General features: G+C 40.5%; 53 protein-coding genes and 1 other RNA gene (2 of these 54 cut by a window edge). 35 read left to right on the top strand and 19 right to left on the bottom strand.

Annotated elements, in window-relative coordinates:
• On the bottom strand, positions 1 to 457 hold the 5' portion of the coding sequence (locus tag ACI48O_RS06475) for a nuclease-related domain-containing protein (protein ID WP_435560920.1). The gene continues 467 nt to the left of window position 1, outside the view; the window shows 457 of its 924 coding nt (coding positions 1-457); it begins with the start codon at positions 455 to 457; its stop codon lies beyond the left edge, outside the window.
• A gap of 291 nt (positions 458 to 748) precedes the next feature.
• Between ACI48O_RS06475 and secG the strand changes: the two genes are divergently transcribed.
• From secG to ssrA, 5 genes are all read left to right on the top strand, one after another.
• Positions 749 to 982: a preprotein translocase subunit SecG gene (secG, locus tag ACI48O_RS06470; protein WP_435560919.1), complete on the top strand. Its 234-nt coding sequence runs from the start codon at positions 749 to 751 to the stop codon at positions 980 to 982.
• 328 nt (positions 983 to 1,310) lie between these two features.
• Positions 1,311 to 2,057, top strand: a complete 747-nt coding sequence (locus ACI48O_RS06465) for an alpha/beta hydrolase (RefSeq protein ID WP_435560918.1) — start codon at positions 1,311 to 1,313, stop codon at positions 2,055 to 2,057.
• Positions 2,058 to 2,133: 76 nt separating this feature from the next.
• Complete coding sequence (gene rnr, locus ACI48O_RS06460) at positions 2,134 to 4,449, top strand: ribonuclease R (protein WP_435561042.1); 2,316 nt, start codon at positions 2,134 to 2,136, stop codon at positions 4,447 to 4,449.
• A gap of 100 nt (positions 4,450 to 4,549) precedes the next feature.
• Complete coding sequence (smpB, locus tag ACI48O_RS06455; protein ID WP_435560917.1) at positions 4,550 to 5,017, top strand: SsrA-binding protein SmpB; 468 nt, start codon at positions 4,550 to 4,552, stop codon at positions 5,015 to 5,017.
• A gap of 236 nt (positions 5,018 to 5,253) precedes the next feature.
• Positions 5,254 to 5,589, top strand: a transfer-messenger RNA (tmRNA) gene (ssrA, locus tag ACI48O_RS06450).
• Between the two features lie 433 nt (positions 5,590 to 6,022).
• Here the strand turns inward: ssrA and ACI48O_RS06445 are convergent.
• Complete coding sequence (locus tag ACI48O_RS06445; protein ID WP_435560916.1) at positions 6,023 to 6,331, bottom strand: LAGLIDADG family homing endonuclease; 309 nt, start codon at positions 6,329 to 6,331, stop codon at positions 6,023 to 6,025.
• Between the two features lie 335 nt (positions 6,332 to 6,666).
• On the opposite strand from ACI48O_RS06445, the gene ACI48O_RS06440 reads away from it, so the two are divergent.
• From ACI48O_RS06440 to ACI48O_RS06430, 3 genes are all read left to right on the top strand, one after another.
• On the top strand, positions 6,667 to 6,900 hold the full coding sequence (locus tag ACI48O_RS06440) for a glutaredoxin family protein (protein WP_435560915.1): 234 nt from the start codon (positions 6,667 to 6,669) through the stop codon (positions 6,898 to 6,900).
• A gap of 208 nt (positions 6,901 to 7,108) precedes the next feature.
• Positions 7,109 to 8,008, top strand: a complete 900-nt coding sequence (locus tag ACI48O_RS06435; protein WP_435560914.1) for a peroxiredoxin family protein — start codon at positions 7,109 to 7,111, stop codon at positions 8,006 to 8,008.
• A gap of 270 nt (positions 8,009 to 8,278) precedes the next feature.
• A complete protein-coding gene (locus ACI48O_RS06430) occupies positions 8,279 to 10,222 on the top strand; it encodes a CoA-disulfide reductase (RefSeq protein WP_435560913.1) in 1,944 nt (647 codons plus the stop codon).
• Between the two features lie 60 nt (positions 10,223 to 10,282).
• Here the strand turns inward: ACI48O_RS06430 and ACI48O_RS06425 are convergent, their stop codons facing one another.
• Positions 10,283 to 10,975, bottom strand: coding sequence for an SDR family NAD(P)-dependent oxidoreductase (locus ACI48O_RS06425; RefSeq protein WP_435560912.1), 693 nt, complete (start codon positions 10,973 to 10,975; stop codon positions 10,283 to 10,285).
• 299 nt (positions 10,976 to 11,274) lie between these two features.
• Between ACI48O_RS06425 and ACI48O_RS06420 the strand changes: the two genes are divergently transcribed.
• From ACI48O_RS06420 to ACI48O_RS06370, 11 genes are all read left to right on the top strand, one after another.
• Positions 11,275 to 11,466 carry a hypothetical protein gene (locus tag ACI48O_RS06420; protein WP_435560911.1) on the top strand — a complete coding sequence of 64 codons (192 nt, stop codon included), beginning with the start codon at positions 11,275 to 11,277 and terminating at the stop codon, positions 11,464 to 11,466.
• 382 nt (positions 11,467 to 11,848) lie between these two features.
• Positions 11,849 to 12,802, top strand: coding sequence for a DUF4405 domain-containing protein (locus ACI48O_RS06415; protein ID WP_435561041.1), 954 nt, complete (start codon positions 11,849 to 11,851; stop codon positions 12,800 to 12,802).
• A gap of 282 nt (positions 12,803 to 13,084) precedes the next feature.
• Positions 13,085 to 14,128: an efflux RND transporter periplasmic adaptor subunit gene (locus ACI48O_RS06410; RefSeq protein ID WP_435560910.1), complete on the top strand. Its 1,044-nt coding sequence runs from the start codon at positions 13,085 to 13,087 to the stop codon at positions 14,126 to 14,128.
• Positions 14,125 to 14,826 carry an ABC transporter ATP-binding protein gene (locus ACI48O_RS06405; RefSeq protein ID WP_435560909.1) on the top strand — a complete coding sequence of 234 codons (702 nt, stop codon included), beginning with the start codon at positions 14,125 to 14,127 and terminating at the stop codon, positions 14,824 to 14,826. Before ACI48O_RS06410 ends, ACI48O_RS06405 begins: the two co-directional genes overlap by 4 nt.
• The gene (locus tag ACI48O_RS06400; protein WP_435560908.1) at positions 14,823 to 15,998 is read left to right on the top strand and encodes an ABC transporter permease; all 1,176 of its coding nucleotides are present in this window, start codon (positions 14,823 to 14,825) and stop codon (positions 15,996 to 15,998) included. The genes ACI48O_RS06405 and ACI48O_RS06400 overlap by 4 nt, the downstream gene beginning before the upstream one ends.
• 118 nt (positions 15,999 to 16,116) lie before the next feature.
• Positions 16,117 to 16,797 (top strand): response regulator transcription factor, encoded by a 681-nt coding sequence (locus tag ACI48O_RS06395; RefSeq protein ID WP_435560907.1) that lies wholly within the window; start codon positions 16,117 to 16,119, stop codon positions 16,795 to 16,797.
• The gene (locus tag ACI48O_RS06390; protein WP_435560906.1) at positions 16,745 to 18,232 is read left to right on the top strand and encodes a HAMP domain-containing sensor histidine kinase; all 1,488 of its coding nucleotides are present in this window, start codon (positions 16,745 to 16,747) and stop codon (positions 18,230 to 18,232) included. The genes ACI48O_RS06395 and ACI48O_RS06390 overlap by 53 nt, the downstream gene beginning before the upstream one ends.
• Positions 18,233 to 18,439: 207 nt before the next feature.
• Complete coding sequence (locus ACI48O_RS06385) at positions 18,440 to 19,423, top strand: DUF4405 domain-containing protein (RefSeq protein WP_435560905.1); 984 nt, start codon at positions 18,440 to 18,442, stop codon at positions 19,421 to 19,423.
• Between the two features lie 46 nt (positions 19,424 to 19,469).
• Positions 19,470 to 20,498, top strand: a complete 1,029-nt coding sequence (locus tag ACI48O_RS06380; protein WP_435560904.1) for an efflux RND transporter periplasmic adaptor subunit — start codon at positions 19,470 to 19,472, stop codon at positions 20,496 to 20,498.
• Positions 20,495 to 21,196, top strand: a complete 702-nt coding sequence (locus tag ACI48O_RS06375; protein WP_435560903.1) for an ABC transporter ATP-binding protein — start codon at positions 20,495 to 20,497, stop codon at positions 21,194 to 21,196. The genes ACI48O_RS06380 and ACI48O_RS06375 overlap by 4 nt, the downstream gene beginning before the upstream one ends.
• Positions 21,193 to 22,368 (top strand): ABC transporter permease, encoded by a 1,176-nt coding sequence (locus ACI48O_RS06370; RefSeq protein ID WP_435560902.1) that lies wholly within the window; start codon positions 21,193 to 21,195, stop codon positions 22,366 to 22,368. Before ACI48O_RS06375 ends, ACI48O_RS06370 begins: the two co-directional genes overlap by 4 nt.
• Positions 22,369 to 22,741: 373 nt before the next feature.
• Here the strand turns inward: ACI48O_RS06370 and ACI48O_RS06365 are convergent, their stop codons facing one another.
• From ACI48O_RS06365 to ACI48O_RS06355, 3 genes are all read right to left on the bottom strand, one after another.
• A complete protein-coding gene (locus tag ACI48O_RS06365) occupies positions 22,742 to 23,518 on the bottom strand; it encodes a C39 family peptidase (RefSeq protein WP_435560901.1) in 777 nt (258 codons plus the stop codon).
• A gap of 278 nt (positions 23,519 to 23,796) precedes the next feature.
• Positions 23,797 to 24,456, bottom strand: coding sequence for an FMN-dependent NADH-azoreductase (locus ACI48O_RS06360; protein WP_435560900.1), 660 nt, complete (start codon positions 24,454 to 24,456; stop codon positions 23,797 to 23,799).
• A 1,226-nt stretch (positions 24,457 to 25,682) separates the two neighbouring features.
• A complete protein-coding gene (locus ACI48O_RS06355) occupies positions 25,683 to 26,738 on the bottom strand; it encodes a lactonase family protein (protein WP_435560899.1) in 1,056 nt (351 codons plus the stop codon).
• 228 nt (positions 26,739 to 26,966) lie between these two features.
• On the opposite strand from ACI48O_RS06355, the gene ACI48O_RS06350 reads away from it, so the two are divergent.
• The 5 genes from ACI48O_RS06350 to ACI48O_RS06330 all read left to right on the top strand — a co-directional run bounded on the left by ACI48O_RS06350 (position 26,967) and on the right by ACI48O_RS06330 (position 31,313).
• On the top strand, positions 26,967 to 27,584 hold the full coding sequence (locus ACI48O_RS06350) for a YczE/YyaS/YitT family protein (RefSeq protein WP_435560898.1): 618 nt from the start codon (positions 26,967 to 26,969) through the stop codon (positions 27,582 to 27,584).
• A gap of 103 nt (positions 27,585 to 27,687) precedes the next feature.
• A complete protein-coding gene (gene gabT, locus ACI48O_RS06345) occupies positions 27,688 to 29,037 on the top strand; it encodes a 4-aminobutyrate--2-oxoglutarate transaminase (protein WP_435560897.1) in 1,350 nt (449 codons plus the stop codon).
• Between the two features lie 63 nt (positions 29,038 to 29,100).
• Positions 29,101 to 30,522, top strand: coding sequence for an NAD-dependent succinate-semialdehyde dehydrogenase (locus ACI48O_RS06340; RefSeq protein WP_435561040.1), 1,422 nt, complete (start codon positions 29,101 to 29,103; stop codon positions 30,520 to 30,522).
• Positions 30,523 to 30,707: 185 nt separating this feature from the next.
• Entirely contained in the window at positions 30,708 to 30,980 is a 273-nt protein-coding gene (locus ACI48O_RS06335) for a ubiquitin-like small modifier protein 1 (RefSeq protein WP_435560896.1), read from the top strand.
• A gap of 48 nt (positions 30,981 to 31,028) precedes the next feature.
• Entirely contained in the window at positions 31,029 to 31,313 is a 285-nt protein-coding gene (locus ACI48O_RS06330) for a MoaD-like domain-containing protein (RefSeq protein WP_435560895.1), read from the top strand.
• 65 nt (positions 31,314 to 31,378) lie between these two features.
• Here the strand turns inward: ACI48O_RS06330 and ACI48O_RS06325 are convergent, their stop codons facing one another.
• The gene (locus ACI48O_RS06325; RefSeq protein WP_435560894.1) at positions 31,379 to 32,347 is read right to left on the bottom strand and encodes a nuclease-related domain-containing protein; all 969 of its coding nucleotides are present in this window, start codon (positions 32,345 to 32,347) and stop codon (positions 31,379 to 31,381) included.
• A gap of 697 nt (positions 32,348 to 33,044) precedes the next feature.
• A complete protein-coding gene (locus ACI48O_RS06320; RefSeq protein ID WP_435560893.1) occupies positions 33,045 to 34,877 on the bottom strand; it encodes an aldehyde ferredoxin oxidoreductase family protein in 1,833 nt (610 codons plus the stop codon).
• A gap of 164 nt (positions 34,878 to 35,041) precedes the next feature.
• Between ACI48O_RS06320 and ACI48O_RS06315 the strand changes: the two genes are divergently transcribed.
• Positions 35,042 to 36,073 carry a ThiF family adenylyltransferase gene (locus ACI48O_RS06315; RefSeq protein ID WP_435560892.1) on the top strand — a complete coding sequence of 344 codons (1,032 nt, stop codon included), beginning with the start codon at positions 35,042 to 35,044 and terminating at the stop codon, positions 36,071 to 36,073.
• 111 nt (positions 36,074 to 36,184) lie between these two features.
• On the opposite strand, the gene ACI48O_RS06310 is transcribed toward ACI48O_RS06315, so the two are convergent.
• Positions 36,185 to 37,003: a helix-turn-helix domain-containing protein gene (locus ACI48O_RS06310; RefSeq protein WP_435560891.1), complete on the bottom strand. Its 819-nt coding sequence runs from the start codon at positions 37,001 to 37,003 to the stop codon at positions 36,185 to 36,187.
• A gap of 208 nt (positions 37,004 to 37,211) precedes the next feature.
• On the opposite strand from ACI48O_RS06310, the gene ACI48O_RS06305 reads away from it, so the two are divergent.
• The 3 genes from ACI48O_RS06305 to ACI48O_RS06295 all read left to right on the top strand — a co-directional run bounded on the left by ACI48O_RS06305 (position 37,212) and on the right by ACI48O_RS06295 (position 41,780).
• Positions 37,212 to 38,582 carry an ammonium transporter gene (locus tag ACI48O_RS06305; RefSeq protein WP_435560890.1) on the top strand — a complete coding sequence of 457 codons (1,371 nt, stop codon included), beginning with the start codon at positions 37,212 to 37,214 and terminating at the stop codon, positions 38,580 to 38,582.
• A gap of 482 nt (positions 38,583 to 39,064) precedes the next feature.
• On the top strand, positions 39,065 to 40,000 hold the full coding sequence (locus tag ACI48O_RS06300) for a manganese-dependent inorganic pyrophosphatase (protein WP_435560889.1): 936 nt from the start codon (positions 39,065 to 39,067) through the stop codon (positions 39,998 to 40,000).
• A gap of 577 nt (positions 40,001 to 40,577) precedes the next feature.
• Complete coding sequence (locus ACI48O_RS06295; protein WP_435560888.1) at positions 40,578 to 41,780, top strand: alanyl-tRNA editing protein; 1,203 nt, start codon at positions 40,578 to 40,580, stop codon at positions 41,778 to 41,780.
• A gap of 69 nt (positions 41,781 to 41,849) precedes the next feature.
• On the opposite strand, the gene ACI48O_RS06290 is transcribed toward ACI48O_RS06295, so the two are convergent.
• The 3 genes from ACI48O_RS06290 to ACI48O_RS06280 form a co-directional block, all read right to left on the bottom strand.
• Positions 41,850 to 42,644, bottom strand: a complete 795-nt coding sequence (locus tag ACI48O_RS06290; RefSeq protein ID WP_435560887.1) for a TIGR00266 family protein — start codon at positions 42,642 to 42,644, stop codon at positions 41,850 to 41,852.
• Positions 42,645 to 42,839: 195 nt separating this feature from the next.
• The gene (locus tag ACI48O_RS06285; RefSeq protein ID WP_435560886.1) at positions 42,840 to 43,310 is read right to left on the bottom strand and encodes a hypothetical protein; all 471 of its coding nucleotides are present in this window, start codon (positions 43,308 to 43,310) and stop codon (positions 42,840 to 42,842) included.
• A gap of 89 nt (positions 43,311 to 43,399) precedes the next feature.
• Positions 43,400 to 44,281, bottom strand: a complete 882-nt coding sequence (locus ACI48O_RS06280) for a cation diffusion facilitator family transporter (RefSeq protein ID WP_435560885.1) — start codon at positions 44,279 to 44,281, stop codon at positions 43,400 to 43,402.
• A gap of 302 nt (positions 44,282 to 44,583) precedes the next feature.
• On the opposite strand from ACI48O_RS06280, the gene ACI48O_RS06275 reads away from it, so the two are divergent.
• The 3 genes from ACI48O_RS06275 (at position 44,584) to ACI48O_RS06265 (ending at position 46,932) form a co-directional block, all read left to right on the top strand.
• Complete coding sequence (locus tag ACI48O_RS06275) at positions 44,584 to 45,270, top strand: serine/threonine protein kinase (protein WP_435560884.1); 687 nt, start codon at positions 44,584 to 44,586, stop codon at positions 45,268 to 45,270.
• A 71-nt stretch (positions 45,271 to 45,341) separates the two neighbouring features.
• The gene (locus ACI48O_RS06270; protein ID WP_435560883.1) at positions 45,342 to 45,881 is read left to right on the top strand and encodes a hypothetical protein; all 540 of its coding nucleotides are present in this window, start codon (positions 45,342 to 45,344) and stop codon (positions 45,879 to 45,881) included.
• A 49-nt stretch (positions 45,882 to 45,930) separates the two neighbouring features.
• The gene (locus tag ACI48O_RS06265; RefSeq protein WP_435560882.1) at positions 45,931 to 46,932 is read left to right on the top strand and encodes a Gfo/Idh/MocA family protein; all 1,002 of its coding nucleotides are present in this window, start codon (positions 45,931 to 45,933) and stop codon (positions 46,930 to 46,932) included.
• 55 nt (positions 46,933 to 46,987) lie between these two features.
• Here ACI48O_RS06265 and ACI48O_RS06260 read toward each other — a convergent pair whose 3' ends face one another.
• Complete coding sequence (locus tag ACI48O_RS06260; RefSeq protein ID WP_435560881.1) at positions 46,988 to 47,650, bottom strand: FMN-dependent NADH-azoreductase; 663 nt, start codon at positions 47,648 to 47,650, stop codon at positions 46,988 to 46,990.
• A gap of 226 nt (positions 47,651 to 47,876) precedes the next feature.
• On the opposite strand from ACI48O_RS06260, the gene ACI48O_RS06255 reads away from it, so the two are divergent.
• Entirely contained in the window at positions 47,877 to 49,076 is a 1,200-nt protein-coding gene (locus ACI48O_RS06255) for an MASE3 domain-containing protein (protein ID WP_435561039.1), read from the top strand.
• A gap of 43 nt (positions 49,077 to 49,119) precedes the next feature.
• On the opposite strand, the gene ACI48O_RS06250 is transcribed toward ACI48O_RS06255, so the two are convergent.
• The 5 genes from ACI48O_RS06250 to ACI48O_RS06230 all read right to left on the bottom strand — a co-directional run bounded on the left by ACI48O_RS06250 (position 49,120) and on the right by ACI48O_RS06230 (position 52,686).
• A complete protein-coding gene (locus ACI48O_RS06250; protein ID WP_435560880.1) occupies positions 49,120 to 49,260 on the bottom strand; it encodes a hypothetical protein in 141 nt (46 codons plus the stop codon).
• Between the two features lie 134 nt (positions 49,261 to 49,394).
• Positions 49,395 to 50,144, bottom strand: a complete 750-nt coding sequence (locus ACI48O_RS06245) for an ABC transporter ATP-binding protein (RefSeq protein ID WP_435560879.1) — start codon at positions 50,142 to 50,144, stop codon at positions 49,395 to 49,397.
• Complete coding sequence (locus ACI48O_RS06240; RefSeq protein ID WP_435560878.1) at positions 50,141 to 50,839, bottom strand: ABC transporter permease; 699 nt, start codon at positions 50,837 to 50,839, stop codon at positions 50,141 to 50,143. Before ACI48O_RS06240 ends, ACI48O_RS06245 begins: the two co-directional genes overlap by 4 nt.
• A gap of 27 nt (positions 50,840 to 50,866) precedes the next feature.
• Positions 50,867 to 51,745, bottom strand: coding sequence for an ABC transporter substrate-binding protein (locus tag ACI48O_RS06235; protein WP_435560877.1), 879 nt, complete (start codon positions 51,743 to 51,745; stop codon positions 50,867 to 50,869).
• A gap of 17 nt (positions 51,746 to 51,762) precedes the next feature.
• Complete coding sequence (locus ACI48O_RS06230; RefSeq protein WP_435560876.1) at positions 51,763 to 52,686, bottom strand: substrate-binding domain-containing protein; 924 nt, start codon at positions 52,684 to 52,686, stop codon at positions 51,763 to 51,765.
• Positions 52,687 to 52,969: 283 nt separating this feature from the next.
• Between ACI48O_RS06230 and ACI48O_RS06225 the strand changes: the two genes are divergently transcribed.
• Positions 52,970 to 54,136, top strand: coding sequence for an FtsW/RodA/SpoVE family cell cycle protein (locus ACI48O_RS06225; protein WP_435560875.1), 1,167 nt, complete (start codon positions 52,970 to 52,972; stop codon positions 54,134 to 54,136).
• 519 nt (positions 54,137 to 54,655) lie between these two features.
• Here the strand turns inward: ACI48O_RS06225 and ACI48O_RS06220 are convergent.
• Positions 54,656 to 55,624: an ABC transporter substrate-binding protein gene (locus ACI48O_RS06220; RefSeq protein ID WP_435560874.1), complete on the bottom strand. Its 969-nt coding sequence runs from the start codon at positions 55,622 to 55,624 to the stop codon at positions 54,656 to 54,658.
• Positions 55,625 to 55,862: 238 nt separating this feature from the next.
• Here ACI48O_RS06220 and ACI48O_RS06215 point away from each other — a divergent pair, with 238 nt between their 5' ends.
• Positions 55,863 to 56,864, top strand: coding sequence for a FecCD family ABC transporter permease (locus tag ACI48O_RS06215; RefSeq protein ID WP_435560873.1), 1,002 nt, complete (start codon positions 55,863 to 55,865; stop codon positions 56,862 to 56,864).
• A protein-coding gene (locus ACI48O_RS06210; protein ID WP_435561038.1) for a FecCD family ABC transporter permease crosses the window boundary here: on the top strand, positions 56,864 to 57,671 show its 5' portion. Its footprint extends 245 nt past the window's final position; the window shows 808 of its 1,053 coding nt (coding positions 1-808); it begins with the start codon at positions 56,864 to 56,866; its stop codon lies beyond the right edge, outside the window. Before ACI48O_RS06215 ends, ACI48O_RS06210 begins: the two co-directional genes overlap by 1 nt.

Below are 57,671 nucleotides of genomic sequence, written 5' to 3'. Positions count from 1 at the left end.
GATATTGGTCATGAGAATCAGTATTCAAGAATCGCAACACACAATTTTGATGACTCATCATCACAAGATGTTCAATCGGGGGAACAGGGAAACCGTTCTGGATAAGCCAAATTTTTAGTTGCCTGACCTGAAATTCCGCTTGCAGAAGTGGATCTTCGTAACCAATCTGCTTATTATCTACTCTCTGAATCAATTGACCCGCTTGTCGGTCAAACGTCAATTCTCCATTCATGTTCTTCACTTCGGTAATAAGGAAATATCTAGGGCAATAAATGAAGGAATCAATTTGAAAGGTGGAGCCGTTGTTGTTGCCTAAATGGAGGCCATTAAACATGTGGTAATCTTTTTGAGGATGTGTCGTTAACAGTCTATCTAGTTTTTGCTCGCCGATAAAGCCAGCTTCTCTCTTGCGGGAGTCTTCTTCAATGATGGGGATTTTCGGGTGGTTTGGGGGCATTCGCCTTATAGCGGCTTCATTAAAGTATAGCTTGCGGGGGCGCGTTCGTTCCCTAATCGTGTTCAGGTGGACCAACTCCTTTTTTGTTTTTTGTGAAAAAATTCTAAGGAGTGTTAATTACTTCTTTCTTTTTCGTAAAAAATCCTCCAGATTCACGTTATCAAAAATAAAAAAACATGACCAAACCGCGATTTGTTCACGCTTTCGTAAAGGTATATGCTATTGTGAAAGGGGCTAAAATATGGTACATTAAACATACTGCAAATTGAAGGTTTTCAGGAGGTGGACTACATGCACGCATTATTGGTTACCCTTTTAGTTATCGTATGTATCGGTCTAATTGCGGTTGTACTTCTTCAATCAGGGAAAAGCGCGGGTCTTTCTGGAGCGATTTCCGGAGGCGCGGAGCAATTATTTGGGAAGCAGAAAGCACGGGGGATCGATTTAATACTCCACCGTATCACCATTGTTTTATCCGTATTGTTTTTCATTTTGACGATTTTAGTTACATATTTCAAACTTTAATCATAAACGTGAAACCTGACCTTATTAAGGCTCAGGTTTTTTTATTGACTTGGACCCTTGGAAAATGTTGATAATAGGAAGGACATTCTTTTTTTAAAGGCTGTGTTAAACTTGACTGTTGATTGCAGCGAGAGGCGCTTGCTTTCCGCGGGGCGGGCGGTGAGCCTCCTCGGAGCTAAAGCTCCTGTGGGGTCTCACCTGTCCCGCTGCTCCCGCAGGAGTCAAGCGCCTTCCGCTCCAATCAACATTGTGTAAAAAAATCAACACTGAGCTTTAACACAGCCTTTTAAAAAGAAAGCTGCCTCATCTATGAATAAGGAGTATTTTTATGAAACTAGTTACGTCAAAGCCATTTACATTTGAAGCTGGGAATCGGGCGGTGTTATTGCTGCACGGATTTACTGGAAATACAGCGGATGTTCGCATGCTGGGCCGTTTTTTGGAGAAAAAGGGCTACACTACTCATGCGCCGCTTTATAAAGGACATGGTGTTCCTCCCGAAGAACTTGTCCATACAGGGCCGGAAGATTGGTGGAAGGATGTCATGGATGGCTATCAACTGTTAAAGTCGAAGGGCTATGAGGAAATTGCGGTGGCCGGTTTATCGCTTGGTGGCGTATTTTCTTTAAAATTGGGTTACACTGTTCCTATAAAGGGAATTGTGCCAATGTGTGCTCCGATGTACATAAAAAGTGAAGAGATCATGTATAAAGGAATCCTAGACTATGCCCGCGAATATAAACAGAGGGAAGGAAAAACACTGCAGCAAATCGAAATTGAAATGAATGAGTATCAAAAAACACCAATGAAGACTTTAAAAGCACTGCAGGGTTTAATCTCAGAAGTTCGCGAAAATGTTGATATGATTTATGCGCCCACGTTTGTCGTACAGGCCCGTCACGACCATATGATTAACACGAATAGTGCGAACATCATTTATAATGAGGTCGAATCGCATATAAAAGAAATAAAGTGGTATGAAGAGTCGGGACATGTTATTACTCTCGATAAAGAACGTGAGCAATTGCATGAAGATATTTTTCAGTTTTTAGAAAGACTGGATTGGAAATATTAAAAAATAGAAAAATCTCTTAAAAGGAGGGATTCATGTGGAAGAAATACAGCAGCATATTGACCGGCTTTTACAGTATATGAAGGATGAGGCGTATAAGCCTCTTACCGTTCAGGAGCTTGAAGAGGCTTTTGGAATAGAAGATTCTTCGGCATTTAAAGAGTTTGTTAAAGCGCTAGTAGTAATGGAAGAAAAAGGTCTGGTTATTAGAACACGGAGTAACCGGTATGGACTTCCGGAAAAAATGAATTTAGTTCGTGGGAAATTAACGGGACATGCTAAAGGGTTTGCGTTTGTGATTCCTGATGAACCGGGTATGGATGATATTTTTATCCCGCCGAACGAAACGAATACGGCGATGCACGGAGATATTGTATTAGTTCGGGTAGCGTCGGCTACTTCCGGGCAGCGTCGCGAAGGAACGGTTGTCCGAATTGTTGAAAGAGGCGTTCAACAGATTGTTGGGACCTACACCGAAAGCAAGCATTTTGGATTTGTGATTCCGGATGATAAGAAGTTCGCCAGCGACATTTTCATTCCAAAGGCTGCGTCAATGGGAGCGATTGAAGGGCACAAGGTTGTTGTGAAGCTAACTACTTACCCTGAAGGACGGAAAAGTGCTGAAGGGGAAGTTATTAAAATTCTAGGTCATAAAAACGACCCAGGTGTCGACATTCTCTCTGTTATTCATAAACACGGATTGCCGCTTGCCTTTCCTGAAGATGTCATGGAGCAAGCAAATCAGACTCCGGATTCAATCGATGAAAGCGAGATTGCCAACCGGCGCGACCTTCGTAATGAAGTAATTGTAACCATTGATGGTGCCGATGCGAAAGATCTTGATGACGCTGTTCAGGTGGAGAAGCTTGAAAATGGTAACTATAAGCTAGGAGTTCATATTGCGGACGTCAGCTATTACGTAACAGAAGGGTCGCCAATTGACCGCGAAGCGGAGGATCGGGGAACGAGTGTTTATTTAGTGGACCGGGTAATTCCGATGATTCCCCATCGACTTTCTAATGGGATTTGTTCATTAAATCCTAAAGTAGACCGGTTAACCCTTTCTTGTACAATGGAAATCACCGAAGATGGTGAAGTCGTCGGTCATGAAATTTTTCAAAGTGTTATTAAAACAACAGAGCGGATGACGTACGCAGATGTTAATCGCATCCTAATGGATAAGGATGAGGAGCTACTTAAAAGATACGAACCGCTCATTCCAATGTTTGAAACAATGGAAGATTTAGCTGAAATATTACGTAAAAAACGGATGCAGCGCGGTGCAATCGACTTTGATTTTAAAGAAGCAAAGGTTCTCGTTGATGAGGAAGGGAAGCCTACAGATGTTGTGATTAGGGAACGGTCTGTAGCGGAACGTCTTATTGAAGAGTTCATGCTGGCTGCGAACGAAACGATTGCTGAGCATTTCCACTGGATGGATGTTCCATTTATTTACCGTATTCATGAGGATCCAAAGGAAGATAAACTCCGAAGATTCTTCGAGTTTATTACAAACTTTGGTTATATCGTTAAAGGTACGGCGAACTCAGTGCATCCAAGGGCGCTTCAGGAAATTATTGAAGAAGTGCAAGGAAAGCCAGAGGAAATGGTTGTTTCAACTGTGATGCTTCGCTCGATGCAACAGGCAAAATATAACCCTGACAGCTTAGGACATTTCGGTTTATCGACTGAATTTTACACCCATTTCACCTCACCAATTCGTCGTTATCCTGACTTAATTGTCCATCGCTTAATTCGCACTTATTTAATTGAAGGAAAATTAGATGAAACGACAAGGGAAAAGTGGAACGCCCGCATGCCAGATATTGCTGAGCATTCTTCAAAAATGGAACGGCGTGCCGTTGACGCCGAGCGAGAAACAGATGAATTGAAGAAAGCAGAATTTATGGCCGATAAAATTGGTGAAGAGTACGATGGTATTATTAGCTCGGTTACCAATTTTGGGATGTTTGTCGAGCTGCCGAATACAATCGAAGGTCTCGTTCATGTCAGTTATATGACGGATGATTATTATCGTTTTGATGAGCGTCATTTCGCGATGATTGGTGAACGAACCGGAAATGTATTTAGAATTGGCGACGAAATTACCGTTCGTGTTATTAATGTTAATAAGGACGAACGTTCGATTGATTTTGAAATTGTCGGGATGAAGGGTACCCCGCGCCGTGAACGTTCAGATTCACCACGGGTCTTTAAAACCGGCAGTGACCAAAGAAAACCGCGCCAGGGAAAAGGCCGACCTGAAGGTTCATCTTCATCATCATCATCATCATCATCATCGCGTTCAGGGCAGCAAAACGGAAGAAAAAAGAAAAAGAAATCATATGACAACTCAGCAAAGGCTAAACGTGAGGGTAAAAAGAAACGCCGTTAATAAATAGGTAAGAGCCGGTGCCTTCCGGCTCTTTTTTCACTTCATTGAGGCTATCGCTGATTTTTGCTACAATAGGGAGATAGAAAGTGGGGGAATTCCAATGCCAAAAGGTGAGGGCAAGGTTGTTGCGCAAAATAAAAAAGCATATCATGATTATTTCATCGAAGAAACATATGAAGCGGGACTTGTGCTACAAGGGACTGAAATTAAATCGATCCGCGGTGGACGCGTTAATTTAAAAGATTCATACGCCAGAATTCATAATGGCGAGATGTTTCTATATAGCATGCATGTAAGCCCATATGAGCAGGGAAATCGCTATAATCATGATCCGCTAAGAACAAGAAAGCTGTTGCTTCACAAAAAGCAGATTAATACTTTGATTGGTGAAACGAAAGAAGCAGGCTATGCACTCGTTCCGTTAAAGGTTTACCTAAAAAATGGATTTGCTAAGGTGTTAATTGGTCTTGCAAAAGGTAAAAAGAAATACGATAAACGGGAAGATTTAAAGCAGAAGGAAGCAAAGCGTGAAATTGAGCGTGCCTTCCGCGAAAGACAAAAAATGTAGTGGTGCGCTTGATTTCTTTGGTGCTTAACATTCTTTATTTTTCTATTGAAAATAAAGTTAAAGGTTGCCATGGCAGAACAGCCAGGAAGTTACAATTGAAAAACTAGTTTGCTGTGTTATAATAATAAATGTCACCAAGTTAAGGTGACGAGATAACTTTTGCTCGAGACTTTCAATGAGCAATCCTAACGTCAAGTGAGCTTAATCGCACACTGACCCTTCTAACATGGGGACGCTACGGATTCGACAGGGGTAGTTCGAGCTTAGGTTGCGAGTCGAGGGGATCGGCCTCGTTAAAACGTCAAAGCCAATAACTGGCAAAACAAACAATAACTTAGCTTTCGCAGCTTAATACTGCATAGCTGTTCGCCCCTCCATCGCCTATGTGGTAGGGTAGCGGACTCACTCTTAGTAGGCTACGCCGGATTCCACCGTCTGAGGATGAAGGAAGAGAACAACCAGACTAGCTGCTCGGCCGCCTGTCGGTAGGCAAAAGATGCAGCGAAGCGCCAATATGCCGACTACACTCGTAGAAGCTTAAGTGCCGATATTTCTGGACGTGGGTTCGATTAGTAATTAGTCGCCTTGTGTGGTAACACGCAAGTGAAAACCTGGCTTTATCGGTGAAACCTAAGTCGCTAACTAAGCGATAAGGCAATGCCGAGCGGTATGTGAAGTAATTCAACAGCCGTGTATCGACTTATAGGCTGCCAACAGTGGTAGTACTAGGATGCGAAATCCTGCCCTGAAGGGGAAAATTTATATTTCGCATAAGACGCCAGGGGACCTGAAGAAAACTCAGGTTCAAGATATAGTCAGTGCCATGTCGAAAGCATGGAACAGCACGTCCCACCGTCTCCACCATACATAGGTGGATAACAAGACTAGCTATTGTAGCTAGTCTTTTTTATATTTTAAAAAAGTTCTCTTCAAAGTCAATTTTCATTTGTAGTTGGTCAATGTTATATTTGCCATTTCTTATCGTCACTGTATCGTATTTATCTATTATCCAGTTTGCACGCTTTCTTTTTTATTAACTCTAAGAAATGGAGAAATATGTTGTAGTGTATCAATCACGTCTTTCTTTTTTTTGATATAAAGGGTAAATGAATTCTTGTGTTTTTCGGGATTATAATTTTTTTTATTATTAATTACTCCACCTGTTAAGGACTGAATATAAAGGAGGAGTTCCAGATCTGTTGATGCAATAGAAATACAAGGTCTGCGAAATTCTTGTCCGTGCATTCTTGTTAAGGTTATACTTCCTTCTCCATCAATAATTCCAGCTACATAGGCTGCCTCCCATTTTTCCACTCTAAATTCCCCCTTAATAAAGGTGTTAAACATCTATGCATAGTGTGTTTTTATTCCTTAGATATTGTTATAAAAACAAATAATAAAATACGTTCCTTTATAATAGTTTATCACGAAACAGAACAAACGTTCCTAATCTTGTTACTCATTGATTGAATAGGTATATAGTAATATCTTCTTTAAAGGGTAGCTTTCTTAAAAATAAAACATTTCAATTGACTTCATACCCACCAGGGTATAATATATCCTTAAATCAAAATACTACTAATCGCTTCCTAACGGCTAAATAGCGCATAGAAAGACGATTAGAAAATATGTATAAAGGAGAAATAAATATGAATTCAGTTACTGTTTATACGACCAATCGTTGTCCATATTGTGTAATGTTAAAGAACTTTTTAGCAGATCAAAACATTCCTTTTAAAGAGGTGAATGTTGAAACATCACCAGGCATGATGGAGTATGTGGTAAATAAAACAGGTCAAATGGGTGTACCCCAAACAGAGATCAATGGAAAATGGATTTTAGGATATGATCCACAAAATATTATGCAGGCATTAAAGAATTAAAAACATAAACGAAAATGGTGATGCATATGAATAATTGCCAAAATAATACTTGAGGCATTAGCAAAAATGAACCCCAAAAAAAGAGAGTCATACCGCCAATATGACCTGGGGTTTGGGTTTGGCTCCTGGTAGGAGTCATTATGTTGATATCAAAATTTTTTTAAGGGACTAGCGATAGTCTCTTATTTTTATAAAAAGGATGCTGGATATGAAGATCTTTCAACTAGGTTCTATTGCTATTTCGCTGAAATGGCTTGTTTTAGGAGTTGCGATTCTGACAGGATTATTGGTTTTAAAAATTTGGTTGCAGCGTTCACAACCAAAACATATAAATAAAAAAATCTTCGAATTAGTCACGAACAGCCTGTTTTGGGGATTTATATTTTGGAAAGGCAGTCTGATCCTTCTCGATCCTAAATTAGTATGGAAAAGCCCGCTATCATTACTTTATTTTACGGGTGGGAGTAAAGGTTTCATTGTAGCCATTTTACTAACAGGCATTTATTTTATATATAAAATAAAGAAAATAGATGTCCCTAAAATAATGGCGTTAAAAACCGTGTTAATTTTTAGCATAGTTGTTATGGGGATGTATTACGTGGTGTCGGGACTTTTTCTCCAAACTGACTCTGCTCTTACATCGAGCTCAAAACAAGAACGCTCCACCAACCTGCACACCGGGATTCAAGAAGGAGAGAAGGCTCCAGACTTCCAATTGGATACATTAGAAGGGGAAGCAATAAAACTTTCGGATTCAAAAGGCAAGAAGGTTGTTTTAAATTTCTGGGCTACTTGGTGTCCGCCTTGTAAAGCGGAAATGCCGCATGTTGAACGATTTTATCAAGACCAAGAAAATAATCGGGTAGAAATCCTAGCCGTCAATTTGACCACTTCTGAAAAAGGCAAAAACGAAATTTCTCAATTTATTAAGGATTATGAGCTGACCTTCCCAATCCTCCTCGATGAAAATGGAGACATAGCAGATATGTATCAAGCTATTACTATCCCGACTAGTTATATCATTGATTCAAATGGGATTATCCGTAAAAAAATTGTTGGGCCAATCGATCAAGAAATGTTAGAAGAAATAGTAGCTAGTATTGAATAAGATAATAGCATCGTCATTTCTTAAGTATTAAAAAATCAGTTGACACCAATCATAAATTTTATTATTATATCAATATACCTAATGGGGTATGTAACCAAACCTGCTTTGCAATATTTTTAAGAAATGACGATAGTTGTGCTGGCATTTTAACATTTTTTTGGATTTTTAAATACCCTATTGAGTATATGGATAAATCCTTTAACATCATACTCTAAGGGAATCAAACTTTTTAAATAAATTCTAATCAGCATCAACAAGGAGGAAACAACTATGACTAAAAAAGTCGTGATCGTCGGTGGAGTTGCAGGTGGAGCTACTGCCGCAGCAAAGCTAAGAAGAATTAGTGAAGATGTAGAAATTATTCTTGTAGAACGTGGTGAGCATATTTCATTTGCCAATTGCGGGCTTCCTTATTACATTGGTGAAACGATTAAAGATCGCAGCAAATTGTTGGTGCAAACCGTCAAAGGAATGTCAGATCGTTTTAAAATTGATATTCGCAACTTAAGTGAAGTATTGAGCATAGACCCTGAACACAAAAACGTAACGATAAAAAATTTGCAAACTGAGGAAGTTTACGTAGAAACGTATGACAAACTGCTATTATCTCCAGGTGCTAGACCGATTGTTCCGCCGATCCCTGGCTTAAATGAGAACGAAACATTGTTTACGTTAAGAAACATTCCCGACACTGACAAAATCAAAAATTATGTTGATCAGCAAAATCCGAAAAAGGCAGTTGTGATTGGTGGAGGGTTTATCGGGATTGAAATGGCTGAAAACCTTGTAGATCGAGGAATTGAAGTAACATTAATCGAAATGTCCAACCAAATTATGGCTCCAATTGATTTTGAAATGGCTAGTATTTTACACGCACATTTGAAAGAAAAGGGCGTGCGTTTAGTTTTAGAAAATGGGGTTCAGTCATTTGCTGACCAAGGAAAACAAGTAATCTTATCTGATGGGACGATCATTCATACGGAAATGACGATTCTTTCCATCGGTGTAAGACCTGAAAATGAATTGGCGAAAACAGCGGGTCTTGACCTAGGAGAACGCGGGGGGATTTTAATTAATGAATACCTCCAAACCTCTAATAAGGATATTTATGCTGTTGGTGACGCTGTTGAAGTTGTTGATTATATTAGTGGTACAAAGGCGATGATCCCGCTTGCTGGTCCTGCTAACCGTCAAGGTCGAATTGCTGCCAATAACATGATGGGTAAACATGAAAAATATCAAGGGACGCTTGGGACGTCGATTGCGAAAGTGTTTGACTTAGCTGTGGCGGCTACAGGTAATAATGAGAAAACGTTAAAACGTTTAGGCGTACCATATGAAGTGGTTCATATTCACCCAAGCTCACATGCTGGTTACTATCCAGGAGCGGCACCTATTGCTCTCAAATTAATTTTTGATAAAGAAACAGGTAAAATTTTCGGCGCGCAAGCCGTTGGTTCTGACGGTGTAGATAAGCGAATTGATGTGATTGCCACAGCGATTAAAGGTGGATTAACGGTTGAAGACTTAACGAATTTAGAGCTGTCCTATGCTCCACCATTTTCATCTGCAAAAGATCCTGTCAACATGGCTGGCTATGTAGCCACTAACATTATCGAAGGTGAGCTAGAGCATGTTCAATGGCATGAAATTGATGGAATTGTTGCAGCAGGCGGCGTCTTAGTCGATGTTCGTGAACCAATGGAGCGTGAATTTGGATTCATTGAAGGTTCAATCAATATCCCGTTAAATGAATTACGAAACAGATTAGCAGAGCTTTCAAAGGATCAAACGATCTATGTTAGCTGTCAGGTTGGTTTACGAGGCTATTTAGCAAGCCGTATTCTAAAAAATAATGGATACAAAGTGAAAAATGTGGACGGTGGCTGGAAAACCTACTCCTCCGTTTTTGGAACCAATATTGACAAAGATTGCGAGACAACCACCAATGACCTAGGTGAAACGGTTGTTAAATGTAATGATAACATTCAAGCAGATGTTACATTGGATGTTGCTGGTTTAGCATGTCCTATGCCTGTCGTTAAACTGAAAAAAGGGATAGACTCATTAGAAAGCGGTAAAGTCATTGAACTTCAGGTTACAGACAGAGGTTCTTTGAACGATATTCCGGCATGGGCAAGAAAAAGTGGTCATAGTATTTTAAAAATGGACCAAAGTGAAAAAGTAATTAAATTTTGGATTAAGAAAAAATAAGCAGTGCTGACCAGACGAATAAAAAGAGGCAAAACCAGCTAATTTGGTTTTGCCTTCTTTTTATTTCTGAGTGGTCACAGGTACGACAGCGACTTTTTTATCGCCGCTGGAATCTGTTTGTGCCAGTGTTACTAAGTGTGGAGCCACATTGGCTGGGTCATCACCAACAGTAGCCAAGTTTGTCTTCATCACTCCAGGATTAAATACATGGATTTGAATACCGTTTTTGTGTTCCTCGTCTTCAACCGAGAATGATAATGCTTCTATGGCTGCTTTACTGGCGGCATAGGCGCCAAAGCTGCCTGCACCCTCTCTGACTAATCCGGAGGTGATGTTAATGATATGACCTGCTTTCTGTTTGCGCATAACCGGTAAAACCTCGCGCATCATTAAAAACACACTCGTTGCATTATTATGAATTTGATATTCCCATGAGTCCAGTGGGCTATCAATGATATGATACTGTTGGAAAACGGCAGCGTTATTGATTAACACATCAATTTTTTGGAACTTTGCAACTGAAGCTTGGATCAGCATTTTAACATCTGATTCCGATGAAACATCAGCCCGTACAGGTAAAACTTTAACATCGTACTGACTGGTGATCAATTGTTCAACTTGTTCCAGCTTTGCATAAACTCGTCCACATATTACAAGGTTTGCTCCGGCTTTTGCAAAAGCAAGTGCTGTTTCCTTCCCTAAACCACTGCCCGCACCAGAAATTAGTACAACTTTACCCTTTAAGCTGCTCATCCACATTCCCCCTCAGTCTGAATTATCATAATTCCTATGTGTTTACTAATGTATAACACAATCAAATAAAAGTCAATAAATTCTGAAAACGATAATTCAAGATTCCATAACCTTGCGCTTTAGAGGTTAATACAATGGGAGTAGTGTAATTTAAAAAATAATACAAAATTATTTAAATTTTGCAATGAATCGCTATATAATAGGATGAGGGGTATAATTCAAACGCATTAGCACCGGACATTATTTATTCTTTATTGAATTAGGCGCTTAAAATTATTATTAAGGGGAGAGTTTTTTTCATGTATATCGTTTTGGTGGCCATGCTTGTTCTTGCTTGTATAACTTTGTTCTATAGCGGATATTATCTAGCTGTAATCAAACAAAAAATCGGCAGAACGGTCCTAATCGCCATTCCAATCGCCATTGGCATTTTCATGTTTAACGTAATTTGGGCACTGGTAGAGCTAGGAAAATCACCGCATTGGCAATAATTTTTTCTAAATTATATATTTCATTCAAAAGAGCCTCATTTCCTTCACTAACAAGGAAATGAGGTTTTTTGAGGTCAAGTTTTGTTAAATTTGTCTGTTGATTTCCGCTACAGGTGCTCAGCGCCGCGCGGGGCGGGCGGTAAGCCTCCTCGTCGCTATCGCTCCTGTGGGGTCTCACCTATCCCGCTGCTCCCGCAGGAGTCTCGCACCTTCCGCTCCAATCAACAATGTTCTTTAACACAGCCATGGCTAATAGGAAAGAGTCAAATATTATTATTTTGTTATCGATTTGGTTATAGTTTATTCATAGATTTTCGTTATCCTATTCTTATACATGAATCAATCCCCTACCTACAACTATTTATAAGGAGATTGATGATTGATGAAAAAAATTCCATATATAAAATTCACACTCGATATTTTAATCGGTGTAACCTTTGCATTATTTTACAATAAAAATGTGCTCGGTGGACTGGCATTCCATGAGATTGCTGGTTTGGTCATAGTTGGTGCTTTTCTAGCGCACGTCCTACTTAATCTTAACTGGGTAAAAAATGTAACCTTGAAGCTCTTTGACCGGAAGCTGCCATGGAAGACTAAGCTAAATTATTTATTAAATTTGCTGTTGCTCATCACGATGACAACGATTATTGTAACCGGGATATTGATCTCCAGGGTTGTTTTTCCTAATCTTACTATCGGAAATGAACAATGGATGAAAATGCTGCATTTGACCGTTTCTTATCTCACCCTAATTATCGTTGCCGTTCATGTAGGACTACACTGGCAGTGGGTCATAAATATGTTTAAAAAAGTTTTTAACATTAAGTCTTCATCAAAAATACTAGGTTTTACGGCAAAGATGATTACAGTTTTACTGTTACTTTTTGGTGTATATGAGATGTACGCAACAGGTTTTGGGAATAGGGTAGCCCAGTCTGCTAGTCTGTTTTCGTCCACAACACAGCAAGGGCAGATGGGGGATGGAGACTTTGTAAGAGGAGACTTTAGTCAAAATGGGCAGCCGCCAGAAGGATTCGATGGTGAAAGACCGACCCCGCCGAATGGTGATTTCCAAGATAATGATAACGCAACATCTGAGCAAACTGATAGTCAGACAGCAAGCGGAGACATCAGCACCGATCAAACTGGAAAAACACATACAAGTGGAGACATGCCTGCTACACCAAATGGAAAAATGGGAGGAGAACACGGAGGGAGTTCCAATGTTTTCGAAGTGCTGCTTACCTATTTTAGCATCATGTCCGTGTTCGCGATCCTGACACATTATTTAGGCAAAATTAAAATAAGAAGAAAATCAAAAGCAGTCATATAATCACAAAAGGCTATCTTCCAAGAAAAAGGAAGTAGCCTTTTTTATTTTCGAAAAACTTTGTTAAACGTAATGTTGATTGGAGCGGAAAGCGAGCACCTGAAGCGGAAATCAACAGACAAATTTAACAAAGCCTAAAAAAATAATCCCTGACATCTTCCTGACACATTGGACGTTTATTCTATGTTTGTAGGTAGGGAGCAACATAAAAAGCTAGACAAGGATGATGAAAGATTATCGCTATTTATTTGTATGATATAAATTGAAAAGAAAGGAAGAGAAATAATGAAAAAATGGTTAATAAGCATTGTTGTTATGATCGTCTTAATTGGAGGGGGTGCAGTGGCGTACAGCTACTATCATAATGATACTCAGGAAAATACAACGCCAAAAACACAGACTCAAACAGCTACGGCAGAAACAGGAACGATCGAGGTTACGGTGAGCGGGACCGGTAATATTTCATCGATCAATAAAGAAATGCTCACTTCTGAAGGAAATGCAACAGTAGACGAGGTTTTAGTTGCAGCAGGAGATACAGTTGCGGCAGGGGACGAACTGATTACATTTGAAGATGATCAATTAGATCCTATCACAGCGCCATTTGCAGGAGAAATTACAACTTTAAACGTTGAAGAAGATGGCACAGTCCAGATGGGTGCAGAATTAATTGAAGTGACCGATTATAGCAATTTAGAAATGATTGTAAACATTGATGAATTGGACATTGATAAGGTTCAGGTTGGACAAACCGCTAATATTGATGTAAGTGCTCTTCCTGACAGCGAATTTACTGGTACGGTTACAAGTGTTGCAAAAGAAGCAAACTCCGACTCAAGCAGTTCCGTTGCTAAATATAAAGTAAACCTTACCATCAATGAACCAACAGGAATTAAGGTTGGAATGACAGCAGAAGCAACGATCACAACAGAAAAGAAAGAAAATATTGTTACAGTTCCAGTCGCAGCGGTACAAAAGCAGGATGATGGATATTACGTGCTTGTTCCGTCAGATAACCAAACGACAGCTGAAACAACTGATCAAAATGAGAGTACTGCAACAACAACAGATGATAGCTCATCAACATCAATTCAAACAACCAAACAAACAATCGAAATCGGGCTTCAAAATGCAACAGTTGTGGAAATTGTAAGTGGACTTGCAGAAGGAGATACAGTGGTGCTTCCATCGTTAAACTCAGATAGCAGCAATAGCAGCAATGGAAATCAGAATGGGAATAGCTTCTTCTCAACTGGTGACATGGGGCAAGCACCACAAGGTGGAATGCCTCCTGGAGACCGTTCTAGCCAAGGAGGCGACAGTCAATGATGGAGGAGCAGCGAATCGTCGAAATAAAGAATTTAAAGAAGTATTATCAAATGGGTGGGGAAACATTAAAAGCCTTGGATGATGTCAGTTTTTCGGTTAATAATGGTGATTTCATCGCCATTATTGGCCCATCCGGTTCAGGAAAGTCCACTCTTATGAACATGATTGGTTGTCTGGATGTTCCCGATTCTGGAGAATACCACTTGGATGGAAAAGATGTATACTCGTTAAAAAATAAACAGCTGGCTTATGTTCGCAACCAAAAGATCGGCTTTATTTTTCAATCCTTCAATCTTTTGCCGAAGCAGACAGCTTATGAAAATGTTGAATTGCCGCTTATCTATCGTGGGCTTCACGCCAAAGAAAGAAAAGAAATTGTCATGGATGCTTTAAAAAAAGTTGGGTTAGAGGGCAGGGCAAATCATCGCCCGACAGAGCTTTCAGGTGGACAGCAGCAACGGGTAGCGATTGCCCGTGCCCTTGCGGGAAACCCGCCGATTCTGCTCGCAGACGAGCCCACTGGCGCTCTCGATAGTAAAACCGGTGCAGAAGTATTGAATTTAATGAAGGATCTAAATAAAGTAGGACACACGATTATTTTGATTACACATGATCTAGATATCGCCAAGCAAGCAAAAAAAGTAATTCACATCCATGATGGTCATATTTTAGAAGGGAAGGAGGTTGTTTACCATTGAAATTTGGTCAAGCATTAAAAATTGCCTTTAAAAATATCCGCTCAAATAAGCTTCGTTCGATGTTAACGATGCTTGGAATCATTATTGGTATTTCAGCGGTTATCGCTCTTGTCTCGTTAGGGCAAGGTGCATCACAATCTGTTTCTGATGATATTTCTGGGTTAGGTACGACCAAGGTTTCGATTAATTTGTCTGGAAACTCTGAGGAGGAAGTTGTAACGTATGATGATTTAATGGAATTTGAGGACCTGTCAGAGGTAGAGGCTGTTTCACCGACTACCTCAGGAAGTGGTACAGTTGCCAATGGTACCACAAGCTCGGACGATATTACCATTCAAGGGGTAACGCTTTTCTTTGAGACAGTCGAAGATACGTCAATGAAATCAGGCAGATTTCTCTTGCAAATTGATCAGGATAACCGTAATAAGGTAGTTGTCCTAGGGTCAAATGTTGCAACAGAATTATTTGGATTTACCAATCCGATTGATAAAGAGGTTAAAATTGATGGGACAACCTTCATCGTTGTGGGTGTACTTGCAGAGGAGGGGGATGAACTTCAAGGCTCTGTCGATGACCAAGTGTTGATTCCGTTTACAACTGCTCAGCGCTTTTTCGGGCAGACAGTCGTTACTTCTGCTGATGTGAAGATGAGCTCAGAGGACGCAGTTGATTTAGGTATGGCTAAGATGGAACGGACTTTATATATCCAATTTGGTGGAGATGATACGAGCTACAGTGTTCGAAATCAATCTGATATCGCGGAGGCATTAACGTCTGTTACGGATACAATGACGATGCTTCTAGCTGGAATAGCCGGAATATCTCTTATTGTTGGCGGAATTGGTATTATGAATATCATGCTAGTTTCCGTGACAGAAAGAACGAGAGAGATTGGAATTCGGAAAGCAATCGGAGCGAAGAAGAAGGATATACTTGGTCAGTTCTTAATTGAATCGATTGTACTAAGTGGAATCGGCGGAGTTCTCGGAGTTCTGATTGGTATTGGGAGTGCAGAAATTCTTTCAACAACGATGGATTATGCTGTGTCCATCTCGTGGTGGACAGTCGGAATCGCTGTTGGCTTCTCGGTCTTTATCGGTGTTGTGTTCGGAATCTTCCCTGCGAATAAGGCAGCTAATTTAAGCCCATTGGAGGCGTTGAGATACCAATAAGAACAGGCCTCTGATTATAGAGGCCTTTTCAAATACACAAACCTTTACAGAAAGAGAGGCAAACTCCTGTTTTTATTGTGATATACTAATGTTCAAAAAAATAAACAGGTGACAAGTGATGAAAACAATCCTGATTGTTGAAGATGAAATGACGATATCGATGGTGTTAGCGGCTTATTTAGAGAAAGAGGGGTATTCTGTCCATCAAGCCTATGATGGTCTTGAGGGAATTCAGAAGGTGGATGAAGTTCACCCATCGCTCGTATTATTGGATGTGATGATGCCACACATGGATGGCTGGAGTGTATTGGAAAAAATTCGAGAGAAAAGCTCCTGTCCGGTGATTATGTTAACGGCTTTATCGGATACAGATCAAAAATTAAAGGGGCTTGGCGGAGGAGCAGATGATTATATCACGAAGCCTTTTGTAGCGGAGGAAGTTGTGGCTAGAGTCAATGCCGTATTAAGACGATCCCTGCAATTACAAGAAAAAGAACAACTGAATCTCTATGGCTCGTTAAAAATAAACTTTTTAGCTCATCAGGTTTTATTAAATGGGGTTGAAATCATTTTTACTCCGCGAGATCTTTCCTTGTTCCTGTTTTTAGCCCAGCACCCCAATCAAACCTTTAATAGAGATCAATTAATCGAGAATGTATGGGGGTATGATTATGATGGAAGTGATCGGGCGGTCGATTTAGCGATAAAAAGAATTCGTAAATTATTAAAGGGATGGGATCCGGCAGATGGAGAAATTAAAACATTTCGCGGCTTGGGCTACCAGTTTTATGTTTCCTAAAAAAACAAAAAAGAAAACTCCACTTCTCTATCATTGGACAAAACGTTATTTAATCACATTAGTTAGTGGACTGTTGATCATCGGAGTCGTATCCGTTTTTTGGATTCATCATAATACTGTTCAAAATAAATTAGAATTAACAAAAATGCTATCCCAAGAGCTCGCCGATCGAGTCATAAATGACGAAGGGGAAATCATGCTTAACCAAAAGCTTCCCTTCATCCTAGAAGAACGGACCAAATTTTTAAATCCCGGCCTGCCGATGCGATTTTATATTAAAAATAGTGATGGTGAAGTGATTTCTCCTGAGGGGAAAGGCCCATCCAAGTTTGACAATACAGAGATTGACATCGTTCAATCACTTAATCTTCCTTCCGAAGTAACCGTTAAAAAAATCGAAATGGATTCACAGCGAAAGGACTATGTGGTGATATCGCCTATTCTATATGAAAAAAAGATTGTTGGAGCCGTCTATATTTTTCAGCCTGTTGATAAGCTAATTGATTTAAAACAACAAGATTACTATTTAGTGGCGTTATTGCTAGGAAGCCTAGCGCTTTTAGGCTGGCTCGTTATTTATTTTTTGTCAAAGAAGCTAGCAAAACCGGTTCTTCGTGTTGCAGAAGCAGCGGAGGAAGTGATTAAGGGAAATTATGAGGTAGAATTGAACGACGATGTTCAGGAGAAGGAGCTTTATCAATTAATGAATTCTTTTAAAGGGATGACTACCCGATTAGAGCAGCTTGAAACGTTAAGAACACAGTTGTTAGCAGGTGTCACCCATGAACTTAAAACTCCGATTACGTCAGTAAGCGCACTTGTTCAAGCGGTTAGGGATGATATTGTCAAAGGTGAGAAGCAAAAGGAATTTCTGCAGATGGCGTTGAAAGAATCCGAACGATTGCAAAGCATGGTTGAGGATTTAATCAGTTTTAATACGTTTAGTACTGGCTCGGTAAAAGTGGCAATGGAGAACATAAACGTAACCAAACTGATTAAGGAAATCGCCTATCAATGGGAAATTGTTCATCTTTCGCATTTTAATCATGTTAACTTAAAGTTTATAACGAACCAGGACAGTATTTTAACCGAGGCGGATCCTTTGCGAACACAACAAATCCTCGTTAATTTACTAAATAATAGCTTACATGCAGTAAAAGGAAGAACAGACGGAGAAATCACGGTATCCATTTATCAGGATGATAATTGGGTATCAATTGAAGTAGAGGATAATGGTTACGGAATATCAGTTGAAGAGCAGCCAAATGTGTTTGAAAGATTCTATCGCGGAAAAAATAAAAAACATGTAGAAAGAGGCCTAGGATTGGGCCTTCCCTATAGTCTTATTTTAGCCAAAGCCCAAGGTGGGAATCTTTCGTTAAAGGAAAGCTCGGAAAACGGCACAACCTTCCTACTGCAATTACCGAAACGATAGCCCCTGCAACGGAAAACAACAGAAGAGTTGATACAGCCCCAAAAATAATAATCAGTGTTCAATACCCTCAGCGTATTTGCTTGAGGGTTATTTTCCGTAATGTTATTAATTCTTTATGAATTTGGTAATAGAATGGACATACTTTTTGCATAAAATCATTTCTATGAATGTTCGAATCTAAATTTATGAAGTTAGGAGAATGCTGGTTTGAAAAAAAGAATACCGTACATCAAATATGGATTGGATCTGATCATGGGTGTTACCTTTGCTTTGTTTTACAATGATCGTGTGCTTGGCGGATTAGCGTTTCATGAAATTGCAGGTCTTGTTATTATTGGCGCTTTCTTAACCCACGTGTTACTCAATGTGAAATGGGTAAAGAATGTCACACTAAAATTGTTTAATCCGAAGCTGCCATGGAAAACAAGATTTGGCTATATATTAAATTTATTATTATTAATTACAATGACAGCAATTATTGTAACAGGAATCATTATCTCAAAAGTTGTTTTCCCTAATCTCACAGTAGGTAACGAGCGATGGATGCAAATGCTGCATATATCGGTTTCCTATCTAACCCTTGTTTTAGTCGCTATCCATGTTGGCCTGCATTGGCAATGGGTAATGAATCTATCGAAAAAAATCTTCAGGGTAAAGGCGCTCCCTAATTGGTTCGATTACGCAGTGAAAATTTCTGTGGTTGCCTTGTTCTTGTTTGGTGCGTTTGAAGTTTACACAACAGGTTTTGGGACAAGATTGGTTTCATCGGCAAGCATCTTCTCTAGTTCTGAGCAGGGGCAATTTGAGGGGAAACAGGGTGAAGGTTTTTCAAAAGGACAGTTTAGCGAAAACGGTCAGCCTCCTGAAGGCTTTGATGGGCAAATGCCAAATCGATCAGAAGGAAATTTTGAGGGACAAACACCACCAAATTGGGATGAAAGTGGAGAAATGCCGTCAAGATCTGAAAGTGGATTCAAAGCAAACGGCGAAATGCCAACCCGACCTGATGGTGATTTCCAAGGAAATGGCGAAGGTCACGGTGGGATAAGAGGAGAAAAAGGCGGATTCGGAGAGAGTCCTAATGCATTAGGAGTTATTGCCACTTACTTCGGCATCATGGCATTGTTTGTTATCCTTACTCATTATTTAGGGAAAATCAAGCTTAGAAAGAAATCAGTATTGGTTTCGTGATCGATAAAACGAAAATTGCCAACTTTATTTGGAAAGGAAGAAGAAAATGAAAAAATGGATTATTAGCATTTTGCTTGTCGCCGTTGTAGCAGGCGGCGGATACACCGCTTATAACTATTTTTCGAACAAAAATGAGACAGTAGCTGCTCCTGCCATGCAAACGCAAACTGCATCCGCGGAAATTGGTAATGTCGAAGTAGCGGTGAGTGGGACTGGAAATATTTCCGCCATTAATAAAGAAACGATAACTGCTGAAGGGAATGCCACCGTAGAAGAAGTGAATGTCGCAGTTGGAGATACAGTAACGGAGGGCGATGAACTTATTACTTTTGAAGATGATAAATTAGACCCTATTCTGGCTCCATTTTCTGGTGAAATTACGGCTCTAAATATTGAGGAAGATGGCAGTGTTCAAATGGGTACGGAGTTACTCACTGTAACAGACTACAATAATCTTGAAATGATTGTGAATGTCGATGAATTAGATATTGCAAAAGTACAAGCCGGGCAAACGGCTAAAGTTGAAGTGAGTGCGCTGAGTGACAAAGAATTTACCGGTACTGTTACGAGTGTAGCTAAAGAGGCAAATGAGGACTCCACAAGCTCCACTGCAAAATATCAGGTCAAGATCACGATTAATGAACCAACCGGCATCAAAATTGGGATGACGGCAGAAGCCACTATTACCACTGAGAAAAAGGAAAATGTTATTACGGTTCCAGTAGCTGCGATTCAAAAGCAAGATGATCAATATTACGTCTTAATCCCATCCGCGGACCAAGCTACTGCTCCTACTGAACAGGCTGATAGCACAGAAAATGAGGAAAGTACAACACAGACAATTCAAACAAAACAGCAAAACATTGAAATTGGGCTACAAAACGATACTGTCGTTGAAATCATTAGCGGTCTGACGGAAGGTGATGAAGTCGTGCTCCCTTCATTAAATTCAAATGACAGCAGCAACCAACGGAGTGGAAACATGTTCCAAGGTGGATTTCCAGGCGGTAATATGGGTCAAGGAGGTATGCCTCCAGGAGATCGTGGTGCCGGAAAAGGAGGTTTTGGACAATGATCGAGAGTCAGTCCATTGTCGAAATCAAACACTTATCTAAGTACTATAAAATGGGTGGCGAAACACTAAAGGCACTAGATGATATTAGTTTTTCCGTCAAAAAAGGTGATTTCGTAGCGATTATTGGTCCATCTGGCTCGGGGAAATCCACGCTTATGAATATGATCGGTTGCCTTGATGTCCCTGATAAAGGGGATTATCATCTTGACGGGAAAGATGTATTTTCATTGAAAAATAAGCAGTTAGCAGATGTTCGAAATCAGAAAATAGGGTTTATTTTCCAAGCGTTTAATCTATTACCGAAGCAGACTGCCTTTGAAAATGTTGAACTGCCACTTATCTATCGAGGCTTAAGTGGAGCAGAAAGAAGAGAAATCGTGATGAGTGCTCTTAAAAAGGTAGGATTAGAGTACCGTGCGCACCATCGGCCAACAGAATTGTCGGGAGGCCAGCAGCAGCGGGTCGCAATTGCCCGCGCTCTTGCAGGGAACCCGCCTATCCTCTTAGCAGACGAACCAACAGGGGCATTAGATAGTAAAACAGGTGCCGAGGTTTTGAAGCTAATGAAAGAGCTGAATCAACAGGGCCATACGATTATCTTAATCACGCACGATTTGGATATTGCAAAACAAGCGAAGCGAATTATTCGGATACATGACGGTAAGATTTTGAATGGGGAGGAGGTTGTTTTCCATTGAAATTTGGCCAGGCTTTGAAAATTGCTTTTAAAAATATTTTAGCGAATAAGCTCCGTTCGATTTTAACGATGCTCGGGATTATCATTGGCATTTCAGCTGTGATTGCGCTCGTTTCCCTCGGGCAAGGTGCGTCAAAATCAGTATCAGATGATATATCAGGTCTAGGAACAACAAAGGTTTCGATAAACTTATCAGGTAATTCCGAAGAGGAAGTAGTAACCTTTGATGATGTCATGGCCTTTGAGGATCTGTCAGAGGTTGAGGCTGTTGCACCAACCGTTTCCGGAAGCGGGACACTTAAGAACGGAACCACTAGTATGGAAGGTGTAACTATTCAAGGCGTGACACCTTCTTATGAAAAAGTAGAAGACACCGCCGTCCGGTCTGGTCGTTTCGTTTTACCTTTGGACCAGGATAATCGCAATAAAGTCGTAGTGCTGGGGTCAAATGTCGCAGTCGAGCTATTCGGATTCACTAATCCAGTTGATAAGGAAGTGAAAATCGATGGATCGACATTTAAAGTGATTGGGGTCCTTGCCGTAGTGGGGGATGAATTACAGGGTTCCGTTGATGATAAAGTGCTTATTCCGTTTTCAACGGCCCAGCGTTTTTTAGGTCAAACGGTTGTTACTTCAGCTAGTGTGAAAATGACGTCTGAAGATACAGTCGATCGAGGAATGGCGAAAATCGAGCGAAACTTATATATTGCATTTGGTGGCGATGATACAAGCTATAATGTCCGCAACCAGGCTGATATCGCTGAGGCGCTAACCTCTGTTACGGATACGATGACGATGCTATTAGCAGGTATTGCTGGAATTTCGTTAATTGTCGGTGGAATTGGGATCATGAATATTATGCTCGTTTCGGTTACAGAAAGAACGAGAGAAATCGGAATTCGCAAAGCCATTGGCGCAAAAAAGAAAGATATTCTTGGTCAATTTTTAATTGAAGCAATCGTCCTCAGCGGAATTGGCGGTATTCTTGGTGTGCTGATTGGGATTGGCAGTGCCCAAATTCTTTCTGCAGCATTAGATTATGCAGTATCCATATCTTGGTGGGCGGTTGGTCTCGCAGTTAGTTTTTCTGTGATCATCGGCATTGTGTTCGGAATCTTCCCAGCCAATAAAGCAGCAAACCTAAGTCCATTAGAGGCATTACGATATCAATAGGATTGAAAAAAGTAGAGGGAGATTGCCCTCTACTTTTTTAATAAAATAAAGATTAGAATGGTTCTAAAATACGGATAGGAGCCCGAAACCTCCGAATAAGATTCCAAAATCTCCGGATAAGAGCCCGAAACCTACGGAAGTTGCAAATCCACGGATAAGAGGTTGGAATCCACGGATAAAAGCTGTTAATCCACAATAGAAGTCATAAATCATAGAAAAAAGGTCAGAATCTACGGACAGCAGTTATAAATCGCATTGATAAAGGTTAAAGTCCATGGATAGGACACAGAAACCCACGGAAAAAAGGCCGGAATCCTGTTTAAATAGCGGAAATTCAAGATGCAAAGAGCCGAACGGCTATCCGCCCGGCTCCTTAATAAACAACAATCGCTTGTTTCCCCATTTGTTCCCACGCTTGAATAAAACTGTCGCGCTCCACTTTTTGATTTTTAACACCAAAAGGGTTGTTAATGTAAATGTTGGCACTATCAAAACCCGTTATCACGACGCTGTGCATTTTATACGTAATGTCGACTACTCCTTGAGGGGTCTGCCAAGTCTGAAATTCTGATACAGGTGCAAAGGTAGATGTCGTAATAATCCAAACAGGGTGTCCTTCCCCAACCTTTTTAAGGAGGAGATCAAACGGTTGACCTGTCAGATCCTCAGCACGATCCCCAACGTATTTTTTAGCCAAATCCATTATAGGGCCATGATATACGCCTAATCCTGGTCCATCCTCCATATTTCCGACAAAGCCGGAATTAGGGTTTCCGTATTCACCATTACTATATTTTAATGGAACTCTAGTCACCGCCTGAGCCAATTCATTTTTGGTGACCGAAAGTCCTTCAAACTTTAGAATCATTGCCAGGCTCGTAACCTCGCAGCCATTATACAATCTAGGGCTATCCATTTGGTTAAGGAGGGGGACATCCAGCTGAATTTCCGTAACAACTTTTTCTTCTTGTTCCGGGATACTGTTTATTACATTTTCAGGATTGGCTGTAGTTTCTGCTTGTTTAGTAGAAGTCGAATCTACCTTTGGTGAAATCTTTACAGTCGCATCTGTTTCAAAAGAACTTGAATCTATTAAAAAGCTGAAACCTAGAATTAGCGCACCAATCCCGGCAGCATATAGTTTCTTCAAAGGTCATTCCTCCTATTAAAATCTATTTATCTGTGTAAGACTGCTCATTGGGTGGGGGGATAAAAGAATGAGAAAGAGGACGAATAAAACCGAGGTTGAGTTTTTCATAGAATCAGCGTACGAAACAAAAATGAACAGGATATGACAAAACTATTAACTAGAATGGAAGATTGTATGAAAGATTCGCGTGGACTCTTACGGAGGCAAAATAAAAAAGAGTGACCACAAAGCCCGCTTCATCTAGCGAACCTTTGATCACTCTTTTATGAAAAATATTATTATACTGTTAACTCTGCTCCAGCCATTTGCTTAGCCGTTTCGCGGGCTTTTTCCTTTGCAGCTTCGAGGATTTCCTCAACTTGTTTAGGGAAGTAGTCAAATCCTTCTGCGACAACCGTATCAAGAACCTCAATGCCTAAAAACTTAAGCGCGATTTTTAAATAGCGGTCGCCGGACTCTAACTCAGCCATTGGCGTGTTCGTGTACAATCCGCCACGCGTTTGAATGTGCACGGCCTTCTTCCCGCTTAAAGCCCCTTTTGCGCCTTCAGGAGTATAATTGAAGGTCTTTCCTGATACAAATAAGTTATCCATATACTGTTTTAAAACCGGAGGAGAACTTAAATTCCAAACCGGTGAAACAAACACAAAATAATCATAATTGACAAACTCATCCGCAACCGCATGCATTGCCAAATATTTTTCTCTTTCGCCTTCTTCTAATTCCTCAAGCTTATATCCGTAGCCGCCAATCTTGCCGCGTGCTGACACTAATTCTGCATCCATTTGCGGAATGTCGGCCTCAAATAAATCAATTTTCTTTATTTCAGCATCAGGTAGTTCCGCTTGAAATGCCTCAAGAAACGCTTCACCAATTTGAAGCCCCTTCGATTTTTCCAAACCTTTAGGATTCGCAGTAATATATAGCAATTTCGCCATCAGTCATCATTCCCATCATCAAAACTTTATTTATATTATATTAAAATAAAGACAGCTCATCGTTAGAGAAATCATGAATTTCTTGAACATTAAGTGTCGTTCAATAGGGGCTATATCCGTACGAAGCCAAAACAAAAAAAGAAGCCGGCCAACGCGGCCGGCTTTAGAAAATAGAGAGGTTTTACAAAATAACTTTAAAACAGAAAGATTGGTACATCAGTAACCTTAGAAGAATCTAAGGGTTTGAAAATCGAGGATCCTTAAGTTTTTCGATTTTCGAGTAGAAGGTTTTTTCCGAACCTTCATATATTAAGCTTATAGTTAATAAGTTAATCAAGATGCTGCGTTTCGCAACCTCTTGCCTTGCTATGTCTTTATAATAATCGGTAGGTATGTAGAACTTATGGGGAACTTATGTGGAAGTTGTGAAGATTGATTTTTTTATATCGCTATGAAATTTGTCTGTTGATTTCCGCTCCAGGTGCTCCCGCACCTTAGGGGGAGTCCGGGAGCCTCCTCGGCGCAAGCGCCTGTGGGGTCTCCCATGACACCTTCTCCCGCAGGACGTGAATAATCATCCTTGAATGAACACCGCACGATAAAATGCCTAAGCATTTTAGAGGAGTCTCGCACCTTCCGCTCCAATCAACATAATGTACAAAATCAATTATTAGTTTTAACATAACCTTTTAATAAAAAATGGACAAAAAAAGAGGCCGGCCTACGTGGCCGGCTTTGAAAATAGAGAGGTTTTACAAAATAACTTTAAAACAGAAAGATTGGTACATCAGTGACCTTAGAAGAATCTAAGGGTTTGAAAATCGAGGATCCTTAAGTTTTTCGATTTTCGGGTAGAAGGTTTTTTCCGAACCTTCATATATTAAGCTTGTAGTTAATTAGTTGATCAAGATGCTGCGATTTCGCAACCTCTTGCCTTGCTATGTCTTTATAATAACGGGTAGGTTTGTAGAACTTATGGGGAACTTATGTGGAAGTTGTGAAGATTGATTTTTTTAAATCGCTATGAAATTTGTCTGTTGATTTCCGCTCCAGGTGCTCCTGCACCTTAGGGGGAGTCCGGGAGCCTCCTCGGCGCAAGCGCCTGTGGGGTCTCCCGTGACACCTTCTCCCGCAGGAGTCTCGCACCTTCCGCTCTAATCAACATTCACCATTAACAAAAACAATAAAACAGGCGGGGCTCTATAGCCCAACCTGTTAAAACGGAGTTAAATATGCATAAATTTTACACAAACCGGATCAGGTACGGTTACATCTGACTGTAAAAGGGTTAGCTTTCCAGTTTCAGTGTCTCTGGCAAAGAGGGCGAGATTACTCGATTCCTGATTAGCGGCAATGATGAACTTTTCGCTTGGATCAAGTACAAAATCGCGCGGCCAGTTTCCGGCAGTTGATGTGTGTTCGATAAAGGTTAATTTATTTGATTGTTGGTCTATGCTGAAAACGGCGATGCTGTCATGGCCCCGGTTCCCCGCATATAAAAATCTTCCATCAGAAGAAATATGAATCGCACTGCCTTGATTATTTTCGGTAAAGTCAGCCGGAATAGTTGTAATTGCTTGCTCCTCAGTTAATTGACCATTTTCTGAATCATAGTTTAAAACAAGAACCTTCGAACTAAATTCCGTCATCACATAAGCGAATTTTCCGTTCGGATGAAAGACGAGATGTCGAGGTCCGCTCCCAGGTTTAACCGCTAAACTGCTCACTTTTGTTAAGGAGCCACCGTTTAACTCGTATGTAATCACTTCATCAATGCCTAAATCTACGGCGACAATATACTTTTCGTCTGGGGTAAATCCGGCGAAATGGGCATGCGCTTTTTCTTGGCGAGGATCTGGTCCTGCACCTTCGTGCTGAGCAACGACTGGCTCACCGTATATTTCCCCGGTTTCTTTATCAACTTCATAAGCTTCAATCGTGCCTTTGTGATAATTGGCAGATAGGACCGTTTGGGTTTGACGGTCAACACTCACATGGCAAGGTGGAGCCCCCACAGCAAATTGGCTGTTCAAAAGGGTTAAGTCGCCTGTTTGTTTATTTAAAGTAAACGCGGAAATTCCGCCCAATTCGTCTTTTTTTGCAACAGCATACACGAACTGATTATCGCGGCTAATCGTTAAATAGGTAGGATTATCAAGCTTTGCTGCCGTCTTAACTGCATCTATCTTTTGATTTTCAATATCTAATAAAAAGGAATAGATTCCCTCGCTTGCGCCTTTTGTATAGGTTCCTACAAACCCAATAATTTGTTTGTGGTTCATCTCAGATGTTCCTCCTACATTTTTTAGGTTTTATTATATCAAGATTGCGCTCGTTTCTCCAAAAATTGATATTTAGCAAAAATAATATGGAATGAAGATACGATTGCATTAAGTTGTGAAACCCTCTAAAATTATTGGGATAATTACCTGCTTCGTCGAAAAAATAGCATGAAGTGATGGCTATCCTTCATAGGATTAATTGATAAATGATAAAGGACTGGAACATATATGGGAAAACGAATTCTGTATTACCTTACAGGCTTGTTTATTGCCTGTTTAGGTGTAAGCTTCATTATTCATTCTAAAGCAGGGGCCGGCCCTTGGGATATTGTCAATATGGGATTAACAGAAAAGCTGGGCTTTACGTTAGGAACGTGGATGGCCCTTTCGCAAGCATTTTTTCTCCTGTTAAACGCGGTTATTTTAAAAAGGAGACCCGAATATGAATCGATTATCACCATTCTTATTTGGGGATTTGTGATCGATTTCTGGATGGAAATCGTGTTCAAGAATTTAGATTTAGCTTTAGCACCGGCCTACATTAAATGGAGTGTTTTCATCCTTGGCGTTTTATTAGTGGGCATGGGCGTAGGCATTTATTTACCCTCCAATCTTCCAAGGATGCCGTACGATGGAACGATGGTGGCGCTCAGCAACAGATTTAAAATCGGCTTAAACCTGTCGCGAACCATCTTAGAGGGTTCTGCTGTTGTGCTTGGATTCATAATCGGCGGGACTGTTGGCATTGGGCTTGGGACATTGGTTATTTTTATAAGCATTGGTCACATTATTCAATTTTTTAATAGGGTATCGGTGAATTTATATAACAAAAAAATTATTTATTAATGAGGTCTGGCGCGAGCCGGGCCTTTTGTATTTCCGAGGTCTAGGTCTACTTTTAAAAAAATAAAATGGAATAGAGTGAAACTTTACTGTGGAGGTGTCACGGTTGGCTGATAAATTTGTAAAGCAAATGACCTCCGTACCAGGACCGAAATCGATGGAAATAATGGAACGCCGCAAACAATATGTACCCAAGGGGATCAGTAATAATTGCTCCTCTTTTGTAAAAAAAGCAGCGGGTGCGGTTGTTGAGGACGTGGATGGCAATACGTATATTGATTTTGCCGGTGCAATTGGCACCCTAAATGTTGGCCACTGTCATCCGAGTGTTGTGGCTGCACTCGAGGATCAGATTAGTCAATTTATCCACACCGGATTTAATGTGATGATGTATGAATCATATATCGATTTGGCGGAGCGGCTTTGTAAGCTTACCCCTGGTCAATTCCCAAAGCAAGCGGCATTTTTTAACAGCGGGGCGGAGGCAGTTGAGAACGCCGTAAAAATCGCTCGTAAATTTACAAAGCGACAAGGGATTATTGCTTTTTCAAGAGGCTTTCACGGACGAACATTATTGGCGATGACGATGACAAGTAAGGTTAAACCTTATAAGTATGGCTTTGGCCCTTTTGCCCCAGAAGTTTATAAAGCCCCTTACCCCTATTCATTTCGCCGCCCCGAAGGGATGTCAGAAAAGAAATACAACGAAATGATGATTGAGCAATTTGAACAGTTTCTCCTTGCCGAGGTGGCACCTGAAACGATTGCTGCGGTCGTGATGGAGCCCGTTCAAGGAGAGGGAGGGTTTATCGTTCCTAGTGTCGAATTTGTTCAGAGGGTACGTGACATCTGTACTGAGCACGGAATTCTGTTTATTGCGGATGAAATTCAAACAGGCTTTGCCCGGACCGGGAAGTATTTCGCGATTGAACATTTTGGAGTAGTTCCCGACTTAATCACTGTCTCGAAGTCGATGGGGGCAGGGTTACCGATCAGCGGTGTCATTGGCCGAGCGGAAATCATGGATGCTCCTGATGTGGGTGAAATTGGTGGAACGTATTGCGGCAGTCCGCTTGGGTGCCGAGCCGCACTGGCAGTTTTAGACATTATCGAAAGCGAAAAGTTAAATGAGCGGGCCGTGAAATTAGGGGAAAGAGTTAGGGCGAGAATGGTTGCCTTAGCAGAGCGGTTTGAGCAGGTCGGCGAGGTTCGCGGACTCGGGGCTATGTATGCCATGGAGTTAGTGAACGGGGGAGCGGATAAAACCCCAAATAAGGCGGCGGTTGGTCAGATTATTAAAGCCGCTGGGGAACGTGGCTTGCTCCTGTTAAGTGCAGGGTTGTATGGGAATGTACTCCGCATTTTAATGCCGATTACGATAACGGATGAGCAGCTTGATGAAGGGTTAGCCATTTTAGAGGAAGCAATGGATGTGGTCTTGGGTTCAAGTGTTTAATTTTAATAGTAGATTAAGATTTTTAAAGCTAGGTTGGGGGTTGGGAAATTGAAAATCTATCCAATGTATATTGATGGGTCTTGGGTTGGCGAAGAATATCAGGAGTTAACCAAGGTTGTAAATCCTGCAACAAATGAAGTGATTGGATCAGTTCCCACGGGAGGAGCAGCTGAAGCCACCCAGGCGGTTGATGCCGCAGTGACGGCGTTTAAGAGCTGGTCACGGTGGACAGCGGAAGAGCGCTATAAAGTTTTAATGAAATGGCATTATTTAATAAATGAACATAAATATGAGATTGCAAAAGTGATGACGATGGAACAAGGGAAGCCGTTAAAAGAAGCGTTAGGTGAGGTTGTCTATGCGAATGGATTTATCTCCTGGTTTGCTGAAGAAGGGAAACGGGTTTATGGGGAAACAATCCCTGCATCCGCACCAAATAAGCGCATTCTTGTCCGCAAGGAACCAGTCGGTGTCATCGCGGCGATTACGCCTTGGAACTTTCCTGCGGCGATGATTACCCGGAAAGTGGGGCCGGCCTTGGCAGCAGGCTGTACGGCAGTAGTCAAGCCTGCCGGACAAACGCCGCTTACCGCGTTAAAATTAGCCGAGTTAGCTCATGAAGCAGGAGTGCCGAGTGGTGTATTGAATATTGTTACCGGCCGCTCCGGGGAAATTGGAGAAGCTTGGCTGAAAGATCCACGCGTCACCAAAATAACTTTTACCGGATCAACCGAGGTTGGAAAGACGCTGATGCGCGGTGCTGCCGAAAACGTAAAAAAGGTATCGTTAGAGCTGGGCGGTAATGCTCCATTTATCGTGATGGACGATGCTGATTTGGGGAAGGCTGCAGTTGGGTTGGTACAGTCGAAATTCCGAAATGCGGGCCAGACGTGTATTTGTACAAACCGCGTTTATGTTCAGGAAAGTGTTGCCGAGCAATTTGTAGAGCTTTTTCAAGCAGAACTGGCCAAATTAAGGGTTGGCAATGGGCTTGAAGATGGAATCGATGTTGGACCGTTGATTGACCAAGCTGCTTTAGCAAAGGTTGAATCGTTTGTAGAGGATGCTCTTAAAAAAGGTGGCAAGGTTACGTTTAGCGGTGAAAAGCCTGCTGCGGCCAGCGGTTATTTTTATGCACCAACCATTTTAACCGGAATTCATGAGGAAATGGAGTGTATGAAGGACGAAATCTTCGGACCGCTTGCCCCGATTTCCACTTTTAAAACAGAAGAGGAAGTTATTGCGCGCGCCAACGATTCTCGTTATGGATTGGCTGCCTACGTCTATACGAATGATTTAAGCCGATCGTTTAGAATAACCGAGCAGCTCGAATACGGAATTATCGGGTTGAACGATGCCCTTCCTTCCGTACCACAAGCCCCATTTGGTGGCTATAAGGAAAGCGGCCTCGGCAGAGAAGGCGGACACTACGGAATCGACGAGTTTTTAGAGATTAAATACATTTCTATTGGATTTGATATATAAGGGTTGCTGTGTTGCTTTAAAGTGCTGGGGGACAGTCCCCCGGTACTTTAAAGCGGTGCAGTGGGGGCTGATTTGTTTGTAATGTCTAGTAGCTTGAACATTGTATGGACAGGCTTTTTTATATTAAAATAGTTATAACTCTAGTTTTAGAACTACTATAAAGGTTGGCAGAGAGGGGCGATAGTGTGCAGGTAAAGGTATTTGCAAATCTAAGGGATATTTGCGGTGGAGTAACCGTTGAAGTTCTACCAAAAGGCGATCGCGTAATAGATGTGCTTGATAGAATGATAGAAATGTACCCCGAATTAAATGATGAAATTTTTACCGAAGAAAGATCGCTTAAACCATTTGTCCATGTTTATGTAAACGGAAGAAATATTGTTCATGAAGACGGGCTGGAGACGAAGGTAAAAGATACCGATCAGTTTGCGCTTTTCCCTCCGGTTGCTGGAGGGTAAAATGGTCTTCATTGGACAAAACCGTTTATTTGTAAGGAGTGCGTTTTTGTGATTAGTCGCGATTTAGAGTTTCGTGGAATCAACCGCACCCATCTCGAAATGTATTTTGAAGAGCTAGGTGGCAAGCGGGAGCCGTCGAAGTCGTCATTTCCTATTGTTTTTAATGGCGTGGATGATAACTGGGAAGGTCATATCTTGTCTGAAGCAGAGCTCTCGTTTACGTCAGTGTTTACAGTTAACGCAGTGATGATTCGCTTTGTTGCCGAAGATGAAGTGAAGTTAGAAGAGTTAATAAAACGTTATCGATATAAAACGACTAGGGTCGGAGGCTGAGCGAATGTGCTTGGTCTCTGGCTTTTTTTGTTTGGGTTGGGGCAAAATTCATGTCCTTGGCTTTTTTATTTTTGCGGAGGTAAAGGGAAATATACTCTCCCTTTGTTGGAGCCTTGCTTTTGGAGATTCATAGAGTTGAGAAGGCGGGCCGCCTTCCGTCTTTCTTCAATGTGAGTCTGTTCCCTAAATTGTTGGTTATTGATCGTGGGGTTTATCGTTAAAAAATAATCATGAATCTTTTGTTCATGCGCCGTCCCCGATTTGTGGCCGCATGTTAGGCACTCCCATGTCGCATAGGAATAGACCATCGGCCTCGAAAAACATATTTGACATGAGACACCGGTAAGTGTGTCCTCTTTTGGAATGGAAAAATGTTTTAAGATATTAACATCGAGTGTTTCATTGTTTTTTAATAAAATTTTGGCAAGCTTTTTCCGCTCTTTCGTTGTCATGTACTCAGTTTGGTACATTTTCTCAAACAGCTTTATTTTTTCAAATATATTAATGCCACGGCAAATTTTCCAATTATGATCGGAATACCCGATTGTTTTGATGTTTCCGTTACTGTTTGAAAAAGCCACCAAGAAATCAACAGGTATAATGGGAAGTTTATGCTCATCAAGCCATTGAATGAATTGCATTCTTTGGTGTTGGACTTGTGAAAGAGGATTATCGTAAACTTTTATGATTCCGCTCTTTTCTTGGATTAATTGCCCTTTTGTGTGGTCAACGGTTAGATCGCCTGTCAGATTTTTAGATTCAATAGGGAGCAAAAAGTTGTTCGAGAGGAGAAGATGATCGATTTGGAAGTAGCGGTCTTTATTTTTAAGACGGATACCGGGGATGATGTCGTATTTCTCCATATCCAATTTGCCCAAATGATAGTCAATCGATTTTTCTCCATAATATCCGGATAGTTTAATAGATAGTTCATTATGAATATCATTAAGTTTCGGGTGATTTGGGGGAAGGTTTCGAATCAACGCCTCACATTTAAGCACGAATAATGGAATGTTTCTTTCAAATAAGAACATTTGCGTGTCTCTCCTTTTTATTTTTTAAAAATAGATAAAAATAGTTGTTTGAAATTGAGTTTTTGTGAAATTACGTTAGTTTTGGAAGGGAAAGTGGGTATTTTTTGTTTACAACGCTTGATTTTTTGTGAGGAGGGCATGATTTTTAGTGAAATTTGCTTTTTTTTAGAGATTTAGCAAGGTTCTTGCGAAATATATGCCCGCGAAATCTGCTATATGCCCATCTAATTGTGGATATGACTCATTTGAAAAATTTTATAGACCAACTTTTTTAATATATGGACCAACTTTTAAATTTTATGGACCAACTTTCAAAATATATCGGACAACTTCAAAAATATTTGGGACAACTTCAAAATATATCGGACAACTTCAAAATATATCGGACAACTTTTCGTCTTATGCCCGGCTTTTTACATATATAATCCAACTCGGAGTACTAAACTAGATCCAACCGGCCAAGCCAAATCCAATCCGCCAAACTAAAATCCAACCGCCAAGCCAATTCCAATCCGCAAACTAAAATCCAACCGCCAAGCCAAATCCAAGCCAAATCCAACCCGCCAACTCAAAATCCAACCAAGCCAAAGCCACAACCCCACAAACCCACAACCCATTCAAGAACAGCACAGGCAACCAACCTATTGCCTGTGCTGTCATCATTACAAATTCAAAGGAGGTGCAAGAGTTACATTCCTTACTTCAACTTCACTGCATCGCCATCAATAATGCCTAACTCTACTAATTTCTCGGTAGGAACGACGCCGTCTTTCCAGCCACGAACAGCATAGTACTCTTCAAGCATGATATCCATGCGGCTTACATGTCCGGCACTGTTTCCAGTCGCTGGCTCTTCGGTAAAGCGCTTCGGTAAGAAATCATCCTCGCGATTGTTAAAACCGGCTAAATTGTTGTAGTAGCGCTCAAGATTGTAGATGCGCTCACCAATCTTCATGACATCATCAGCAGTAAGTTCTACACCAGTCATTGTGCCGTATTGCTCTGCATAATGCTCGGCATTTTCAGAGAAAGAGGAGAACTTACAAATATTCATAGAGTCAGAGAATGATAACAAGTCTTGGAATACTTTCAGCAACTCACCTTTTCCATGTGCTTCTAAGCGGTCAGTTGGTTCGGGAATTCCAGCGATTTCACTCGCAACTGTATAGCCGCGCAGGTGACAGGCACCACGGTTACTTGTTGCATAGCCAAGTCCGATCCCTTGGATTCCGCGAGGATCGTAGGCAGGAATTGATTGACCTTTAACGGACATGGACAATTCCGGAGCACCCCATGCTGCAGTCGCATTGGCTGGTCCTTCGGCTAGTACGCCGCCAAAGCCTTCGCGCATCGAAATTTTGCGTGTCAACTCGATCATCGCATCGGCATCGCCCCACTCAAGCTTCTCATCAATAATGCCTTTTTCATAGGCCTCCATTGTTACGGAGAAAGCGTGGCCAAGCTCGATTGTATCAAGGCCATATTCATTACAAAGGTCTATTAATTTTGCAATCGCTTCCGCATCACTTAATAGACAGTTAGCACCGATCGACCATGCTGATTCAAATTCGATACTCTCAACGCGAGTTTTATATTTTCCTTCTTTTACTTCTACCTCAATTTTGCAACCCACAGGGCAAGCGTGGCACGTATTGTTCGCTACCAGCAAATGCTTATTGTAATATTCACCACTGTGTTTTTCGGCTTCATCCCAGTTTGTAAACTGCGAGTTTTTCGTTGGAAGAGCGCCAACCTCGTTAATTAAGTTTGTTAATACGTTTGTTCCGTAGACAGATAAACCACCCTTATTAGGAGCTGTTAATCCACCGTCAAGAATCGCCTTAACCGCTTTCTTGTTTGCTTCTTTATATTCATTGGCAAGCTTCGGCTCAGGCATATTTCCTTTTTGGGCAGCTTTAATAACGATTGCTTTCAACAATTTATAACCGGCAACAGCAGCAGTACCACCACGGCCTGCAGCACGGTCATGTTCATTAATGAATGAGGAGAATAGAACGCGATTTTCCCCAGCTTGGCCAATGGTCATGACACTAAGGTCGTTTTCGCCATATTTTTCTTTAAAAGCGGCAATCGTTCCTCTAGTTCCTAAGCCCCAAACTTCAGAAGCATCGCGAATTTCTGCTTTGCCATCTTCAATATAGAGGTAAACGGGTTTGTCACTTTTACCTTTAAAAATGATATTATCCACACCTGCCCATTTTAAACGAGCTGCTGTCCAGCCACCCATATGAGAATCTGTTACAGTCCCGGTAAGTGGAGATTTCGTCACAACTGCAAGTCGTCCGCTCATCGAAGAGCGTGATCCTGTAACAGGACCAGTCATAATACATAAAATATTTTCTTCGGAAAAAGGCTCTACCTCAGGTCCATTGTCCAAGACATATTTAACGCCCAGACCCCGGCCCCCGATGTATTTTCTGGCATCATCTTCATTGATCTCTCTGTAACTAACTGAGCTGCTGGATAAATCAACTACAACTTCTTTGTTTTTAAAACCGCCAAGATTCATCGTTTTACAACACCTCTTTCAATTCTATTTTAAAAAAATGTACTACCTATATTAAATTAGCCATCGGACAAAAAAATTCCTTTTTTTAAATTTCCGACTTCCGAAATTTTTAGTAAATTTTTTTCGGAACTTAAATTATAATGAAAACTATAAGGGGGATGTCCATGACTGAATTAGACCGTTACTCCAGGCAAATGCTCTTTAAACCGATTGGGAAAGAGGGCCAAGAACAACTAATAAATAGCCGTGCTGTTATCGTCGGAATGGGTGCACTTGGCTCTGTAATTTCAAACCATCTTGTACGGGCCGGTGTCGGTTACGTCCGAATTATTGATCGGGACATTGTCGAACTGTCGAATCTGCAACGACAAATTTTGTATACGGAAGAAGACGCCGCGAACAATCTGCCCAAGGTAGTGGCCGCTGAAAAAAGATTAAAGGGAATCAATTCAACCGTTACCGTTGATCCAATTATTTCCGATTTAAATTTAGAAAATGCTGAGGACCTTCTAACCGGCTTTGATGTGATCATCGATGGGACGGATAATTTTATGACTCGTTACTTGATCAATGATGTGGCGATTAAGCATGGGATCCCATGGGTATACGGCGGAGCCGTCAGTTCGCGCGGAATGTTTGCGACGTTTATCCCGGGGAAAACGCCTTGCTATCGTTGTCTATTTCCGGTTATTCCGGCTGGTCTTGGTGAAACATGTGATACGATTGGCGTTCTGTCGCCGATTACCGATATTATTGGTTCATTTGAAGCGGTGGAAGCATTAAAGATTTTAGTGGGAGCCAAAACGAATCCCAATCTTGACCAACTGGATATATGGTATAACTCGTCTTTGCAAATGGACATATCAGAAGGGCATAACCCGAACTGTCCTGCCTGCGTGAAGCATGAATTTGAATTTTTAGACCGATCCTCTCATCAGCAAATCGCTTATACATCCTTATGCGGCCGTAATACTGTGCAAATTAATCCGCGAAATAATAAACAAGAAATTGATTTTGCCAAAACCGCCGAGCGTTTAAAAAATAGTGGAAAGGTTCAAATAAATCCTTATATGCTCCGCTTTTCCCCAAATGAAGAGATTACGATGGTCTTTTTCAAGGATGGTCGTGTTCTTATTCACGGCTTAAATGACCTTGTTCAAGCAAAAACCTATTACTCAAAGTACATGGGTACTTAAATATACATAGGAAAGGGAATCGACCCGGTGGTCTGATTCCCTTTCTCTTGGTAAAAGGAGATATGATAAAAGGTGATTTAACACCTTAAAGGGGGGCACTAAGTCAGTGTGCTATATACCTTTATAAAACTGATTCTTATATTGACCAGGTGTGAAATAAGCATATTTTTTAAATCCTCGAATGAAATGGGCTTGATCATAATAGCCATAATCGTAAATGAGATCTAATAAGTCCTTATCCTCTTCGAATAGAAGTTTATGTAAGCAGTTTTGAAATTTCACGATTTGGCAAAATTGTTTCGGAGAAAACCCGATATATTCTTCAAATTTTCCTCGTAAATAACGATCGGAATAGCCAATTTTCTTCGCTAATTCACTGATATTTAATAGACCGCTTGAGGCTGAAATACTTTTAATAGCCGAAAAAACAATCTGATAATCATTGTTTTTATTTAATGGAAATCCTGATAAGAACTCATTGAAAACTTCGATTCTATTACTAAAGGAATCTGCCTCGCTTACTTTTTCGATATAACTTTCGTCCATCCCCAACACATCAAGGAGCGGGATTTGCTGGTCGAGCATTTCCTTCATAGGGTACTTTAGCTTGAGTAAACCTTGTTCAGGATAAAACCTTACGCCAAAATAAACACAGTTTTTGTGAAAATTAGGCTGGAGCCGGCGCTGCAAAGGGCTGGTCCATAGAATTGCCCCTGGTTTTTGTGGGTGACAGCGAAACAGAATATCAAAACAGCCGTCAGGTATTAAGGAAAGAGAATGAATCGACTCCTCTGTCGTTTTAAATTGATAGTACACTGCTATATGGTTTCCGAAGGGGGTGCCGATCGGCTTAAACTCCTGATAGGAATCTGTATTTAGTTCAATTTCCGGCTGGGCTGGAAAATATGCTTTTTCTAATAAAGTACTCATTGAAAATCCTCCTGACAAACTGTTGTTACATTTCTAACTAGATTATTCTGAAATTTCACAATTAAATCTACATCCTTGTCAGAAAACCTCACAAAGAAATTTCTGACTAAATGAATATTCAGATAAAAATTCCGTTTTTTACAATCAAATCATGTTAAAAATTATTACATTGTTAACAGATGGCGAAATAAAAAGGAGGAAGGAAAAAATGAATTTGTTAAAAAAGAAGTTAACCAAAATTGGCATTCTATTTTCTTTATTACTTGTTTTGTTACCGATCAATGCCTTTGCCGCTGGAAAAACACCAGCGATCGACACGGGTGATACCACTTGGCTGCTGATTGCGACAGCCGTTGTGTTGTTTATGCATGTTCCCGGCCTGGCACTTTTCTATGGCGGACTTGTCAGTGAAAGAAACGTTATCTCAACGATGATGCACAGCTTTGTCAGCTTATTAGTTATTACAGTTGTCTGGGTGCTATGGGGATATACGCTTGCCTTTGGTACGGACATCGGTGGTTTAATCGGCTCTCTGGACTATCTGGGCTTGAAGGGAATAGGCGTAGAAAATTCTTTAGGCTTTACGATTCCAGACCTTATTTTTGTTATCTTCCAAGGAGCCTTTGCAGCGATTACCGTCGCGATTATTTCGGGGGGGATCGCCGGTCGGATTTCCTTCCCGGCGTGGATATTGTTTGCAGTATTATGGGTAACTTTTGTTTATGCACCGATGGCACACTGGGTTTGGGGCGGCGGCTGGCTGTTCGAAATGGGTGAGCTTGATTTTGCCGGCGGTACTGTCGTTCATATTCTTTCCGGTGTCAGTGCGCTTGTGGCTGCTATCATTATTGGTCCGCGTGATGAAAAGCTGCAAAAAGAACATGCGCCACATAATATCGTGTTTTTCTTAATTGGTGCAGCGACCCTTTGGTTTGGCTGGTACGGCTTTAATGCTGGTAGTGCACTTGGTTCAGGAGGTTTAGCTGCTCTATCTTTTGCAACTACGACCGTTGCCGCGGCCACTGGTGGTTTGGGCTGGTTGCTGATTGAATGGACGATTCGCAAGCGTCCAACATTAGTCGGGGCAGCAACAGGAGCCATCGGCGGATTGGTCGCCATCACTCCAGCAACAGGGTTTGTCACGATTCCATCTGCATTATTGATCGGTCTCATTTCGGCTCCTATCTGTTATTTCGGAATTAACTTTGTTAAAGTTCGATTTAAATATGATGATACGTTAGACGCATTTGGTGTTCATGGAATCGGCGGAATTTGGGGAGCGATTGCGACGGGGATTTTTGCTACAAAAAGTGTCAACCCAGCCGGCAATAACGGTTTGCTTTATGGGAACCCGGAGCAGGTCTTGCACCAATTGGTGGGCGTAGGGACTGCCGTTCTGTTGGCAACAGTAGGAACCTATGTCATCTTAAAAGTAATTAGTTTAGTGACGCCGCTTCGTGTCAGCAAGGAAGAGGAATTAATGGGACTTGATTTAAGCTTCCACGAAGAGGTGGCCTACAATTCTACGACAACCCCACCAGCGATCAATCAATTAAATGCCAAACACGACGCACTATAAAAATGAAGAAAGCAGCCTGACTCACTAAGGGTCGGCTGCTTTCTTTTTTTAGGCTGTGTTAAAGCTCAGTGTTGATTTTTTACACAATGTTGATTGGAGCGGAAGGCGCTTGACTCCTGCGGGAGCAGCGGGACAGGTGAGACCCCACAGGAGCTTTAGCTCCGAGGAGATGGAAAAGAGGAAGCGGCTTGCCCAGGGGCGACTGGCATAAGACGAGCCGGCATGAAGGTCGTTCTTTGACCTTCTTGACGGATTGGCTTATGACCCCGAGCCCCTAGCCGCTGCAGCTAGACAGGCTCAACGCCCGCCCCGCGGAAAGCAAGCGCCTGAAGCGGAAATCAACAGTCACGTTTAAAACAGCCTTTTTTTAAAATAGAGAAGTTTGTCGATGAATTTTTTTTTGTAATTTTAACAAAATCAATTAAAATAGAATACGGACATCTACATAAAAATGATGAAATTAAAGATAAGGAGATAAAAACATGGAAAAAATCTTTATTTTTGGCCATAAAAACCCAGATACAGACTCAATTTGTTCTGCACTTGCTTATGCAGACTTAAAAACAAAATTAGGAGTAGAGGTTGAGCCGATTCGCTTAGGATCCGTAAACGTCGAAACCCAATATGCACTTGATACCTTCGGGGTTGCAGCACCACGTTTAGTTGAGCAAGTTTCTGCTGAAGTGAAAAATGTTATCCTAGTTGACCACAATGAACGTCAACAAAGCGCGAATGATATTGACCAAGTTCGTGTTAAAGAAGTAATCGACCACCACCGCATCGCTAACTTTGAAACAAGCGATCCATTATATTATCGTTGTGAGCCAGTTGGCTGTACAGCAACTATTTTAAATAAAATGTACAAGGAAAATGGCATTGCCATCGAGAAAAACATTGCTGGGTTAATGTTATCAGCAATTATTTCTGATTCACTTTTATTCAAATCCCCAACATGCACACCGGAAGATGTTGCAGCAGCAAAAGAACTAGCGGAGATCGCTGGTGTTGATGCTGATACTTACGGATTAGCGATGTTAAAAGCAGGCGCTGACCTAAGCCAAAAATCAATCGCTGAATTGATTTCTTTAGATGCGAAAGAGTTCCAAATGGGTAATTATAAAGTAGAGGTTGCTCAAGTAAACGCTGTTGATACAAATGACGTAATGAGCCGCCAAGCGGAATTAGAAGATGCTCTTAACGGCGCAATTGCTGAAAAGAATCTTGATTTGTTCTTGTTTGTCGTAACTGATATCTTAACAAATGATTCCGTTGGTGTGGCGCTTGGCCGCGAAGCCGCTGTTGTGGAAGAGGCATTCAATGTAACTTTGTCTAATAACAGTGCCGTTTTAAAAGGTGTTGTATCTCGTAAAAAGCAAATCATTCCACCATTAACAGATGCTTTTGTGAAAAAGAACTAATAATGTGAATTGACCGCCCGTTCGTATGGTTGTGATACGGACGGGTTTTTTGTTTAGAGAGTTTTGGGGGATGGGGGTTCGGGCAAACGGGCATATGTGGGTTAAAACGAGCATAAGTCGGATATGGTGAGCATATCCTGTTAAGTTGTCCCATTTATTTTTGAAGTTGTCCGATAAATTCTTAAAGTTGGTCCATAAAATTTAAAAGTTGGTCTATAAAATTTTTCAAATGAGTCATATCCACAATTAGATGGGCATATAGCAGATTTCGCGGGCATATAAATTTCAAAAATCCTGGTTCCTTTCAAAAAACAAGCTGATTTTGAATCGAAAGTCTCGTTTTCTCAAAAAAATTAGCTTTTTTCGTTCAAAATTAATAGTTTTTTATACAAATCCTAAATTTTTCTATAAAAAACTCATCATTTTTCTTCAAGCCGCGCTTTCCTCCACAGAAATCAGACCAATTTCCACCCATTTTAATTTACCCCCTCCCATTCCCCACCAACTTGACCAACCCCGCAATATCTGTTCAAATTAATGGTAAATACAATTCAATTTGTCAGGAGAGAAGCGAAGAGTGGAGCATAAGTTATATTATCAGGATCCATACATACAGTCTTTTTTAGCTAACCTAACAAAACAGGCACAAGATGAAAACGGGAATTGGTATGTTGTATTAGATCAAACGGCTTTTTACCCGACCGGTGGCGGCCAGCCATTCGATACTGGTACAATCCAGCAAATCAATGTCGTGAATGTTGAAGAAATCGAGGGGGAGATTCGCCATTACCTCGAATCACCACTCCCAAACCAAAACGACAAAATTCAAGGCACTATCGATTGGACAAGGCGGTTCGACCACATGCAGCAGCATGCCGGGCAGCATATTTTATCGGCTGCATTCGAAGAATTATTTGATTTTCAAACGGTAAGCTTCCATCTCGGGTCCGAACTCTTAACGATTGATCTAGATACAGAAGAATTATCTGAGGAACAAGCTTCGAAAGTAGAGGAACGTGCCAATCAAATCATTTTGGAGAACCGTCCGATTCAACCAACATGGGTTTCTCCAGAAGAAGCAGGCCAGTATCCATTAAGAAAACAGCTTTCTGTTTCCGAAGACATTCGCCTTGTCATCATTCCGGATTTTGATTATAACGGCTGTGGCGGCACACATCCCCATTCAACTGGTCAGGTAGGTTCCATCAAAATAGTAGACTGGGAGCGGCAACGAAAGAAAATTCGTGTACAGTTTGTTTGCGGGAACCGAGTCCGAACCCAATTAGCGGAAAAACATAAGGTGCTTAAAAGTTTAAGCCCCCTTTTGAATGCACCGGAGTCTGAAATGGCCGCCGCGGTAAAGAAAATACTTGATTCCCTAAAAGAAACCGATAAAGCGCTGGAAGAAGCGCAGGAGGCTTTGCTTAAGTTCGAGGCGGCGGAACTTTTACAACATAAAACCGTCATCAAAAACAAACAAATTATTGGAGCCGTATTTGAAAATCGATCCATCCAGGAACTTCAAAAATTGGGGAGAATGTTGGTTTCCCAATCGAATGAAATCATTGTAATCCTCGTTTCGCAAACCGACCAGCGCTTGCAGCTTGTTTGCGCCCGAGGGGAAAACGCTGGCGGGAATATGAAACAACTAATCGCAAGTTTACTCCAAGCGATCAATGGAAAGGGCGGCGGAAATGAAACGTTCGCTCAGGGCGGGGGAGAAGCGGTCCTCTCCGGCGAACAATTGCTTAATCGAGCTTTGGAACAAATAGTAGAATAAAAAAATGGTTCAATCGAAAAATCGATTGAACCATTTTTGTTCACTTTCCCAGGCGCTTACGCTTTTCGGTTAATCCCCATTAAACATATTGAACAAACCCTTAGCGATACTGCCTTCGTCTTTAGAACCTCCACCATGTGGTGCGGCTGCAAATACGCGGCTGGCGAGACGGCTAAATGGAAGGGATTGAATCCACACCGTTCCCGGTCCTCTTAACGTAGCGAAGAATAAACCTTCACCACCAAATAATGCGGTCTTAATTCCGCTAACAAATTCGATATCGTAATGAACATTGCTGGTCATTGCCACTAAACAGCCTGTATCCACTTTGAGGGTGTCGCCTGCTGCCAGCTCTTTTTTATGTATCGTACCTCCGGCGTGAACAAAAGCTAAACCGTCTCCTTCAAGCTTTTGCATGATAAAGCCTTCACCGCCAAAGAAACCGACGCCAACTTTTCTTTGAAATTCTATTCCAACGGAAACGCCTTTTGCTGCTGCTAAAAAGGCATCCTTTTGACAAATAATCTTTCCACCAAGCTCACTTAAATCCATCGGAATGATGCTGCCTGGGTATGGTGAAGCAAAAGAAACATGCTTTTTGCCTGTTCCGTTATTTGTGAATGCTGTCATAAACAAGCTTTCACCTGTAATTACACGTTTTCCGGCGCTAAACAGCTTACCCATAAATCCGCTGCCGCTGTCCTTGCCTGAACCATCTCCAAAGATGGTTTCCATTTGAATGTCGCCATCCATCATCATAAAGCTTCCTGCTTCAGCAATGACGGTTTCTTGAGGGTCTAATTCCACTTCGACGAATTGCATGTCATCTCCATAAATCTTGTAATCAATTTCGTGATTATTCATTTCTAACCCCTCCACATGTTTGGATGCTGTTTCAATCTTTACTAGATTATGTATGAGTCTCTGCTCTTATTATATAAGATTTGCATTTAAAATCATAAAAATTATCTGCCAGATTTTTAACGTTTCGATTAGCCTTCATACATTAAAAGGCCACTTTCCAAAAGTGACCTTTCAAGTAAGCTTCCCAGAAATAATTTATACCCTTTTAAACCCTTCTTCTTCTAAGTACTGCTTCGCTTCATTATAGGAAGGGAAAGTTCCATCCAGGTTTAGCCCCGCGTACACGTTCCACATATCATCCTCTTGAATCAAAATGAGGGTGTGTTTTTCGGCGTCAACCCAGCGTTCCTCCACTTCATCACCAATAATTGCTTCCTCGGAAACGCTTCTGGGTGATAGTGATTGAATAGACTGCTCAATGATGGTTCGAAGTTCTTGTTCGGAAAAATCACGGATATTTACGAGACCTTTATCATCGACATGATAATCACTAAGTTTTTCTCCGTAAACAAAGCCGTTCCCGTTAGGATGGAGATGATAGATGACATTTTTTTTATCTGTTACGCTTTCTTCAAATTGAAAATTAACTCGGCCGAGTGATACATTTTTTCTTTGAAGTTCAGGGAATGATTCGATGATCGCTAGTTTTTGTTCAAAAGTTAACATATTGCCTCCAAAAATCTTGTTCTATTGTGCTTTTTTATTATACCACTGCTGTTCATTTGTAGTACTGAAAGTCCTCGGAGGCTCCACCGCTACGATAAATCCTTAAGTTCATATGGTTCAATATGTACGAGTACAAATGTGTTTTTGTGTTCTACAAGCATCTTCTTTTCAATATCTTCGGTAATTTTGTGGCTTTCTACAACGTTTAGATTTGGGTTAACAAGAATGGTTGTGTCGACATATACTTTATTGCCGTGCTCTCTCGCTTTAATATCTTTGACGTCTAAAACGCCTTCTGTCTTTTCCACTGTTTTCCGAATAAGCGCCAATCTTTTTTGATCAAAACCGTCTGTTAATAACGTTGATGCTTCATGGAAAATGGATAGGGCTGTTTTGATAATAATGACCCCAACTATAATGGCAGTAAAACTGTCTAACCACGGCATTCCGAACTTTGCCCCGATAATTCCGATAAAGGCGCCAACGCTGACGAGAGCATCTGATTTACTATCTTGAGCTGCAGCCATTAATGACGAGCTGTTCAGCTTTTTGGCTAAGTTTCGATTATAAAAATAGACGAAAAATAATACAAATGCACCAAAAAGTGCTGTCCACGAAGTCAGCATGTCAGGATTAGAATAATCTGACAGCAAGAATGAACGACCAGCGTTTATAATGATTTGAATCCCTACCAACGTCATAATCATCGCTGCGATTAACGATGAAACCGATTCTGCACGATAATGCCCATAGAGATGATTTTCATCTGCTGGTTTTCTAGAGATTTTTAAACCAATCAATACAGCGACGGAAACAACTACGTCTGTAGAGTTGTTTAAACCATCTGCTCGCAATGCTTCAGAGTTCCCGAGATAGCCTACGGCCAGCTTAAGCACGGACAGCAAAATATAGACAATTATACTGAGCCATGCCCCCTTCTCCGCTTTTTTAATTTCTTCCGATCTTTCCATTTTTGACACCTCAATTTGTCCATTTCAAATTAAGATTAGCAAACGATTGTCGTGTGGGTCTAGAGAAAAAGTATAGGCTTAATGCAGGTAAATTGACCTGGTTACAAAAATTTGCCATAGGCCAAAACTTTTCAGATAAAAACAGCTACCTAAATAAGCGTTTCGGTGTATCATTATGGAAAATAACAATACATATTATTCAAAATAAAATATGAAGGAAAAAGGAGAAAGGTCAATTACTGTTAGCTAAATTTTAGTATCGGCTTATTCTTCATTTTCATTATAAAAATTGAGGGGTTTTTATGAAAATAGAAGCGTATATCGATTTGATAGAGAAAGACCTGCTTCCCAATATCGTTTTAAAAACAGAAAATTTATTTGATCCGATTGAGGTAATGAATCGTTCTCGATCATGGAAAACGATCGGGAATGGGAATTACGCCGCTGTATTTTTTCATGAAGAAAAACCGGATTGGGTGGTAAAGGTTTATGGGAGAAGCCAGCACGAGTTGAAAAAGGAAATAGAGGTATACAAGAAACTAGGGGAGCATCGTGCATTCTCGACTCTTTATGCCTATGGTGAGAATTATTTAGTATTAAAAAGAATAGAAGGAGTCACTTTGTTCAATGCCGTTATAAAAGGGATACCAATTCCTGCTTCGGTAATCGAGGATATTGACCAGGCTTTAAAATATGCGATTTCTAAAGGATTAAATCCTTTTGATGTACATGGGAAAAATATCGTGATGAACGGGAAAAAAGGGTATGTGGTTGATATTTCTGATTTTTATAAGGAAGGATATTGCAGTAAGTGGCATGATCTGAAACGGGCCTACAAGAAAATCTATAAACCGTTTATTTATCAATTGCATCCGCCCATTCCGCTGTGTATTATGGATGGGGTTCGGAAAGGGTATCGATACTATAAAAAGCTCAAAGTATTAATTGCTAAAAAGTCATTGAAAATGAAAATTGATAAATATCATTGATTAAATTATTTCGGTATAATCTTATTGTACTTATACTTGGATATCGTTCTTCCAGAAAAGGAGCCCGTGGAATGAAGAAATCAATTATTTTTTCAATCGTACTTATTGTCGTTATTGCCGGATTATTTGTGGTAAAGCAAAATACGTTTTTACTTGATAACAAGGATAAAGCGATTGTGGTAAACAAAAGCTATAGTGAAAAAGATGACTTTTCAGATAAAAGAAAGATCAGTGGTGCGAGCGAAAATATTTTTATCGGTGAAGTGGTGGAAGAGGTCGGTAAAGAGAATTTCAAAGGAAAACCAAGCACTCAATTTTCTGTGCGAATAACCCAAAACATCAAAGGTGGATTTCTTGATGATATTGTCGTGAATCAGCAGGCAGGGTACTATAAAGAAGGTGGAAAGCTTTATTTGTCCCAATATGAGGGGGATGAACTTTTAAAGCCGGGGAAAATGTATTTGTTTGCAACATCGCCCGACCGGGAAAATGGTTGGCAGCAAATCATTCCGAAATTTGGGAATACACCAATCAGTAATGAACAACAAAAATTTAAACTTATCGATGAATTTAAGCAAGCCATTGCCAATGAAGAAAAGCCAAGCGCATAGGCTGGCGGAGCTTTGATGAGACCTTAAATTTTTAAAGGAGGAGCTATATTTGATCAAGTTTGGAGTGGTCGGAACCAACTGGATAACCGAAGCGTTTATCCAAGCAGCAAAGGAAAATCCTGATTTTTCATTAACAGCAGTCTATTCTCGTACTGAAGACCGTGCAAGAGAATTTGCAGAGAAGTATGGTGCCACTTCCGTCTTTACAGATGTTAAGGAAATGGCGTTGAGTCAAGAAATCGATGCAGTGTATATTGCCAGCCCGACTTCTTTTCATGCCCGTCAAGCCATCACATTTTTAGAGCAGGGAAAGCATGTACTTTGTGAAAAACCGATTGCTTCAAATAAACAAGAGTTGCAGGCGATGATTTTAGCTGCAAAGCAACACAATGTGTTATTAATGGAGGCGCTGAAATCGACGTTAGTGCCTAATTTTCAAGTGATTAGCGAGAATTTACATAAGATCAGTAAGGTAAGAAGCTATTTTGCTAGTTATTGTCAGTATTCTTCCCGTTATGATGCGTATAAGGATGGGAATGTTTTGAATGCTTTTAAACCGGAATTTTCGAATGGGGCGATCATGGATATCGGCATTTACTGTATATATCCATTAGTTGTTTTGTTTGGTGCACCTGAAAGCATCCAAGCCACAGGGATTCGGCTTGAATCTGGTGTGGATGGGAAAGGAAGCATTATCATGAAATATAAAGATATGGATGCTGTGGTGATGTTCTCAAAAATTAGTCATTCATCCCTTCCAGCTGAAATTCAAGGCGAGGATGGAAATATCATCATTCAAAACATCAATCCTCCTGAAAAGGTTGAAATTCATTATCGAAATGGTGATATCGAGGAGCTTACACAGTCACAAGAGTATCCACCGATGTTCTACGAAGCAAAAGAATTTATCGAGCTAATAAAAGCCTCTCAAGTGGAGTCGACAACTAACTCATTAGCAAATTCTTTACTGGTGATGGAGATCCTCGACGAAGCACGAAAGCAAATGGGAATTGAGTTTCCTGCTGACCGGAACCCTATTGTTACTTTATAAAAATATACCAAAGAAGGCTGTCGAAACAATCGACAGCCTTCTTGTATGTTTGATATTAAATTTCTACTTTTATTTTCGCCATTTCGCGTGCGGCTTCTGCAGCTTTTTCTTTGGCAGCTGCCATAATTTCAGGAATTTGTTTCGGGAAGTGGTCCATGCCTTCTGCATAAACAGTTTCCATCATATTCATTCCTAAAAAGCCAAGAGCTGCCTTTAAGTAACGGTCTCCAGATTCAAGCTCTGCCATACGTCCAGTTGAATAAATGCCGCCACGAGTTTGAATGTGAAGCGCTGTTTTGTCTGTTAGAAGTCCTATTGCGCCTCCAGGAGCATATTTGAAGGTTTTTCCAGAGACAAATAAGTTATCCATAAATGCTTTTAGAACTGCAGGAGCACCAAGGTTCCAGATTGGCGTTACAAACACATAATAATCAAATGTGATAAATTCATCTGCCAATGCGTGCATTCTTGTAATTTGTGAACGTTCTCTCTCAGTTAAGTCCTCAAGCTTATAACCCATAAAGGAAAGCTTTGCTCTAGCATATAATAAATCTTCGTCCATTTCTGGCATATCTAAAGTGAATAAATCCCAATTCACGATTTCTACATCGGGACGCTCTTGTTTAAATGTTTCAAGAAATACTTCGCCAATTTGACGTCCTTTAGAGCGTTCAATATCTTTTTTCGGATTTACGGTAATATAAAGTAATTTCGGCATAAGCAACCCATCCTTATTAAAAATATATAATGCTATTACTTATCATATAAAAAAAGAATATGTGCAATAGTGTACAAGTAGTGAAGTTCATGAAAATTATGTGACTTACTAGATGAATTTATGTAAAATTTAAAATTCATAAATATGCTAAAATTAGTCCGGTCGATAAGATTATGAACATTTATAATGAAACTAGAAAAAAAGAGGAAATAGAGGTAGGTGAGTGATGTTGAAGCCCGCGTTAACTGAAGGGAAATTTTTAGTTTATACCCTTTTTTCAGTCATGCTATTGGTAACAATTCATTTTTTTCACCCACAGCTATGTGCAATTTATAATCCAAAAAATTTCTTGAGTTTCCACATTATCTTAGAGTTTTTTGCGATTGCCATTTCTTTTTCTATTTTCTTATATGGGTGGAAAAAACATAAGCAGACAAGGTCTGGAAAGCTTCTGTTGCTTTCACTTCTTTTTTTTATCATTGGAATGACTGATTTATTGCACACGGTCACATTTAAAGGAATGCCGATTTTTATAACAGAAAGCTCTGTGGCCAAAGCAACGTGGTTCTGGGTAATTGCCAGAACATTTGAAGCGGTATCGATGTTGCTTATATTATTTCTTCCAGAGCGAAAATTAATCCATGACCCGTGGAAAATATTATTTCTACTAAGTATTTCGCTTGTCCTGTTCATCGGGTTTATTGTTTTTTATTTCGAAAATAGTTTACCTTTACTCGTTATTGAGGGAGAGGGAACAACTCTTTTAAAGAATATAATTGAGTACTTCGTCTGTTTTCTGCGAATTGCATCCATTGTTGTCGCTCTTTTGTTTTATAATGAAAAGAAAAATCAGGATTTCTTATATTTAGCGCTTGCCTTTACCATTTTATTTTTATCTGAACTGATCTTTACGATTTATCAAAGTATTTATGATATCGATAATTTTTCTGGTCACTTGTTTAAAGCGGTGGGCTATTTCTTTATCTTAAAGGGATTTTATTATTCGATCGAGAAGGAAACGTTGTCGGGGAACTATTACTGGAAAAATACATTTCAATTAAATGATCTAGTGCGTGAATTTCAAGGGATTTTCTTTACTTTTAAAAAATCAGGCGAAATGTTTGTTCATCTTACCTGCGATGGGGAGCTATTATATGAATTAGGTTTGGATCCTGGAAAAGTAGCAGGGAAAACGATTTTTGAGATTTTCCCCTCAAGGGCTTCGATGATTGAGGAGCACTATCGTCAATGTTGGGATACCGGAACTAATGTTTCTTTTCATTTTCCATTTAACGAAAAACAATTATTTATGTCTTTAAAGCCGTTATATCGGGATCATGAGTTGGTCGAAGTATTAGGGACCGTGATTGATGTATCTAATATTGACGAATCACATCATAAGCTTCATCGATATGCGTTGTCTTAAATATTAAAACTGCCAGCATCGGTATGTGCTGGCAGTTTATTTTTTAATCTGATTTATCATTTTGGCTTTTGTTCCGCTTGTTGCCTTTGCTATTATCTCCACTTACGATTTCTTTGGCGAATTCTTCGTTCCCTCGTCTTGGTGAGTTTTGATTCATGCTTCCTTTATTATATTTTTTTGTCATCTTGTTTGCTCCTTCAAGTTGTAATTCAAGGATAGTATGCCAAACCGAAAAGCACATTATGTAATGGAAGTAACGAAACAAACGAGTATAGACTCAACAAAAAAGTCAGACCAAATAGAGTATGGTCTGACCTTTTAATATGCCTGTTGTTGGACTAATGGCAATGTCCACTCATTTAAAAATCCTGCGGTTTTTTCATTCGGATAGGAGGTAACCTCCTCTGGTGTTCCGATTTGTTCTATTTTTCCATTAATCATAATCATGAGCTTCGAGGTTAAATATTTAATTTCAAGCATATCGTGGCTGACAAACACGGACGTTGTTTTCGTTGACTGCAAAATCGATTTTAAATCCTTTAATAGTTTGATTTTTGTCGGAAAATCGAGCGCTGAGAATGGCTCGTCCAAAAACAGTACCTCAGGCTCCAACACAAAAGCCCTCGCCAGATTGACCCGTTGTGCTTCTCCTCCTGATAAAGTGGAAGCATGCTTGTTAGCTAGATGGGATATATGAAACTTTTCAAGCCAATAATGAACCTTTTCATCGATTACCTTTTTACTTTGCTTTCGCAGCTTTAGTCCAACGGCGACGTTTTGATAAACGGTCGTATTAAGGAGTAACGACTGTTGCAGAGCAATGGCAAATCTTCGCCGCTGTTCAAGGGAAAAGGTCTTAACAGAGACTTCAGCACCATGGTAATAAATGGATCCCCCAGTAGGATGGTCTAACAATGCCATGATTTTAAGCAGCGTGCTTTTTCCTGCTCCATTCGGTCCCATGATTCCAAGTACGTCTCCGCAATGAAGGCTAAGCTCAGGGATTGAAACAATCATCTGACTGCCTCTAATATAGTTGATATTTTGTAAATGAAGTAAAGGCTTCATGAAAATTCCTTCCTCTGCTGTAAGAAAGTTAAACAAAACGTAATCAAGAATGCCAGTGTCATTAAGATAAACGAGAGAGCAAGCGCAACATCAAAGTTTCCTTTTGAAACTTCCATTACGATCGAAGTGGTTAAGATTCTAGTTTCTCCCTGCAAATTGCCTCCAACCATCATGGCAGCTCCTACTTCAGCTAAGATTCTGCCAAGCCCCGCCATGATGGCTGCGAATATAGCAATTTTTGTTTCTTTTAATAAAAGCCAAACCGTTTGAACTTTTGTTGCACCCAATGCCTTTATTTGCATCAACAGCTTTGGGTTGATTTGTTGAAAGGCGGTACAGGTTAACCCGATAATAATCGGCAGCGAAACGAGAATTTGCGCCAATACAATAGCGGTCGGCGAGTAAAGTAAACCCCAATCACCAAGCGGTCCTGAACGCCACAAGAAAATAGTAATCCAAAGCCCTGCTACAACCGGGGGGAGCCCCATTCCGATATTAATCAGCACTAAAAGGAGCTTTTTTCCGGGAAAGTGGGTAAGCCCCAAAAGAACCCCGGTTGGAATCCCAATCAACATACTAACTAGGATGGCTGTTAAAGACACCCTTAATGTTAACAAGGTGATAGCAAAAATTTCGCTATCACCTGTTAAAATCATATCAAATGCTTTTTTTAAACCTTCAAATAATAGGTCCATAAAATCGCCTGCATCCTTTGTGGATAATTATTCTGTATAAGAGAAGAATAAAGGTTCCCCGTATTCCTTCACGCCAAACTCAGAAATCATTTTTTGTGTTTTTTCACTTACCATAAAGTCAACAAATGCTTCGGCGCTTTCGCTGTTCAATTTGTCATGCTTTTCAGGGTTCACCTGCATAACGTGGTAAATATTTTTTAGATCCGGATCGCCTTCAACTAATATTGTAACATCTTTAAGATTCTTTTGTTGAGCTAAAAAAGTTGCTCGATCTGTTAAAACATAACCTTGTTTTTCTGCACCAATTTGCAACGTAGGTCCCATTCCTTGGCCAGCGGATAAATAGGAAGAGAGAGAAGCAGGGTCAAGATTGACCGATTTCCAAATTTCAAGTTCTTTTTTGTGTGTACCTGAATCATCGCCTCTGGAAACGAAGGTTGCTTTAGCTTCAAACATTTTTGTAAAAGCTTGTTTTGTTTCAAGACCTTTAATTCCAGCAGGGTCGTTCTTTGGTCCGACGATAATAAAATCATTGTACATAACGCGTTTGCGGTTAATGGCGTCACCGCTTGCTACCACAGCCTCTTCCGACTTTGGAGCGTGAACGAGTAAAGCATCCGCTTCACCTTTCGTTCCCATTTCTAACGCTTGTCCAGTTCCAACCGCAATTGTTTTTACCTTCACATTTGCTTGCTTCTCGAATTCAGGTATCAATACTTCAAGCAAACCACTATCCTGTGTACTAGTTGTTGTTGCTAAGATCATATCTTTAGGTGCTTCAGCTTTTTGCTCGGTCTTTTTTTCGTCATTTTTAGGCTCTGTTTTTGCATCTTGTTGTGAACATCCAAAAAGAAGTAAGAAGAGTAATAATACCATGCTTGATAATTTAAGTGTTTTCCATTTCATGTGATGAAATCCTCCAGTTAAATTTTGTTGTATATGATGGTGCCTAACTCCCTAAAATCATAGCCTTCCATGTCCGCAGCACTTTCTAAAAACTCAGCAGACTGGATAAGGGTAATCAATGCCTCAAGGGCTTCCTTGTTTTGATCGGTCCAACGGAAAACAAGATCAAATTGTTCGTTGGTTACCGGGATAAAATCTAAATCTAGTTGACTGGCTGCAGATCGAATTCCAAACGCAACGTCACCAGTCCCACGGCTAACAGCTAAAGCGGTTGACAGATGATTCCACTCCTCCGTGTCATAGCCGGAAATTTCTGATGGGTCGATCCCATGCTTTGCTATGTAAGAATCAAAAATAAATCTGGTCCCAGAACCTTTTTGACGATTAATAAATGATATTTCCTTCCGCTTAAGGTCTTCAAAATCGTAAAACTTTTTTGGATTGCCCTTCTTAACAATAAATCCCTGCTCTCTGGCAGCTAATCTTAAAACTGTAATCCGTTCATGAACAAAAAGCTGATTGATAAAAGGAATATTGTACGTTTGTGATGCAGGATCCAATAAATGAATCGCAGCTACATCAGAATTACCATGATACAGTGTCATTAAGCCCTCTAGACTACCAATGAACGAGGGCTGAATGGAAACGGAATGCAATGTTTTTCGAGCAAATTTAAGAAGGTGTTCAATCACGAAATCATGACTGCCGGTAATATTTACTGTGTATTGCCGAACAGGATTTTCAGGGGGTACGGTTTTATCCACCTTTGGTGTTGCAGTCATATTTTCTTTAAAGCGATCCACTTCTGACTGCTCAATCCTCATTTTATTTCCAACTTTAAAAGCCCGCAATTCACCTCGCTTTATTAGCTCGTAGACAGTATGCTTTGAAATTTTAAAGATACTGGCAATTTCATCTGGAGTGTATGTTTGTTCATTCATTTAAATCCTCCTTGATCATCCTCTGTTAATAGTATAAATGAAGTTTTTAGTAGAATCTATTAGTTTTGTTAAGAATCGTTAAGTTTTGTTAAGTATTGTGTAGTATTGTTTGTTTTTTAAAAATAAAAAGAAGAACCTAGATAAAAAATACTGAAACGAAATGATAGAAAAATCGTCAAATAATATGAATGGGGAATATTTTCCGAGTTGTGATTTTGCATCAATAAAAATATAATGAAAGAATGTATGTAGAAATTGTTTTATTAAGAGTAGGGGAATGAACATGGGTTCCAATCAAAAAATGTCACCTAAACTTGATTACGGTTTAGTATTGATTTTATTTTTATTATTTTTATCTAGCTGTTTGGCAATATACAGTGCGCAAGGACAATATGCAGGAAATTTTTTAATTAAGCAAATTTTCTGGTATGCCGTTGGGGCAGGAATCATTGCAGGGGTTCTTACACTTGATTCGGACCAATTAAAAAAGATAACCTGGTATGCTTATGGATTTGGACTAGCAATGCTAAGCTTCCTTATAGTGGCTCCAGCGAGTATAGCTCCACGAATAAACGGGTCAAAAAACTGGTTTAAATTGCCGATGGGGTTAGGAACCATCCAGCCATCGGAATTCGTTAAGGTTTTTCTAATTTTGGCATTGGCTAAGGTGATTATTGATCACCATCAAAAAAATCCATTCAAAACCGTGCAAACCGATTTTTGGCTGCTTGTAAAAATTGGACTTGTTACAATGGGACCATTATCCCTTGTTATAAAAGAAGATCTTGGAACATCATTGGTTTTCATCGCGATTATGCTGGGGCTAGTGTTTATTTCCGGAATTACCTGGAAGCTGTTATTACCGATTTTTGGGACGGGTGCCACGCTCGTTGCCGGTATTTTTTATTTAGTGGTGTCCAGGCCTGATATCCTTCAAAATGTGTTGGGTGTGGATCAGTACCAATTATATAGAATTTATTCGTGGCTTGATCCTTATAATTATCAAGAGTCGAGCGGATATCAATTAACTCAATCCTTGTTGGCTATTGGTTCTGGTCAGACGGTAGGGAAAGGTTACGGGAAAGGGGAAGTTTATTTGCCTGAAGGGCAGACGGACTTCATCTTCGGTATAGTCGGCGAACAATTTGGTTTTGTAGGTGCCAGTATTTTAATCAGCTTGTTCTTTCTATTGATTTATCATATTACGAAGGTCGGTATGGAAACGAAAAATGATTTTTATACGTATATTTGCGTAGGGGTTATTAGTATGATTACCTTCCACGTTTTTCAAAATATCGGCATGACGATTGGCTTATTGCCGATAACAGGAATTCCGCTTCCGTTTGTCAGTTACGGGGGAAGCTCGTTAATGGGGAATATGCTTGCCGTCGGTTTGATCTTTTCAATCCGCTACCATTACAAAAAATATATGTTTTCTACTAGTGATTAGCGGGATCGTTGAAATTTTGTGGTTTCATTTGCCTTTGAAAATTGGTGGCGGACATGTGTTCCGTTATTTTCACCAAAAGTGTTGATTTGATAGGCTAAGCGGACAACAGATTCGTTATTTGATACTAAATTGGCATTATTCGGTGGTTTTTATCAAAATAAGGGATCCTGTGTCCGCTTAAGTCTTGAAAGAGGGTTATTTTATCAAAATAAGGGCCTCTATGTCCGCCTAAGTAACCGTTCTGTCTATTAAAATAAAGGCTGGGTTAAATTTGGCTGTTGATTTCCACTCCAGGTGCTCCCTTTCCGCGGGGGAGTCCGGGAGCCTCCTCGGCGCCATAGCGCCTGTGGGGTCTCCCGTGACACCTACTCCCGCTGGAGTCTCGCACCTTCCGCTCCAATCAACAGAGTGCCCAAAATCAACATTACTCTTTAACACAGACAAAAAATAAAAGAGCTGACCATGTCATATTGGTCAGCTCTTCGTATATTAATAAGTAATTGGGAGGGGGAACATTACTTATTTAATAAAGATTTTTTCAATGTCATCTAACATAAGATTGGCTGCGATGACGCCGCCTGCAGTATTCCAAGTTGTATCATCCACTTTATGAACATTTCCTTGTTTCGAAACTTCAAGATTTTTAAACAAAGGATCTTCAGTCCATTCCTTCTCTAACTGAGTTGCTCCGCCATCTCCGGTATCATAGGTGAAGTAGAAAAGAATATCACCATCCATGGCCGGCATGCGCTCCTTCGTCACATTACGTTCTGCAAAATCATTGACATTTTGACTTTCTGGTCGTGCGAAACCAAGTTGATCCAAGATCACTCCGGAGAAAGTATCCTTATGATAGATTCTCACATCACCCGTCATAAAGCGAACCATGGAAACCTTCATGCTTAGTTTATCGCCAAGCTCACCCTTTAAATCAGCAATTCTCTCTTCATATTGCTTTAGAACTTCTTGACCTTTTTCTTGTCTATTCAACGCTTTCGCATATAGCTTAAAGTTCTCCTGCCAATCACCGCGTAATGTTTCTGCGAACACTGTAGGGGCAATCGCTGTTAATTGCTCGTAAATGTTTTCCTGACGCATTTTGTTTCCAATGATGAGATCAGGCTTTAATGCAGCAATGGCTTCAACATTAACTTGTGATTCAACTCCAACTACTTGAACATCCTTCATATCCTTGGCAATATGGTCGTACCAAGGATCACCAGTCCAAGATTGAACGGCACCTACTGGTGTAACACCCATTGACAGCAATGCTTCAGTTCCTTCGTTTGTTAAAATAACGACGCGTTCGGGTGTCTTGTCTAATGTTGTTTCTCCCATCGCGTGCTGTACCGTGTAGCTCGTATCTTCTGTCTTAACATCCTTTTCTTTCGTTTGGGCTGGTTTTTCAGCTTCATTGCTGCCACAAGCCGCCAGCAAGAAAACAGAAGTCATGAAAAGAAGAGTAAGTAATAACTTAAGATTTTTCATATGTATGTAGCCTCCACCTTGTTGTTAATGATAATCATTTTCAATTACAACTTAATCATAAAATCAAACTAATCAGTCTGTCAAGCACTAATTGAAAATGATTTTCAATTGAACCTGGAAAAATGAGTACAGATAGAAGGTGTATAGTTGAAAATGATTCTCAAACTAATTGACAATGATTCTCAACTACAATAGACTGATAATGAAATAATCTTTAAAACTATAAAGAGGTAAAACGATGCTATTAAAAAATACTAGAGATAAATGGGCAGGATTCATCATTACCTTCACCCTGTTACTATTGCTAATGTGCGCAAGTGTAGTTTACGGGTATACCGATACCTCGTGGAAAATGGCCATCGATTCATTTACAAATTTTAATGGGACAAATGAACATTTAATTATTCAAACTGTTAGACTGCCACGGGCCCTTATTGCTGCCGCGGTTGGGGGAAGTTTAGCGATAACCGGAGTATTATTGCAAACACTGACGAAAAATCCGCTCGCCTCGTCTGAGTTTTTCGGGGTAAACGCCGGAGCAGGTCTCGCAGTAGTGATTGCTGTTACGATCTTTTCGCTTAGTAATTTGCAGGTGTTTACATGGGTATCTTTTCTTGGTGCTGCCATTGCAGCCATTAGTGTATATCTGGTTGGTTCTGTTGGCCGGGAAGGGCTGACGCCAATGAAACTTACTTTAGCGGGCGCAGCGATGACGGCGATGTTTGCCTCGTTAACTCAGGGACTGCTTGTGTTAAACGAATCAGCGTTGGAGCAAGTTTTGTTTTGGCTTGCAGGTTCAGTTGCCGGAAGAAAATTAGAAAATTTAACTGCCGTTCTTCCTTATCTCGCCTTCGGCTGGCTAGCTGCCCTTTTCATATCTTCGAAACTGAATGTTCTCGCAATGGGGGAAGACGTCGCCAAAGGATTAGGATTAAATACTGGATTCATCAAAATTGTTTCGGTGATCATCGTCATTCTGTTATCAGGAGGAGCCGTTGCTGTTGCCGGACCGATTGCCTTTATTGGGATTGTGATTCCGCATCTAACCCATTTTATTGTTGGGAACGATCACAAATGGGTTATCCCTTTCTCAGGATTATTGGGTGGTATTCTATTGCTTGCTGCTGATATTACGGCACGATACATCGTGATGCCAGAGGAAATGCCGGTCGGTGTAATGACTGCCATCATTGGTACTCCATTCTTTATTTATATTGCGAGAAAGGGGTTCAATGGTTGATGAATCATTATAAAAGCTTACGTATTTTTAAAGGGAAGATTTCTTTTTTAGTCGATAAACGTGCTTTATTCGTGTCTCTTTGCTTATTGCTTGTTACAGCAGCCGTGTTTGTCGTCAGCACTGGTCTTGGAGAAATGAAAATCGGTCCGCTGAGAGTACTTCAAGTATTATTAGGCGGTGGAGAAGAGATGGATCGTTTGATTATCCAATCTTTTCGTTTACCTAGGATTCTTGTTGCGTTAATGGTTGGAATGGGATTGGCTGTAGCAGGTGGAATCCTGCAGGGGATGATCCGTAATCCGCTTGCTTCTCCGGATATTCTGGGAATTACCGGGGGCGCTGCTGTTGCTGTAGTTGGATTTTTGGCGATTTTTAGTGATGAAAATAATGCGTTAATCGTAAGTATAAAGTGGATGCCTGTAGCTGCGTTTGTCGGTGCGGCAATAGTCGCTCTTCTTGTTTATTTCCTTGCCTGGAAAAATGGAGTATCTCCGATAAGGCTAGTTCTAATTGGAATTGGAATGATGACGTTAATGAAGGCTTTAACTACCTTGATGATGGTATTTGGTCCAATTTATCAAGCTAGTCAGGCTAATATTTGGATTACTGGAACAGTATACGGGTCTAATTGGGACAATGTTGCGATTCTTGTGCCGTGGATTTTAGTCTTGCTGTTCATCACCTTTATGTATGCACGTAACGTAAATATTCAAGAGTTAGGTGATGAAATTGCGATTGGTGTAGGAAGCAATATTCAACGCCACCGCTTTATTTTGTTGTTGTTAAGTACCGGCCTTATTGGCGGGG

Origin of the sequence: Neobacillus terrisolis (genome assembly GCF_051233475.1) — a bacterium.
GTDB lineage: Bacteria > Bacillota > Bacilli > Bacillales > Cytobacillaceae > Bacillus_BU.
This window is presented reverse-complemented; position numbering and strand designations above follow the sequence as displayed.

Coding starts and splice junctions, on each gene's coding strand:
- rnr (WP_435561042.1), top strand. CDS start 2,134: ATGAAGGATGAGGCGTATAAGCCTCTTACCGTTCAGGAGCTTGAAGAG.
- ACI48O_RS06350 (WP_435560898.1), top strand. CDS start 26,967: ATGGGAAAACGAATTCTGTATTACCTTACAGGCTTGTTTATTGCCTGT.
- ACI48O_RS06325 (WP_435560894.1), bottom strand. CDS start 32,347: ATGTTCTTATTTGAAAGAAACATTCCATTATTCGTGCTTAAATGTGAG.
- ACI48O_RS06280 (WP_435560885.1), bottom strand. CDS start 44,281: ATGGAAAGATCGGAAGAAATTAAAAAAGCGGAGAAGGGGGCATGGCTC.
- ACI48O_RS06215 (WP_435560873.1), top strand. CDS start 55,863: ATGCTATTAAAAAATACTAGAGATAAATGGGCAGGATTCATCATTACC.
- ACI48O_RS06380 (WP_435560904.1), top strand. CDS start 19,470: ATGAAAAAATGGATTATTAGCATTTTGCTTGTCGCCGTTGTAGCAGGC.
- smpB (WP_435560917.1), top strand. CDS start 4,550: ATGCCAAAAGGTGAGGGCAAGGTTGTTGCGCAAAATAAAAAAGCATAT.
- ACI48O_RS06225 (WP_435560875.1), top strand. CDS start 52,970: ATGGGTTCCAATCAAAAAATGTCACCTAAACTTGATTACGGTTTAGTA.
- secG (WP_435560919.1), top strand. CDS start 749: ATGCACGCATTATTGGTTACCCTTTTAGTTATCGTATGTATCGGTCTA.
- ACI48O_RS06410 (WP_435560910.1), top strand. CDS start 13,085: ATGAAAAAATGGTTAATAAGCATTGTTGTTATGATCGTCTTAATTGGA.
- ACI48O_RS06405 (WP_435560909.1), top strand. CDS start 14,125: ATGATGGAGGAGCAGCGAATCGTCGAAATAAAGAATTTAAAGAAGTAT.
- ACI48O_RS06220 (WP_435560874.1), bottom strand. CDS start 55,624: ATGAAAAATCTTAAGTTATTACTTACTCTTCTTTTCATGACTTCTGTT.
- ACI48O_RS06300 (WP_435560889.1), top strand. CDS start 39,065: ATGGAAAAAATCTTTATTTTTGGCCATAAAAACCCAGATACAGACTCA.
- ACI48O_RS06420 (WP_435560911.1), top strand. CDS start 11,275: ATGTATATCGTTTTGGTGGCCATGCTTGTTCTTGCTTGTATAACTTTG.
- ACI48O_RS06240 (WP_435560878.1), bottom strand. CDS start 50,839: ATGGACCTATTATTTGAAGGTTTAAAAAAAGCATTTGATATGATTTTA.
- ACI48O_RS06235 (WP_435560877.1), bottom strand. CDS start 51,745: ATGAAATGGAAAACACTTAAATTATCAAGCATGGTATTATTACTCTTC.
- ACI48O_RS06395 (WP_435560907.1), top strand. CDS start 16,117: ATGAAAACAATCCTGATTGTTGAAGATGAAATGACGATATCGATGGTG.
- ACI48O_RS06260 (WP_435560881.1), bottom strand. CDS start 47,650: ATGCCGAAATTACTTTATATTACCGTAAATCCGAAAAAAGATATTGAA.
- ACI48O_RS06255 (WP_435561039.1), top strand. CDS start 47,877: ATGTTGAAGCCCGCGTTAACTGAAGGGAAATTTTTAGTTTATACCCTT.
- ACI48O_RS06440 (WP_435560915.1), top strand. CDS start 6,667: ATGAATTCAGTTACTGTTTATACGACCAATCGTTGTCCATATTGTGTA.
- ACI48O_RS06285 (WP_435560886.1), bottom strand. CDS start 43,310: ATGTTAACTTTTGAACAAAAACTAGCGATCATCGAATCATTCCCTGAA.
- ACI48O_RS06305 (WP_435560890.1), top strand. CDS start 37,212: ATGAATTTGTTAAAAAAGAAGTTAACCAAAATTGGCATTCTATTTTCT.
- ACI48O_RS06435 (WP_435560914.1), top strand. CDS start 7,109: ATGAAGATCTTTCAACTAGGTTCTATTGCTATTTCGCTGAAATGGCTT.
- ACI48O_RS06390 (WP_435560906.1), top strand. CDS start 16,745: ATGGAGAAATTAAAACATTTCGCGGCTTGGGCTACCAGTTTTATGTTT.
- ACI48O_RS06270 (WP_435560883.1), top strand. CDS start 45,342: ATGAAGAAATCAATTATTTTTTCAATCGTACTTATTGTCGTTATTGCC.
- ACI48O_RS06430 (WP_435560913.1), top strand. CDS start 8,279: ATGACTAAAAAAGTCGTGATCGTCGGTGGAGTTGCAGGTGGAGCTACT.
- ACI48O_RS06340 (WP_435561040.1), top strand. CDS start 29,101: ATGTATATTGATGGGTCTTGGGTTGGCGAAGAATATCAGGAGTTAACC.
- ACI48O_RS06355 (WP_435560899.1), bottom strand. CDS start 26,738: ATGAACCACAAACAAATTATTGGGTTTGTAGGAACCTATACAAAAGGC.
- ACI48O_RS06230 (WP_435560876.1), bottom strand. CDS start 52,686: ATGAATGAACAAACATACACTCCAGATGAAATTGCCAGTATCTTTAAA.
- ACI48O_RS06320 (WP_435560893.1), bottom strand. CDS start 34,877: ATGAATCTTGGCGGTTTTAAAAACAAAGAAGTTGTAGTTGATTTATCC.
- ACI48O_RS06415 (WP_435561041.1), top strand. CDS start 11,849: ATGAAAAAAATTCCATATATAAAATTCACACTCGATATTTTAATCGGT.
- ACI48O_RS06290 (WP_435560887.1), bottom strand. CDS start 42,644: ATGAATAATCACGAAATTGATTACAAGATTTATGGAGATGACATGCAA.
- ACI48O_RS06425 (WP_435560912.1), bottom strand. CDS start 10,975: ATGAGCAGCTTAAAGGGTAAAGTTGTACTAATTTCTGGTGCGGGCAGT.
- ACI48O_RS06465 (WP_435560918.1), top strand. CDS start 1,311: ATGAAACTAGTTACGTCAAAGCCATTTACATTTGAAGCTGGGAATCGG.
- ACI48O_RS06250 (WP_435560880.1), bottom strand. CDS start 49,260: ATGACAAAAAAATATAATAAAGGAAGCATGAATCAAAACTCACCAAGA.
- ACI48O_RS06375 (WP_435560903.1), top strand. CDS start 20,495: ATGATCGAGAGTCAGTCCATTGTCGAAATCAAACACTTATCTAAGTAC.
- ACI48O_RS06310 (WP_435560891.1), bottom strand. CDS start 37,003: ATGAGTACTTTATTAGAAAAAGCATATTTTCCAGCCCAGCCGGAAATT.
- ACI48O_RS06275 (WP_435560884.1), top strand. CDS start 44,584: ATGAAAATAGAAGCGTATATCGATTTGATAGAGAAAGACCTGCTTCCC.
- ACI48O_RS06245 (WP_435560879.1), bottom strand. CDS start 50,144: ATGAAGCCTTTACTTCATTTACAAAATATCAACTATATTAGAGGCAGT.
- ACI48O_RS06360 (WP_435560900.1), bottom strand. CDS start 24,456: ATGGCGAAATTGCTATATATTACTGCGAATCCTAAAGGTTTGGAAAAA.
- ACI48O_RS06315 (WP_435560892.1), top strand. CDS start 35,042: ATGACTGAATTAGACCGTTACTCCAGGCAAATGCTCTTTAAACCGATT.